This window comes from Mycobacterium sp. GA-1199 (assembly GCF_001500045.1).
Lineage (GTDB): Bacteria > Actinomycetota > Actinomycetes > Mycobacteriales > Mycobacteriaceae > Mycobacterium.
Window position 1 is genome coordinate 1 of sequence record NZ_LQIX01000010.1, and the last position, 54,032, is coordinate 54,032.

Annotated in this window: 60 protein-coding genes, 4 tRNA genes and 1 other RNA gene (1 of these 65 running past the window's edge); 25 read left to right on the plus strand and 40 right to left on the minus strand. The window is 67.2% G+C overall.

Translation table 11 applies throughout. The annotated features are described in order from the left end of the window. Positions 1 to 121: 121 nt before the first annotated feature. Together AU198_RS07985 and ffs are read right to left on the minus strand one after the other, a co-directional pair. Positions 122 to 1,402: an aspartate aminotransferase type Ic gene (locus tag AU198_RS07985; RefSeq protein ID WP_064347365.1), complete on the minus strand. Its 1,281-nt coding sequence runs from the start codon at positions 1,400 to 1,402 to the stop codon at positions 122 to 124. A 30-nt stretch (positions 1,403 to 1,432) separates the two neighbouring features. Then, an RNA gene (gene ffs / locus AU198_RS25705) (signal recognition particle sRNA small type) lies at positions 1,433 to 1,527 on the minus strand. 68 nt (positions 1,528 to 1,595) lie between these two features. Between ffs and AU198_RS07990 the strand changes: the two genes are divergently transcribed. From AU198_RS07990 to AU198_RS08000, 3 genes are all read left to right on the plus strand, one after another. Beyond that, a tRNA-Ser gene (locus tag AU198_RS07990) sits at positions 1,596 to 1,681 on the plus strand. 85 nt (positions 1,682 to 1,766) lie between these two features. Then, complete coding sequence (gene lucA / locus AU198_RS07995; RefSeq protein ID WP_064347367.1) at positions 1,767 to 2,579, plus strand: lipid uptake coordinator LucA; 813 nt, start codon at positions 1,767 to 1,769, stop codon at positions 2,577 to 2,579. A gap of 29 nt (positions 2,580 to 2,608) precedes the next feature. Continuing rightward, positions 2,609 to 3,625 (plus strand): S1C family serine protease, encoded by a 1,017-nt coding sequence (locus tag AU198_RS08000; protein WP_064347370.1) that lies wholly within the window; start codon positions 2,609 to 2,611, stop codon positions 3,623 to 3,625. Here the strand turns inward: AU198_RS08000 and AU198_RS08005 are convergent. Further along, complete coding sequence (locus AU198_RS08005) at positions 3,622 to 4,278, minus strand: TetR/AcrR family transcriptional regulator (protein ID WP_064347372.1); 657 nt, start codon at positions 4,276 to 4,278, stop codon at positions 3,622 to 3,624. The genes AU198_RS08000 and AU198_RS08005 overlap by 4 nt on opposite strands. Positions 4,279 to 4,366: 88 nt before the next feature. On the opposite strand from AU198_RS08005, the gene AU198_RS08010 reads away from it, so the two are divergent. Beyond that, positions 4,367 to 5,434, plus strand: coding sequence for an NAD(P)H-dependent amine dehydrogenase family protein (locus tag AU198_RS08010; RefSeq protein ID WP_064347532.1), 1,068 nt, complete (start codon positions 4,367 to 4,369; stop codon positions 5,432 to 5,434). A 3-nt stretch (positions 5,435 to 5,437) separates the two neighbouring features. Here the strand turns inward: AU198_RS08010 and AU198_RS08015 are convergent, their stop codons facing one another. The 4 genes from AU198_RS08015 to AU198_RS08030 form a co-directional block, all read right to left on the minus strand. Then, positions 5,438 to 5,893, minus strand: a complete 456-nt coding sequence (locus AU198_RS08015) for a hypothetical protein (RefSeq protein ID WP_064347374.1) — start codon at positions 5,891 to 5,893, stop codon at positions 5,438 to 5,440. 62 nt (positions 5,894 to 5,955) lie between these two features. Next, on the minus strand, positions 5,956 to 6,720 hold the full coding sequence (locus AU198_RS08020; protein ID WP_197416059.1) for a superoxide dismutase family protein: 765 nt from the start codon (positions 6,718 to 6,720) through the stop codon (positions 5,956 to 5,958). A 50-nt stretch (positions 6,721 to 6,770) separates the two neighbouring features. After that, complete coding sequence (locus tag AU198_RS08025) at positions 6,771 to 8,399, minus strand: superantigen-like protein SSL4 (RefSeq protein WP_064347376.1); 1,629 nt, start codon at positions 8,397 to 8,399, stop codon at positions 6,771 to 6,773. Positions 8,400 to 8,405: 6 nt separating this feature from the next. After that, positions 8,406 to 9,251 (minus strand): hypothetical protein, encoded by an 846-nt coding sequence (locus tag AU198_RS08030; protein ID WP_064347378.1) that lies wholly within the window; start codon positions 9,249 to 9,251, stop codon positions 8,406 to 8,408. Between the two features lie 276 nt (positions 9,252 to 9,527). On the opposite strand from AU198_RS08030, the gene AU198_RS08035 reads away from it, so the two are divergent. Next, positions 9,528 to 11,618, plus strand: a complete 2,091-nt coding sequence (locus AU198_RS08035) for a serine/threonine-protein kinase (protein WP_064347380.1) — start codon at positions 9,528 to 9,530, stop codon at positions 11,616 to 11,618. Here the strand turns inward: AU198_RS08035 and AU198_RS08040 are convergent. The 3 genes from AU198_RS08040 to AU198_RS08050 are packed head-to-tail and all read right to left on the minus strand — an operon-like array spanning position 11,615 to position 14,490. Continuing rightward, a complete protein-coding gene (locus AU198_RS08040) occupies positions 11,615 to 12,340 on the minus strand; it encodes a cutinase family protein (RefSeq protein ID WP_064347381.1) in 726 nt (241 codons plus the stop codon). The two genes, AU198_RS08035 and AU198_RS08040, sit on opposite strands and share 4 nt — an antisense overlap. A gap of 46 nt (positions 12,341 to 12,386) precedes the next feature. Continuing rightward, positions 12,387 to 13,436, minus strand: a complete 1,050-nt coding sequence (ligD, locus tag AU198_RS08045; protein ID WP_064347384.1) for a non-homologous end-joining DNA ligase — start codon at positions 13,434 to 13,436, stop codon at positions 12,387 to 12,389. Position 13,437: 1 nt separating this feature from the next. Next, positions 13,438 to 14,490, minus strand: coding sequence for an ATP-dependent DNA ligase (locus tag AU198_RS08050; protein ID WP_064347385.1), 1,053 nt, complete (start codon positions 14,488 to 14,490; stop codon positions 13,438 to 13,440). 105 nt (positions 14,491 to 14,595) lie between these two features. Between AU198_RS08050 and AU198_RS08055 the strand changes: the two genes are divergently transcribed. Together AU198_RS08055 and AU198_RS08060 are read left to right on the plus strand one after the other, a co-directional pair. After that, positions 14,596 to 15,660: an ATP-dependent DNA ligase gene (locus AU198_RS08055; protein WP_064347388.1), complete on the plus strand. Its 1,065-nt coding sequence runs from the start codon at positions 14,596 to 14,598 to the stop codon at positions 15,658 to 15,660. Positions 15,661 to 15,718: 58 nt separating this feature from the next. Continuing rightward, positions 15,719 to 16,144 (plus strand): hypothetical protein, encoded by a 426-nt coding sequence (locus tag AU198_RS08060; protein ID WP_064347390.1) that lies wholly within the window; start codon positions 15,719 to 15,721, stop codon positions 16,142 to 16,144. Positions 16,145 to 16,155: 11 nt separating this feature from the next. Here the strand turns inward: AU198_RS08060 and AU198_RS08065 are convergent, their stop codons facing one another. From AU198_RS08065 to AU198_RS08075, 3 genes are read right to left on the minus strand one after another with little or no spacing between them, the layout of a single operon-like run. After that, positions 16,156 to 16,662: a DUF3830 family protein gene (locus AU198_RS08065; RefSeq protein WP_064347392.1), complete on the minus strand. Its 507-nt coding sequence runs from the start codon at positions 16,660 to 16,662 to the stop codon at positions 16,156 to 16,158. Continuing rightward, positions 16,659 to 18,062, minus strand: a complete 1,404-nt coding sequence (locus tag AU198_RS08070) for an amidase (protein WP_064347395.1) — start codon at positions 18,060 to 18,062, stop codon at positions 16,659 to 16,661. Before AU198_RS08070 ends, AU198_RS08065 begins: the two co-directional genes overlap by 4 nt. After that, positions 18,059 to 19,036, minus strand: coding sequence for a D-2-hydroxyacid dehydrogenase (locus tag AU198_RS08075; protein WP_064347537.1), 978 nt, complete (start codon positions 19,034 to 19,036; stop codon positions 18,059 to 18,061). Before AU198_RS08075 ends, AU198_RS08070 begins: the two co-directional genes overlap by 4 nt. A gap of 158 nt (positions 19,037 to 19,194) precedes the next feature. On the opposite strand from AU198_RS08075, the gene AU198_RS08080 reads away from it, so the two are divergent. The 3 genes from AU198_RS08080 to AU198_RS08090 are packed head-to-tail and all read left to right on the plus strand — an operon-like array spanning position 19,195 to position 21,362. Next, positions 19,195 to 19,932, plus strand: a complete 738-nt coding sequence (locus AU198_RS08080) for a maleate cis-trans isomerase family protein (RefSeq protein ID WP_197416060.1) — start codon at positions 19,195 to 19,197, stop codon at positions 19,930 to 19,932. Between the two features lie 54 nt (positions 19,933 to 19,986). Continuing rightward, complete coding sequence (locus tag AU198_RS08085) at positions 19,987 to 20,706, plus strand: maleate cis-trans isomerase family protein (protein ID WP_197416061.1); 720 nt, start codon at positions 19,987 to 19,989, stop codon at positions 20,704 to 20,706. Further along, positions 20,703 to 21,362, plus strand: a complete 660-nt coding sequence (locus tag AU198_RS08090) for a GntR family transcriptional regulator (protein WP_064347396.1) — start codon at positions 20,703 to 20,705, stop codon at positions 21,360 to 21,362. Before AU198_RS08085 ends, AU198_RS08090 begins: the two co-directional genes overlap by 4 nt. Positions 21,363 to 21,365: 3 nt before the next feature. On the opposite strand, the gene AU198_RS08095 is transcribed toward AU198_RS08090, so the two are convergent. Next, positions 21,366 to 22,823, minus strand: a complete 1,458-nt coding sequence (locus tag AU198_RS08095; protein WP_064347398.1) for an NAD-dependent succinate-semialdehyde dehydrogenase — start codon at positions 22,821 to 22,823, stop codon at positions 21,366 to 21,368. Between the two features lie 57 nt (positions 22,824 to 22,880). On the opposite strand from AU198_RS08095, the gene AU198_RS08100 reads away from it, so the two are divergent. After that, entirely contained in the window at positions 22,881 to 24,161 is a 1,281-nt protein-coding gene (locus tag AU198_RS08100) for an aspartate aminotransferase family protein (RefSeq protein WP_064347399.1), read from the plus strand. A 1-nt stretch (position 24,162) separates the two neighbouring features. Here the strand turns inward: AU198_RS08100 and AU198_RS08105 are convergent, their stop codons facing one another. After that, positions 24,163 to 25,485: an MFS transporter gene (locus AU198_RS08105; RefSeq protein WP_231744609.1), complete on the minus strand. Its 1,323-nt coding sequence runs from the start codon at positions 25,483 to 25,485 to the stop codon at positions 24,163 to 24,165. A 269-nt stretch (positions 25,486 to 25,754) separates the two neighbouring features. Between AU198_RS08105 and gluQRS the strand changes: the two genes are divergently transcribed. Next, positions 25,755 to 26,624, plus strand: coding sequence for a tRNA glutamyl-Q(34) synthetase GluQRS (gene gluQRS / locus AU198_RS08110; RefSeq protein WP_197416062.1), 870 nt, complete (start codon positions 25,755 to 25,757; stop codon positions 26,622 to 26,624). A gap of 121 nt (positions 26,625 to 26,745) precedes the next feature. On the opposite strand, the gene AU198_RS08115 is transcribed toward gluQRS, so the two are convergent. Both AU198_RS08115 and tgt read right to left on the minus strand, forming a co-directional pair. Next, on the minus strand, positions 26,746 to 27,951 hold the full coding sequence (locus tag AU198_RS08115) for a saccharopine dehydrogenase family protein (RefSeq protein ID WP_064347405.1): 1,206 nt from the start codon (positions 27,949 to 27,951) through the stop codon (positions 26,746 to 26,748). A 69-nt stretch (positions 27,952 to 28,020) separates the two neighbouring features. Then, positions 28,021 to 29,295 (minus strand): tRNA guanosine(34) transglycosylase Tgt, encoded by a 1,275-nt coding sequence (gene tgt / locus AU198_RS08120; RefSeq protein WP_064347407.1) that lies wholly within the window; start codon positions 29,293 to 29,295, stop codon positions 28,021 to 28,023. Positions 29,296 to 29,312: 17 nt separating this feature from the next. Here tgt and AU198_RS08125 point away from each other — a divergent pair, with 17 nt between their 5' ends. Further along, positions 29,313 to 29,771 (plus strand): lipoprotein LpqH, encoded by a 459-nt coding sequence (locus AU198_RS08125; RefSeq protein ID WP_064347409.1) that lies wholly within the window; start codon positions 29,313 to 29,315, stop codon positions 29,769 to 29,771. A 118-nt stretch (positions 29,772 to 29,889) separates the two neighbouring features. Next, the gene (locus tag AU198_RS08130) at positions 29,890 to 30,354 is read left to right on the plus strand and encodes a lipoprotein LpqH (protein WP_064347411.1); all 465 of its coding nucleotides are present in this window, start codon (positions 29,890 to 29,892) and stop codon (positions 30,352 to 30,354) included. Between the two features lie 54 nt (positions 30,355 to 30,408). Here the strand turns inward: AU198_RS08130 and AU198_RS08135 are convergent, their stop codons facing one another. Beyond that, positions 30,409 to 30,747, minus strand: coding sequence for a DUF732 domain-containing protein (locus AU198_RS08135; protein ID WP_064347413.1), 339 nt, complete (start codon positions 30,745 to 30,747; stop codon positions 30,409 to 30,411). 57 nt (positions 30,748 to 30,804) lie between these two features. Between AU198_RS08135 and AU198_RS08140 the strand changes: the two genes are divergently transcribed. Both AU198_RS08140 and AU198_RS08145 read left to right on the plus strand, forming a co-directional pair. Then, the gene (locus AU198_RS08140) at positions 30,805 to 31,176 is read left to right on the plus strand and encodes a hypothetical protein (RefSeq protein WP_064347416.1); all 372 of its coding nucleotides are present in this window, start codon (positions 30,805 to 30,807) and stop codon (positions 31,174 to 31,176) included. Positions 31,177 to 31,338: 162 nt separating this feature from the next. Further along, positions 31,339 to 31,788 (plus strand): ATP-binding protein, encoded by a 450-nt coding sequence (locus tag AU198_RS08145; RefSeq protein WP_064347418.1) that lies wholly within the window; start codon positions 31,339 to 31,341, stop codon positions 31,786 to 31,788. Here AU198_RS08145 and AU198_RS08150 read toward each other — a convergent pair. From AU198_RS08150 to AU198_RS08175, 6 genes are all read right to left on the minus strand, one after another. Beyond that, entirely contained in the window at positions 31,761 to 32,201 is a 441-nt protein-coding gene (locus AU198_RS08150; protein ID WP_064347421.1) for a response regulator, read from the minus strand. The two genes, AU198_RS08145 and AU198_RS08150, sit on opposite strands and share 28 nt — an antisense overlap. Next, a complete protein-coding gene (locus AU198_RS08155) occupies positions 32,198 to 33,769 on the minus strand; it encodes a sensor histidine kinase (RefSeq protein ID WP_064347423.1) in 1,572 nt (523 codons plus the stop codon). The genes AU198_RS08150 and AU198_RS08155 overlap by 4 nt, the downstream gene beginning before the upstream one ends. Then, positions 33,766 to 34,977: a PP2C family protein-serine/threonine phosphatase gene (locus tag AU198_RS08160; RefSeq protein ID WP_082690921.1), complete on the minus strand. Its 1,212-nt coding sequence runs from the start codon at positions 34,975 to 34,977 to the stop codon at positions 33,766 to 33,768. The genes AU198_RS08155 and AU198_RS08160 overlap by 4 nt, the downstream gene beginning before the upstream one ends. An 84-nt stretch (positions 34,978 to 35,061) precedes the next feature. Continuing rightward, positions 35,062 to 35,152 (minus strand) — tRNA-Ser (locus tag AU198_RS08165). A 29-nt stretch (positions 35,153 to 35,181) separates the two neighbouring features. Then, on the minus strand, positions 35,182 to 35,643 hold the full coding sequence (locus tag AU198_RS08170; protein WP_064347425.1) for a nucleoside deaminase: 462 nt from the start codon (positions 35,641 to 35,643) through the stop codon (positions 35,182 to 35,184). Positions 35,644 to 35,659: 16 nt separating this feature from the next. After that, positions 35,660 to 36,181, minus strand: a complete 522-nt coding sequence (locus AU198_RS08175; RefSeq protein ID WP_064347428.1) for a tRNA adenosine deaminase-associated protein — start codon at positions 36,179 to 36,181, stop codon at positions 35,660 to 35,662. A 129-nt stretch (positions 36,182 to 36,310) separates the two neighbouring features. Between AU198_RS08175 and AU198_RS08180 the strand changes: the two genes are divergently transcribed. After that, complete coding sequence (locus tag AU198_RS08180) at positions 36,311 to 37,255, plus strand: prephenate dehydrogenase (protein WP_064347542.1); 945 nt, start codon at positions 36,311 to 36,313, stop codon at positions 37,253 to 37,255. Here AU198_RS08180 and AU198_RS08185 read toward each other — a convergent pair. The 5 genes from AU198_RS08185 to AU198_RS08205 are packed head-to-tail and all read right to left on the minus strand — an operon-like array spanning position 37,218 to position 41,412. Next, positions 37,218 to 37,808 (minus strand): putative glycolipid-binding domain-containing protein, encoded by a 591-nt coding sequence (locus AU198_RS08185; RefSeq protein ID WP_064347430.1) that lies wholly within the window; start codon positions 37,806 to 37,808, stop codon positions 37,218 to 37,220. The two genes, AU198_RS08180 and AU198_RS08185, sit on opposite strands and share 38 nt — an antisense overlap. Positions 37,809 to 37,810: 2 nt before the next feature. Beyond that, positions 37,811 to 38,611 (minus strand): ABC transporter permease, encoded by an 801-nt coding sequence (locus AU198_RS08190; RefSeq protein WP_064347544.1) that lies wholly within the window; start codon positions 38,609 to 38,611, stop codon positions 37,811 to 37,813. An 8-nt stretch (positions 38,612 to 38,619) separates the two neighbouring features. Then, positions 38,620 to 39,294: an ABC transporter permease gene (locus AU198_RS08195; protein ID WP_064347433.1), complete on the minus strand. Its 675-nt coding sequence runs from the start codon at positions 39,292 to 39,294 to the stop codon at positions 38,620 to 38,622. Between the two features lie 3 nt (positions 39,295 to 39,297). Continuing rightward, positions 39,298 to 40,407: an ABC transporter ATP-binding protein gene (locus AU198_RS08200; RefSeq protein ID WP_064347435.1), complete on the minus strand. Its 1,110-nt coding sequence runs from the start codon at positions 40,405 to 40,407 to the stop codon at positions 39,298 to 39,300. A 57-nt stretch (positions 40,408 to 40,464) separates the two neighbouring features. Next, positions 40,465 to 41,412 (minus strand): ABC transporter substrate-binding protein, encoded by a 948-nt coding sequence (locus AU198_RS08205; protein ID WP_156431530.1) that lies wholly within the window; start codon positions 41,410 to 41,412, stop codon positions 40,465 to 40,467. 121 nt (positions 41,413 to 41,533) lie between these two features. Here AU198_RS08205 and AU198_RS08210 point away from each other — a divergent pair, with 121 nt between their 5' ends. Further along, positions 41,534 to 41,923 carry a LapA family protein gene (locus tag AU198_RS08210; protein ID WP_064347437.1) on the plus strand — a complete coding sequence of 130 codons (390 nt, stop codon included), beginning with the start codon at positions 41,534 to 41,536 and terminating at the stop codon, positions 41,921 to 41,923. 6 nt (positions 41,924 to 41,929) lie between these two features. Here the strand turns inward: AU198_RS08210 and AU198_RS08215 are convergent, their stop codons facing one another. Beyond that, entirely contained in the window at positions 41,930 to 42,967 is a 1,038-nt protein-coding gene (locus AU198_RS08215; RefSeq protein ID WP_064347438.1) for a phosphotransferase family protein, read from the minus strand. Positions 42,968 to 42,976: 9 nt separating this feature from the next. Next, positions 42,977 to 43,579 (minus strand): histidine phosphatase family protein, encoded by a 603-nt coding sequence (locus tag AU198_RS08220; protein WP_064347440.1) that lies wholly within the window; start codon positions 43,577 to 43,579, stop codon positions 42,977 to 42,979. 17 nt (positions 43,580 to 43,596) lie between these two features. Here AU198_RS08220 and AU198_RS08225 point away from each other — a divergent pair, with 17 nt between their 5' ends. Then, entirely contained in the window at positions 43,597 to 44,370 is a 774-nt protein-coding gene (locus AU198_RS08225) for an SDR family NAD(P)-dependent oxidoreductase (protein WP_064347547.1), read from the plus strand. Between the two features lie 60 nt (positions 44,371 to 44,430). Here the strand turns inward: AU198_RS08225 and AU198_RS08230 are convergent, their stop codons facing one another. Beyond that, positions 44,431 to 46,308, minus strand: coding sequence for an alkyl/aryl-sulfatase (locus AU198_RS08230; RefSeq protein ID WP_064347442.1), 1,878 nt, complete (start codon positions 46,306 to 46,308; stop codon positions 44,431 to 44,433). Between the two features lie 51 nt (positions 46,309 to 46,359). Here AU198_RS08230 and AU198_RS08235 point away from each other — a divergent pair, with 51 nt between their 5' ends. After that, positions 46,360 to 46,908, plus strand: coding sequence for a cupin domain-containing protein (locus AU198_RS08235; protein WP_064347444.1), 549 nt, complete (start codon positions 46,360 to 46,362; stop codon positions 46,906 to 46,908). Between the two features lie 8 nt (positions 46,909 to 46,916). Here the strand turns inward: AU198_RS08235 and AU198_RS08240 are convergent, their stop codons facing one another. From AU198_RS08240 to AU198_RS08250, 3 genes are read right to left on the minus strand one after another with little or no spacing between them, the layout of a single operon-like run. Further along, positions 46,917 to 47,330, minus strand: coding sequence for an MmcQ/YjbR family DNA-binding protein (locus tag AU198_RS08240; RefSeq protein ID WP_064347446.1), 414 nt, complete (start codon positions 47,328 to 47,330; stop codon positions 46,917 to 46,919). After that, complete coding sequence (locus AU198_RS08245) at positions 47,323 to 47,826, minus strand: metallophosphoesterase family protein (RefSeq protein WP_064347447.1); 504 nt, start codon at positions 47,824 to 47,826, stop codon at positions 47,323 to 47,325. The genes AU198_RS08240 and AU198_RS08245 overlap by 8 nt, the downstream gene beginning before the upstream one ends. A gap of 36 nt (positions 47,827 to 47,862) precedes the next feature. Continuing rightward, positions 47,863 to 48,150 carry a hypothetical protein gene (locus AU198_RS08250; RefSeq protein ID WP_156431528.1) on the minus strand — a complete coding sequence of 96 codons (288 nt, stop codon included), beginning with the start codon at positions 48,148 to 48,150 and terminating at the stop codon, positions 47,863 to 47,865. Between the two features lie 110 nt (positions 48,151 to 48,260). Between AU198_RS08250 and AU198_RS08255 the strand changes: the two genes are divergently transcribed. Further along, positions 48,261 to 48,986 carry a DUF2511 domain-containing protein gene (locus AU198_RS08255; RefSeq protein ID WP_231744606.1) on the plus strand — a complete coding sequence of 242 codons (726 nt, stop codon included), beginning with the start codon at positions 48,261 to 48,263 and terminating at the stop codon, positions 48,984 to 48,986. 15 nt (positions 48,987 to 49,001) lie between these two features. Here AU198_RS08255 and AU198_RS08260 read toward each other — a convergent pair. Continuing rightward, positions 49,002 to 49,074 (minus strand) — tRNA-Arg (locus tag AU198_RS08260). Positions 49,075 to 49,112: 38 nt separating this feature from the next. Further along, positions 49,113 to 49,204, minus strand: a tRNA-Ser gene (locus AU198_RS08265). Between the two features lie 83 nt (positions 49,205 to 49,287). On the opposite strand from AU198_RS08265, the gene hisC reads away from it, so the two are divergent. Together hisC and AU198_RS08275 are read left to right on the plus strand one after the other, a co-directional pair. Next, positions 49,288 to 50,343: a histidinol-phosphate transaminase gene (gene hisC, locus AU198_RS08270; RefSeq protein WP_064347451.1), complete on the plus strand. Its 1,056-nt coding sequence runs from the start codon at positions 49,288 to 49,290 to the stop codon at positions 50,341 to 50,343. Continuing rightward, positions 50,340 to 50,801 (plus strand): DUF4334 domain-containing protein, encoded by a 462-nt coding sequence (locus tag AU198_RS08275; protein ID WP_064347454.1) that lies wholly within the window; start codon positions 50,340 to 50,342, stop codon positions 50,799 to 50,801. Before hisC ends, AU198_RS08275 begins: the two co-directional genes overlap by 4 nt. An 88-nt stretch (positions 50,802 to 50,889) precedes the next feature. Here AU198_RS08275 and AU198_RS08280 read toward each other — a convergent pair whose 3' ends face one another. Beyond that, positions 50,890 to 51,468: a TIGR03086 family metal-binding protein gene (locus tag AU198_RS08280; protein WP_064347455.1), complete on the minus strand. Its 579-nt coding sequence runs from the start codon at positions 51,466 to 51,468 to the stop codon at positions 50,890 to 50,892. 41 nt (positions 51,469 to 51,509) lie between these two features. Here AU198_RS08280 and AU198_RS08285 point away from each other — a divergent pair, with 41 nt between their 5' ends. Next, entirely contained in the window at positions 51,510 to 51,947 is a 438-nt protein-coding gene (locus tag AU198_RS08285; RefSeq protein WP_064347457.1) for a hypothetical protein, read from the plus strand. 31 nt (positions 51,948 to 51,978) lie between these two features. Beyond that, positions 51,979 to 52,794, plus strand: coding sequence for a crotonase/enoyl-CoA hydratase family protein (locus AU198_RS08290; protein WP_064347458.1), 816 nt, complete (start codon positions 51,979 to 51,981; stop codon positions 52,792 to 52,794). Here AU198_RS08290 and AU198_RS08295 read toward each other — a convergent pair. Both AU198_RS08295 and AU198_RS08300 read right to left on the minus strand, forming a co-directional pair. After that, positions 52,781 to 53,689, minus strand: a complete 909-nt coding sequence (locus AU198_RS08295) for an NAD-dependent epimerase/dehydratase family protein (protein ID WP_064347460.1) — start codon at positions 53,687 to 53,689, stop codon at positions 52,781 to 52,783. The two genes, AU198_RS08290 and AU198_RS08295, sit on opposite strands and share 14 nt — an antisense overlap. Continuing rightward, a protein-coding gene (locus tag AU198_RS08300) for a hypothetical protein (protein ID WP_064347462.1) crosses the window boundary here: on the minus strand, positions 53,689 to 54,032 show its 3' portion. It continues 67 nt past the right edge of the window; only the last 344 of its 411 coding nucleotides appear in the window; its start codon lies beyond the right edge, outside the window — the gene reads right to left on this strand; the stop codon is at positions 53,689 to 53,691. Before AU198_RS08300 ends, AU198_RS08295 begins: the two co-directional genes overlap by 1 nt.

Sequence of the window (54,032 nt, forward strand, 5' to 3'; positions counted from 1 at the left end):
ACACACCGGCCCAGCGGTTAGCCGCACTCCTCGACCAAGCCGCCGCCTAAACGTTGCACTCACCGGTTGACAATGCCCGCGAAAATCGTCGTCAGATGCACAAACGGGCCTCGAAGGCTGACTAAGAGCCCTTCAGCAACGACTCGGTCGCCGAGAGCAGTGCGCAGGTGGCCAGACCGTCGATCGCGGCCCGCAGCTCGGGCTCGGGGGGCATCGTCGGGGCGATACGGATGTTCTTGTCTTCCGGGTCTTTTCGATACGGGAACGTCGCGCCCGCCTCAGTCACCGCGATGCCCGCGTCCTTGGCGAGCGCCACCGTGCGCTTGGCCGTGCCGGGCAGGACGTCAAGGCTGATGAAGTACCCGCCCTTGGGTTCGGTCCACGACGCGATCTTCGAATCGCCGAGCCGCTCGGAGAGGATCTCCAACACCGCGGCGAACTTCGGGGCCAGCAGCTGCTGGTGACGCTGCATCTGGAGGCGCACGCCGTCGGCGTCGCGGAAGAACCGCAGATGGCGCAGCTGATTGACCTTGTCCGGGCCGATCGACTTCTTGCCTGCGTGCTGCAGGTACCAGGTGATGTTGCCCAGCGAGGCGCCCAGGAAGCTGACCCCGGCGCCGGCGAACGTGATCTTCGACGTCGACGCGAACACCAGGGGACGGTTGCCGTTGCCGGCGGCCTCGGCCAACCCGAGCACGTCGACGTTGCGGACGAAGTCGTGGGTCAAGGTGTGCACCGCGTAGGCGTTGTCCCACATCAACCGGAAATCGTTTGCCGCCGTTCGCATCTGAACCAGCCGGCGCACCGTCTCCCAGGAGAACGTGACGCCGGTCGGGTTGGAGTACACCGGCACGCACCACATCCCCTTGATCGCGGGATCGGATGCCACGAGTTCCTCGATGAGGTCGACGTCAGGACCGTCCTCGAGCATCGGCACGGTGATCATCTCGATGCCAAGGCTCTCGGTGATCGCGAAATGCCGGTCGTAGCCGGGGGCCGGACACAGGAACTTCAGTGCGGGCTCCTTTGCCCACGGCCACGCCGAGTCGGGGCCGCCGTGCAGCATCGAGAACACGACGACGTCGTGCATCAACTCGAGGCTGGCGTTGTTGCCCGCGATCAGGTTCTGCACCGGGATGCCGAGCAGTTCACCGAAGATCGCGCGCAGCTCGGGCAGACCGTGCACGCCGCCGTAGTTGCGGACGTCGGTGCCGTCGCCGTCACGGAAGTCGTCGGGACCGGGCAATTGGAGCAGCTTGTTGGACAGGTCCAACTGCGCCGCGGACGGCTTTCCCCGGGTCAGGTCGAGCTTGAGGCCCCTGGCCTGCAGTTCGGCGTAGTTGCTTTTCTGCTGCTCGTGTTCTGCGACGAGTTCGTCCCGGCCGAGCGACAGAAATGACACCGAACGCCTTTCGACTGAAGATGCGGGAAATGAAGGGGACCCCGCGCACCCGCCAGAGCCCATTGACCCTTGCTGCCTTCCGGCCCTGGGGGAGTTCACAGGATGGACGCCGCGCGGGGTCCACGGCGAGTCTAATACCCGAGCCGGTCGCATCCGGATCGGCTCGGGCCTGAGGTCGGCTACCATGGCCCGCGGAGGATTCGCCTAGTGGCCTATGGCGCTCGCCTGGAACGCGGGTTGGGTTAATAGCCCTCGCGGGTTCAAATCCCGCATCCTCCGCACTCGGCCCGGGGTGCGGCCTGTCGGCGCGTTCCGACGGTCAGGCCCGGTCGCACCCCGGGCCAAACAATCGTCTAGGAGGAGAATGAGCCGCACTGTCGCGGTGACCTGGCACGCGTCGTTCAGCGTCGTGGCCGGTGTTCTGTACTTCTTCTTCGTCCTGCCCCGTTGGTATGAGCTCTCCGGTGACATCCCGCACACCTTCGGCACCGTGATGCGCATCGTATGCGGCGCGTTGATCGGGCTGGCCGCGCTGCCGGTGGTGTTCACCCTGCTGCGGACTCGACGCCCGGAATTCGGAACGCCCCAGATGGCGCTGAGGTTGCGGACCCTGTCGATCGGGCTGCACGTGCTGGCCGGCGTGCTGATCGTCGGCGCGGCTATCAGCGAGATCTGGCTGTCCCTCGACACTGCGGGGAGGTGGCTGTTCGGTATCTACGGCGCCGCGGCAGCGATCGCGCTGCTCGGCGTTTTCGCGTTCTACCTCGCTTCGGTGGCAGAAATGCCACCACTGCCCCCCAAGCCGCTGAAGGTCAAGGAGCCCAAGCAGCGCCGGGGTCGCCGCCGGGGCGCGAAAGCCGAGGAAGAAACCGAGGACCAGGCCGAAGACACCGCCGAGGTTGCCGAAGAGACCGAGGATGCCGCCGCGGCCGACGAGGCCGAGGTGGCCGACGAGTCCAGCGGCGAGGACGACGCCGAGACGGGCGAGGACGCCGGGGCCACCGAAGAAGTCGAGGTCAAGGCCGACGCCGACGAGCCCGAGTCCGGTACCGAGGAATCCGCGGCCGAAGCCACCGAAGAAGCCGAAAGCGGCGACGGCAAATTGCGCAATCGCAGACCCGAAACGGCACGTCGCCGCCGTCGACGCTTGCGCGGCGGCGTCGCGCTGGACGATTAGTCGTCCCCGGGATCGGGCAATATGGGCCTATGGGCAAATTCCCCTTTCGGCGTCCAGTCACGACGCTGCTGATCGCATTGGCCATGGCGTTCGCCGTGGTGGCGCCGGTGTTCCCGGCCGCGGCGGCCCCCGGCGACCCCGTCGCCGCCGCCGCTCAGGTCGAACCCTCCGTCGTCCGGATCGACACCGAGATCGACTATCAAGGCGCATACGGAAACGGCGCCGGATTCGTGATCGATCCCAACGGCCTGGTCCTGACCAATTTCCACGTGGTATCCGGTGCGGATCGGATCACTGCGAGCGTCGGCGGCCGGTCCTATCCGGCTGAGTTGGTCGGCTACAACCGCAAGCGCGACATCGCGGTGCTACAGCTGATCGGCGGGACCAACCTGCCGGTCGCACCGGTCGGTGACTCGGCGCTCTTGGCGCCCGGTGAGCCCGTCGTCGCACTCGGCAACGCCAACGGGACGAACGGGCCGCTGACGCGCGAGGCCGGCACGATCACCGCGTTCGGCCGGACGGTGAACGCCGAGGACTCGCTGACCGGCAGCAAGGACGAACTCGCCGGTCTCATCGAGTTCGCCGCACCGGTCGTCGCGGGTGACTCCGGCGGCCCGGTGGTCAACGGCGCCGGTCAGGTCGTGGGCATCACCACCGCGGCGTCGGTGAACTTCCGCTTCGGTCCGGGCGGTGAGGGCTTCGCGATCCCGATCAACGATGCGTTGCCGATCGCCAACCAGATCCGGTCCCGGATGGCGTCGGCCGACGTGCACATCGGCCCTCCGGTGCTGCTGGGCGTCGGGGTGCGCTCGGCGCAACGCGGCCCCGGTGTGCAGATCGCCGACGTGCTGCGCGGCGGGCCGGCCGACCGGGCGGGACTCGTTCCCGGCGACGTGCTGGTCGTGCTCGACGGCACGCCTCTGGATTCGGCGACGACGCTGACCTACGTGCTGGACCGCCACTATCCCGGCGACGTGGTCGACCTGACGTGGGTCGATCGGGCCGGGGTGGAACGGACCGCCAAGGCCACCCTGACGCCCCTCTAACGGCCCAGGAGTCGTTCCAGGCCGGCGATGAGCACGTCGAGCTCGAAGTCGAACTGGTGCTCGGCGTCGTGGCGCTGAGATTCGGCCGAGGCGAGCACTACGCGCAGCGCCGGATAGGTGTCCTCGGGTTCCCACTCCAGGGCCGCCGACGTCTCGGCTCGGTGCCGGTGCATCCCCGACGGCGTCTGCGCGGCGCTGCTGTGGGCGGCCGACTGCGCGATGTTGGAGGCCGCGGTCAACCCGTACCGGGCGGTGTCCGGTGCAAAGCCGGCCGTGAGCAATGTGTCGAGCACTCGGTCGGCGAGCGCCAATGCGGCGGCCGCGCCCAGACCTCGTAGTCGGGTGAAGTCGGTGGCGGCGCCGACCTGGGTCAGCCCGTTGCGGAACGCGACGGTGTAGGCGCGCAGGACCGCCCGCCAGTCGTCGCCGTCGGGCAATTCGACGCTGGTGAGTTCGCGTTCGAACAGGTCGGTCACCACCAACGTCAGCAGGCCCTCCCGGTCGCCGACGTAGTAGTGCAGGGCCTTGCGACTGACCCCGAGCGCATCAGCGACCGCCTGCATCGTCAGGTCCGCGCTCGCCACGTCCCTGGCCGCCGCGACGATCTGGTCGCGGCTGATCCGGGGTGGGCGACCCCTGGTTCGGCCGCTCATCACGGTCAGACTAGGGCCTGACGCGATCATTTTTCGCCGCGCGGTAAAAACCGCCCCACGAAGCACCGCCCTTCCCTATGCTGTGCGGGTGCCAAACACTCCCTATCGCGTCGTGCAGTGGACCACCGGCAATGTCGGCAAGAGTTCGGTCCAGGCGATCGCCACGAACCCGAACTACGAACTCGTCGGCCTCTATGCGTGGTCGCAGGACAAGGTGGGCCGGGACGCCGGAGAACTCGCCGGCATCGCACCTCTCGGCGTGAAGGCCACCAACGACGTCGACGCCCTGCTCGCCTTGAAGCCCGACGTCGTGGTCTACAACCCGATGTGGATCGACGTCGACGAACTGGTCCGCATCCTCGAAGCCGGCGTCAACGTCGTGTCGTCGGCCTCGTTCATAACCGGACACAACCTCGGCGCGGACCGCGACAAGCTCCAAGAGGCATGCAAGCGCGGCGGTTCGACACTCTTCGGGTCCGGGATCAGCCCCGGCTTCGCCGAACTGCTCGCCATCGTGGCCGCAACGGGCTGCGACCGGGTCGACAAGATCACCATCGCCGAATCCGCCGACACCACGCTCTACGACTCCCCCGACACCGAGCGGCCCGTCGGGTTCGGCACCGCGATCGACGATCCGAACTTGGCACCGATGGCCTCGAAAGGCACCGCGGTGTTCGCCGAGGCGGTGCGGCTGGTCGCCGACTCGATCGGTGTCGAGCTCGACGAGATCAAGTGCGTGTCCGAATATGCCCAGACCACAGAGGATCTGGTGATGGCGTCATGGACGATCCCGGCCGGCCACGTCGCGGGCGTGTACGCCAGTTGGCAGGGAATCGTCGACGGCAAGACGGTGGTCGACATCAACGTCCGGTGGAAGAAGGGCACCACCCTCGACCCGGACTGGCAGATGGACGCCGAGGGCTGGAAGATCACGATCGACGGCCGGCCGACGGTGAACATGCAGGTCGGTTTCCTGCCCCCGCAGGACATGATCGAGAACGCCAAGTCGATCGAAGACTTCTTCGTGCTGGGCCACATCATGACCGCCATGCCCCCGATCCATGCGATCCCGGCGGTGGTGGCGGCGCCTCCCGGCATCGCGACCTACAACGACCTGCCCTTGCCGCAGGCGCGCGGCGTCGGGCCCAGGCGGTAACGCTCAGCCGGTCACCTGCAGGACGTTCGCCTTGAGTTGGGCGGACGGCGGTCCTTCCAGGACGACGTCCTGCAGAATCTGCGCCTGGCCGTTCTCCACGGTGAACTCGCCCTTCTGCGGTGCGTTACCGCCGACCACCTCGTAGAACACGGTGAACGGCGTTTTCGGGAGCGGATGCATGCCAATGTATTTCGGCTCGATCGAGTACTTGTAGAAGCATCCGGGCGCTTCGGGTGCGCAGTGCTGGTCGGTGACGGCGACGTTGATCGTGAACTCGAACGGCTCCGGAACCTTCGGCGGCGGCGCCTGGGTCGCAGGCTTCGCTGATGGGGTTTCGGTCTGGCGGGCTTCCTTGACCGACCCGAAGACCATCACGGCTGCCACTCCGACACCGCTGCCCACGAGCGCGACCAGCGCCAGGGCCGCCAGCAATCTACGAACGGTCGTCGAAACGCGCATACGAACAGCAGACCCGGTTCACCGCCCGATCGGCGGCATTTCGACGTGCTGAGCGAGTCGTGTCAGCCGCCCGGCGGCGGAGCGACCGTGGTGGTGGTCGGCGACGGCGACTCGGTCACGGTGACGGTGTCCGTCTCGGTCGGCGGGGTGGTCGTGGCCGGCGACTCCGCTGGCGGGGTGGTCGTGGCCGGTGTTTCCGTGACCGTGGTGGTCGGTGGTGGAGGCGCAACCGCGGTGGTGGTGACGACGGTGGTCTGCGTCTCGACCGACGTGGTGCCCGCGGTTCCCGGGCTGATGACGCCGCACGCGATCCGCGGTTGTTCGGCAGCGGCCGGGTCCTCCATGGTCGCGCTCTCGTGCAGGACGATCGACGATCCCTGCGGGGTCGTGAGCTGCTCCTCGGTGAAGGCGTCGCTGGTCGCGACCAGCTTGCCCGCGCCGTTCGACCGCACCAGCAGGGGCGGCAGATCGCCACTGGCGGGCATGCCCGTGTGGCCGGGCGCCTGGAAGTGCTCGCCCGCGGACGCGAATCCGTCGCCGGCCTCGCACACGCCGATCTGGTGAATGTGCATGGCGTGGAAGCCCGGCGACAGGATGCCGTCCTCGACGGTTTCGACGGTCACCGTGGCATACCCGCCGGAGAAGTCGATGGTCGCGTCGGCGACGTGTCTGCCGTCGACCGTGTTGATCTGGGTGGTCATGCCCTGAGCGCTGGGCGTGGTCGTGGTCGTGGTCGTGGTGGTGGTGGCCGAATCGTCGGACGCTTGATTGGAACAACCGACCGCGACTGCGAGCACACCCAAGGCAACACTGACTTGTTTGATCATGAACTCCCCGTACCCGTGTGACGCGCCACACAAACCGGGGAGCGCGGTCGTCAGTGCCTGATGCGGCGCCGCCTGCCCTTGAAGATCGTCAGGAAGATCGCACCGATGCCCACCGCCGCCACGACGACGGCCGCGATGATCAGCGTGAGGTCCTTACCGCTCAGGCCGGTGGGGGTGGAGTCGTTCATCAGCTGTAGGTCGTAGTCGCCTGGCAGCGGCCCCTCCCCCGGCGCTTCCATACCTGGGAAGCTCTGCGTCTGATAGACCTCGAATTGCGGTACGCCGCTCTCGTTCTGCTTCCACTCTCCCCAGGCCGGGGTGACGCCGTCGAGCAGAACCTTGCGCGCCCCGCCGGCGGACGGGTCGGGGCCGACGTCGACGAGTTTGCGTACCACGATGGGCCGGTACGTCGCGTTCGTGTACTTCACCTGTACCGGCACATCGGTGAGGGTGCGCACCGGTGGCGGCGGCGGTGGAGGCGGCTGCCCCGGTCCGGGGACGTAGCCGCCGCCGAAGAAGTTGCCGACCGCGACGTCAAGGGGTACGCCCAGCGGGTTGAGCCGCATCGCCGTGAAGTTGTACGAACCGAGATCGCGCACTTCGGTGACGATGCGACCCAGCGGGGGGATCAGCAGTATCCGGGGCACGCCGGCGACCTCGTAGACCAGCTGCAGCGGCTCCGGGTAGGGGTTGAAGATCAACGGCCGGAAGTACTGGTCGTACTGGACCCAGTTCGGCTGCCACTGCATCACCCGGTAGTTCGCGGCGACAGCGGGGTCCGCCGCCACACCCGGCGCGCCGGCCGCCCCCGGATCCGCCGCCGGTACGACGAGGTCCCTGAGCCGGTTGATCTCCGCAGTCGGGGCCGGCGGTGGGTCCTCGCGGACCGGGGCGGCCTGCTGGGCGATCTCGATGTTCTGCGGCGATGCTTCCAGGCGCTGCGGCTCGGGGGTCGTCGTCACGCCCGCGGCGAGCTCGGCGTCTTGTGTCACCGATGACGGGTCGGTCGAACCTCCACCTGCGGGCGCCACCTCCGAAGTCGACTGCGGGTCCGTCGTGAGTGTCGGATCGGCTGTCGACTCCTCAGGCGGCGATGCGGTCGGCGAGGGTGAGGTCTTGGCGGCCGAGGAGCCGGCTGGTGCCGTCGCTTCGGTTGTCGCCCCGGGCGCAACGGTTGTCGTGGCAGGGGTTGGTGCGGTCACCTGTGTTGTTGCCGTTGTCGACGGCGCCGGCGTCGCGGCGGGCGCAGTGGTCCGGGGTTCTGGCTTCGCGGTGACCTCAGGCGCGGCCGTCGTCACCACCTCGGGCGCTTGCGTCTCCTCGGGCACGACGGGCGCCTCGGTCACCACGGGTGGCTGCGTCTCGACGGGAGCCTCGGTCACCACGGGTGCGGGCGCCTCCGGGGTGACGACCGGCGCTTGGATGGGCGGTTCCGGAGCCGCAGGCACCGGCATCTGGGACGGAGCCTCATACGTCGGCGCTTCGTAGGCCGGAACCTCGGCAGGCGCCTCTTCGGCAGGAGCGTACGTGCTCTCGGTCGGGTACGTCGTGTCGGTCGGCTGGGCCAGAGTCGTTGGCGCGCCGGCACTCATCACCGTCAGCGCCAGCGCCGCCGACGAGGCCAGCGTTATCGAGAAATAGCGGAAGCGTCGAATATCAACGACCAGAGAGCTTTTCATCACTGCTCACCAGCAAGGCTGACGACGGTCGATCTGGAACAAGTTGGCCGCCGCACACTCTCCGGCGTTGCTGGCGACGAGATTGCGGATCTGCCAGTACAAGTCGGCGGTGGCCGTGGTGGCCAGCCGCGCCGCCAGGTCGAAATTGTTGATCGGCGGATTGCTTCCGGGCACCTGGATGATGCCTCGCGGGGTGTCCCACGCGTCCTTGTTCAGCATCGAGTGGCACTCGGCGAATCCGGGCGGGGGGCCTTGCGGCGGGCAGCCTCCCAGCGGGTCGCTGTGGTTGCTGTTTACGTCGAAGAATCCGGTGTGCAGGCCCGCTGGCAGGGTGGCCGGATCACAGGTCGGCATCAGCGGAGGCGGCATCCGGTCCAGCTGGCCGACCGCGATGTTGTCCTCGACCCAGTTCGAGTGCGAGAAGAAATCCTGCAAGGCATGAGCCAGGCCGCCGAACGCCGCTCGGGCGGCGGGCCCGTCGACAAGATCGACACCGCCGGGACCCGTCGGTTGGGCGCCGCTGAGAATGACCGGCGTGAAGAACTTCCAGGCGTCCTGGGTGCGGGCACAGATGTCGGCGGGATCCTTCGCATTATCGATATGGCGGAAGTCGTCGGCAAAGAATGCATCGCTGCCGACCACACCGGCACCCGGCGGCGGGCCGACGAGGATCTGACCGATGGTGGCCTCGTCGACGCCCAGCGGCACCAGTGCATCGCGCGTAATGCGGTCATGGTTTTGAACCTGGAACGCCGCCGCAGGCGCGCCGCCCCACGCGAAGAGAACCGCAACGGCAGCGACCACCGCCCCGGTGATCGACCGATAGGGCTTGGGCGTACGAGACGATTTCATCGACTTTCCCCTTTGACCTGGATATCCCCCGATTGGCCAGTCGTCGAATTCTTTCAGCCCGAAGATGCGGATACTCCAGAATCCGAAAAATCAGCAAATTTGACGCCTGGGCTGTCAAATTCATAGCAGACCTGTGCCGGCCGCGCTCGGCAACTGGGGTTGCCGACGGCGTCGGCATTTTCGCGCGCACGGTCGTTCCGGAAGCGAACGGGCGGCCGACCGGCTTATGGTGAGCACTGTGAACCTGCTGGTTCGGCGCAGTCCCGGGGAGGCGTAGTGGACGGAGCGCCCTTCGGCCGATACCGATTGGTCGAGTTGCTGGGCCGCGGCGGTATGGGGGAGGTCTGGAAGGCATTCGATACCGCTACCCAACGCGTGGTCGCGGTGAAGGTGCTGCCCGCTGCACTCGCCTCAGATCCGGTGTTCAAACAGCGCTTCCGGCATGAAGCGTTCGCAGCCGCCGGATTGACCAATCCCCACGTCGTCCCGATCCACAACTTCGGCGAGATCGAGGGCCGGTTGTATGTGGACATGCGGCTGATAGAGGGACAGGACCTCGAGCAGTTGCTAACTCGCGGACCGCTGGAACCCGAACGGGCAGTGAAGATCATCGAACAGATCGCGTCGGCACTTCATGCTGCGCACCGCATAGGACTCGTCCATCGCGATGTCAAGCCTTCCAACATCCTCGTCGCTGAGGACGACTTCTCGTACCTGATCGACTTCGGTATCGCTCGCGCGGCCGGTGATACCAAGTTGACCGCCACGGGAAACGTCGTCGGCACATGGCCGTACATGGCGCCGGAGCGGTTCACCACCGGCCAGACCGACAGCCGCTCGGACATCTACGCGCTGACCTGTGTGTTGTACGAGTGTCTCACGTCCAGTCGCCCCTTCCCCGGCGACAGCGTCGAGCAACAGATCGCAGGCCACCTGACCACTCCTCCACCGCGACCGTCGATCGCGCGCCCAGGGGTGACGCTGGAGCTGGATGCGGTGATTGCGGCCGGGATGGCCAAAGACCCCGACGAACGCTATGGCACCACAGTCGAACTGGCGCGAGCGGCCAGCACCGCGCTCACGACCGCTGCCGTCCCCACCCGACCAGCACAGCCCGGCTCGACGCCCACGGCCGCTGCTGTTGCGCCCTCGGCACCCACGTCGGTCGAGGGCACGGATCGCGTCGGATATGCCTGGGCTCCAACGCAAGCCCGCCCGGCCGAAGAGCTCGATCCCCCGGCCGCACCTACCGAGACCGGCCCGCCCGAGCATGTGAAGAAGGCGTGGGCGCCGACCCATGCCGCCAGTCCTGCAGACGGTGAACAGGCAGCCACTCCCACTCCAGCGCGGCCGGCGGAGTCGACCGCCCACACCGAAACACGGCCGCCTCCCGTCGATTCGGACGACGACCATGACGGCGGTCCGTCTTGGCCTTGGTGGCGGCGAACGGCGATCGTCGTGCCGATCGCCGTTGTCCTCATCGTCGCGGCCGTTGCCACTATCCTCGCCGTGCTCAGTGGCGGAGACGGCGAACCCACCTCCCGACCGGCGAATGCGGCGTTCGACGGGACGTTCACAGCACGGTTGGGGCCACCGACGAAGCCCAACGGTGAGCCATATCCGGATGCACAGGGCGCGACCGAAACCTGGACGGTCGAGTCAGCGTGCCGTGACGGCGCTTGTATCGCATCGGCGACAAAGCTCAACGGCTCCAGCGCAACGCTTTCGACGGTGATGTTCGATGAAGTCGACGGACGGTGGGAAGCGGTCAACGCAAGACGGGGATCGTGCCAGGGCGCCGAGAGCGTCGACCTTTGGGAGGTGTTCTCCCTGCAGTCGCAGGCCGACGGCGCACTGAAGGGCGAGTTCATCGTTCGCTCGGCGAACGGCACCTGTGCAAGCAACCAACCCGTGACGTTCACCCGCACCGGAGACCGGGATTCCGGCACATCCGTCCGCGACCCCGCGACCCAGCTGCCGCGTGTGACATCGCCCGCCCAGGCTCTTCACGGCCGATACCAGGAAGTCGACACCTACGTCGACGGAAACCGCAGTGCCGAAGTGAGTTTCGACATCCAGACTTACTGCCTGCGGACCGGTGAGCGCTGCCTCAGTTACTGGTCTAATCCCAACGACGTCAAAGTCCTTGTGTTCCAGAACAATCAATGGGTGTTGACCAACACCTCCGCCGACTCACGGTGCAAGGGCGGCGAGCCCGCGCACCGCGAGATCAGCTTGACCTATCCACTACCGCAGCCTCCGCAGGACCCGATCACCCTGCTCACCGGCCGCGGTCATTACACCGTCACAGGTGGCTGTCCGTTCAGCAGCGACTTCGACTCGCGGGTACAGCGCACCGGTGACTAAAGCAGGCCTGCGACGAAAGACGCGGCTTGGTCGGTCATGCCGGGAACGTACTGGTGGTGCGCCGCCCGGTTGTCCAGATCACCTTCTCCGCATATCGGGTCGTTCGCATTACACAGGTCGATGGTCCGGCCGCCGTACACGGGGCTGAGCGCGTTCAGGGGACCTAACACCTTGGCGAGCGGGTTCCCGAACACCGCAACCGCCGCCACATGATCCGACGCTTGAGGGGGCAGCGGCGCCGCGACGGCGCCCAGATCGAGGCCGGGCACGGCCTCCAAGCCGGGTATCGCGGCGGCACCCGGTATCGCACCGAGCCCAGGGGTGACGCCCAACATCAAGTCGACGACGGCCGCGCCCTGTGAGAAGCCGCCGAGCACTATCTTCGTGGCCGGACAATTCGCGCTCGTCAACGCCACGTGACCGTTCGCATCGGCGGCGCCGTCGGCGGCACGCAGAAAGTTCATGGTCGCCGCATAGTTGACCGCGTAAACACCCACCGATCTGCCACCCACCTTCGAGCGCAGGGAGTCGATGAATGCTTGACCGACGGGGCCGACGCCCGGCGGATCACCGGTCCCGCGCGCGAAGATCACCTCGATGTCTGGGCACTGCTGGGCGTCCGCGGCGGGGACCACCCCGGGCGCGCCGAGCACCGCGGCGGCCGCCAAGGCGGCGAGGCAGACCCGGGCAGCCGTCCGCGTCAACGACCATCTGTTGGCCATTGGTTGATGCTAGGAGCAGATCGCGGCAGAGGGCGGGTTTTGACCGTCAACTGTTGACCGGATTGCCGTCCTCGTCCCAGTTGGCCGCGACCTTCTTGCTCGGTTGCACGCGCGGCGGCTCCCCGGGCATCTTCGGGTAGCTCGGCGGATACGGCATATCGCCGAGCCCGCGCTCCTCGTCGGCCTTGACCATGTCCAGCAGCTTGTTGATCGACTGCGGCTTGCGGTCGATGTCGGCCCACGGATCGGGCCGTCCCGCAAGGAAATCGGGCACCGACGTGATCGTGTAGTCGTCGGGGTCGGCGGTGCGAAGCTCGTCCCAGGTCAACGGAGTGGAGACGGTGGCGATGGGGGTCTTGCGCGCCGAGTACGCGGAAGCGAAGGTTCGGTCCCTCGCATTCTGGTTGTAGTCGATGAAGATGCGCTCACCCCTCTCCTCCTTCCACCATGACGTGGTGACCGCGTCGGGCGCCCGGCGTTCGACCTCGCGGGCCAGCGCGATGCCCGCGCGACGCACGTCGATGAAGTCCCAGTCCGTCTTGATCCGGAGGAAGACGTGCACACCGCGCCCGCCCGATGTCTTCGGATAACCGATCAGGCCCAATTCGTCGAGCAGCGGCTTGAGCACGTCGACCGCCACCGAGCTGGCGTCGGAGAAACCCGTTCCCGGTTGCGGGTCCAGGTCGATACGCAGTTCGTCGGGATGCTCGGTGTCGGGACATCTCACCTGCCAGGGGTGCAGGGTGACCGTGCCCATCTGGGCCGCCCATGCGATCGCCGACGGGTGGGTGACCTTCAGCGCGTCGGCGGTGCGACCGGACGGAAAGGTGACGGTGCACGTCTCGAGGTAATCGGGATGCTTCTGCGGGACGCGTTTCTGGTAGATCTCCTCGCCCTCGATGCCGTCGGGGAATCGTTGGAGGTGCACCGGCCGGTCACGCAGCAGCGCGACCATCGGTTCGGCGACGGACAGGTAGTAGTCGAACAGCTTGCCCTTGGTGCCGCCTTTGCCCAGCTTCGGGAAGTACACCTTGTCACGGTTGGTCAGCCGCACCTTGGTGCCGTCGACATCGACTTCCTCTGCGGCTTTTCCCATCTCAGGACTCCAGTACGTCGTAGAGGTCGTAGTTGAGCGGAACGTCTAGCTGGTCGAAGGTACAGCTGCGCGGGTCGCGGTCGGGCCGCCAGCGGCGGAACTTCACCGCATGCCGGAAGCGTTGGGCGGCACCGCCGTTTCCCTCCATCTGGTCGTAGGCGACTTCGCAGACCTTCTCCGGCCGGATGGGAACCCACCGCTTGTCGGCGGCGGAGTTCCAGCGGCTGGGGTCGCCGTCGCGCATCTCGTCGCCCTCACGAAGTGGCTCGAGTTCGGCCAACAACTTGATCCGGTCCTTGGCCGTGAAAGACGCTGCGCCACCGACCATCTGCAGCTCGCCGTCATCGTTGTACAGGCCCAACAGGATCGAGCCGATACCCTCGCCGCTCTTGTGGATGCGATAACCCATCGCCACACAATCGGCGTCGCGGGCATGTTTGACCTTGACCATCTCGCGCTTGCCGGGCAGATAGGGTCCGTCGAGCCGCTTGGCGATAATGCCGTCGAGGCCGGCGCCTTCGAACTCTTCGAGCCACCGCACGCCGAGCTCGGGGTCTTCGGTGGTGCGGGTGACGTGACACCACTGCTTCTGGTTCACCGCATCCAGGAGCGCTTCGCGGCGGATCCTGAAGGGTTGCTTGAGCAACGAGTGGTCGCCGGCGGCCAGCGCGTCGAACCCGATGAAGTGGGCGGGTGTCTGCTCGGAGAGCATCTCGATGCGGCTGGCGGCGGGGTGGATACGCTGGCTCAGCGACTCCCAGTCCAGGCGGGTGCGGCCGCCGAACTCGCGGGGGACGACGATCTCGCCGTCGACCACGCACCGCGGTGCCAGCTCGTCGCGGACGGCCTCGACGACATCGGGAAAATACCGGCCGAGGTCTTTACCGCTACGGGAGAGCAGAACAACCTCGTCGCCGTCACGGAACACCAGCGCACGGAACCCGTCCCATTTCGGCTCGTACGACCACACCCCGGCTTCGGGCGGGACCTTCGCCTGGGCCTTGGCCAGCATCGGTTCGAGCGGCGGCAGCACAGGCAGGTCCACCTGGCCCATTATTGCCTCCACGTCACTCCAGACCGCTGGATTGCCTCCACACCCATGTAGACCGCCCGCACTCGGCAAGGTCATCGCCGGGTCATGGCCTGCGACAATGGCCCAATGCAGCTGCCAGTGATGCCGCCGGTGTCGCCGATGCTCGCGAAATCGGTGGTGTCGATCCCGCCGGACGCGTCGTACGAACCCAAGTGGGACGGCTTCCGGTCGATCTGCTTCCGCGACGGCGATGAGGTCGAACTCGGCAGCCGCAACGAGCGGCCGATGACCCGTTACTTCCCCGAACTCGTCGACGCCGCCCGACAAGAGCTTCCCGCACGCTGCGTCATCGACGGCGAGATCATCGTCGCCTCCGATCGCGGGCTCGACTTCGAAGCGCTCCAGCAGCGCATCCACCCCGCCGACACCCGGGTCCGGATGCTGGCCGAGAAGACGCCGGCGTCCTTCATCGCGTTCGACCTGCTCGCTCTCGACGACATCGATTACATGCAAAAGCCTTTCAGCGAACGCCGCACGGCACTCGTGGACGCCCTTGCCGGTGCCGGTCAGAAATTCCATGTCACACCCGTGACGACGGATCTCGCGACAGCGCAGCGCTGGTTCGACGACTTCGAGGGCGCCGGCCTCGACGGCGTCATCGCCAAACCGCTGGCGCTCACCTATCAACCCGACAAGCGCGTGATGTTCAAGATCAAACATCAACGGACGGCGGACTGCGTCGTCGCCGGCTACCGCCTCCACAAGTCGGGTGAAGACGCCATCGGGTCGCTGCTTCTCGGGCTGTACCAGGACGACGGCACGTTGGCTTCCGTCGGCGTGATCGGCGCCTTCCCGATGGCCCGCCGCCGCGAACTCTTCGTCGAATTGCAGCCGCTGGTAACCACGTTCGACAACCATCCGTGGAATTGGGCGGCGCACATGGTCGGTGAGCGGACGCCGCGCCGCAACGAGGGATCGCGCTGGAACGCCGGCAAAGACCTCTCGTTCGTACCGTTGCGGCCCGAGCGGGTGGTCGAGGTGCGCTACGACCACATGGAGGGTTCGCGGTTCCGCCACACGGCGCAGTTCAACCGCTGGCGCCCCGACCGGGACCCACGGTCGTGCACGTTCGACCAGCTCGAGCAGCCGGTCACCTTCAAGCTGGGCGACATCGTTCCCGGGCTCGGCTGACCGGAGAACTTTCGCCAACTCGGCGATGTCCGGGCACTTCACGTGTGATGCTGCCCCCATGGCGATCAGACGCGCAACGGCGGCGGCGGTGCTGCTCATCGGTGCCGCGATCGGATCGGCGGCCCCCGCGTGGGCGGACGGTCGGCTCGAGGGCGAGTACCGTCTGATCAACGGCGCAACCTCGAACACGTGGTCGATCACCACTCAGTGCAACTCCGAAGGTTTCTGCGGCGGAACAATTTCGAGTTCGACCGGGTTGATCGCGCAGATCAGCAGGCAGGCCGACGGCCCTTGGCTCGTCGAGCGTCACGATGTCTTCAACGGACGTCCGTGTGCCGACGGCAGCAGCGGGCCGGCCGACGTGACGTACGAGTTCGATCCGGCGACTTTGGCGGGCAACCTTCGCTACACCTGGAAACCCGGGACGTGCAACGACCCCAATCCCGGACAGACCGAACAACCGATAAGCCTGCAGCCGCTGTAGCCGCTGGTGCGTCAATCCTGCGTCGCGCGTTGGAAACTCAGCGTTTCACCACGCACGCCGCCCATCCACAGGGCCTGGCAGGCCTCGGCCATCTCCTCGAGGCCTTCGATGACGGTGCCGAACACGTTGCCCGGGACCCAGCCCTGATCGCCGTTGATGAGCAGGTTGTTGCGCCCGTAGAACAGCGCCAGGTCGACGATTGCTCCGGTGGTGCCTGTGCCGGTGGTGTTCTCGTAGCCGTAGGCGGGGTTGCCCAGTTGGTCGGAGTCGAAGGAGAACCAGCACAGGTCACCGGGGATGGGCGTCACCGTGGTGTTCTCCTTGCCGGGGTCCTTCGCCGCGAATTCTGGTAGCAGCGTGTAGATCTCGTTGCGAGCGTATTTTCCGTGGAATACCTGAGACGAAAGCGGCAGCGCGTCCCACACCGCCGCGCAGGTGCGGGGCGCCGCATCGTCGAGCATGCGGGCAATGCAGCTGACGCCGCGCTTGTCGAGGGACACGGTGATCAGCCTGCTCATCGAACTCCTTGTGTTGTCAACGCCGGTGTGCGACGGTGCCAGTCGGTGGCCATTTCGTGGGTGCGGCCCACCCGCAGCACCAACGCATCGGCGTGCCGGGGGCCGACGATCTGCAGCCCGATCGGCAGGCCTGCCGCGGTGAATCCGCACGGCACGCTCAACGCGGGCTGCTGAGTCATGTTGAACGGGTACGTGTATGGCGTCCAACTCGCCCAGTAATGCGACCGCCAGCCCTCGGGTACGTCGCGACCGACGCTGAACGCCGGTAGCGGAAGCGTCGGCGTGATCAGCACGTCGTAGGTTTCGTGGAACCGGCCCATCGCCTGCCCCAGGTGCATGCGCACGGCCGTCGCGTCGAGGTAGTCCGACGCGGAAAACGACGCCCCCACCGCAGCGATCCGGCGCAACCCCGCGTCGACCCGGTCGTCGACCGCTTCGCCATAGGCCTCCAACACCTTCGCCGCACCTGCGAACCACAGGACGTGGAAGGCCTCGATCGGATCGGCGAACCCGGGGTCGACCTCCTCGACCCGGGCACCCGCATCGGATAACACCGTCACCGCGGCGCGCACGGCCGCATCGACCTCCGGATCGTTGCGCACGTAGCCCAGCCTCGGGGAGAACGCCACCCGCAGGCCGGCGATGCCGTCGTCGAGTCCGGTCAAGAACGACTCACGGGGTGTGGGCATCGCCGACCAGTCCCGGGCATCGAAACCGGTGATCACGTCCATCAGCGCGGCGGTGTCGACGACGGTCCTGGTCATCGGGCCGGGGTGAGCCAGCGTGCCGAACGGGCTGGGCGGATAGTGCGGTATCAGGCCGTAGGTGGGCTTGAGCGCGACGGTTCCGGTGAACCCCGCCGGGATCCGCACCGATCCCCCCGCGTCGGTGCCGACGGACCACACACCCATGCCCAGACCGACCGCCGCGGCGCTGCCGCCGCTCGAACCGCCAGCGGTCTTGGTGGGGTCCCACGGATTTCCGGTCACTCCGAAGCGCGGTGAATCGGTGACGCCTTTCCAGGAGTACTCCGGTGTCGTGGTCTTGCCGAGCAGTACGGCTCCGGTCTCGCGAAGCCTCGCCGTGCAGGGCGCGTCCTCGTCCCACGGTCCGGGCTCGTCGATCAGCCAACTGCCCCGCAGCGTCGGCCATCCCTTCGTCCACAGCGCGTCCTTGATCGATGTCGGCACGCCGTCCCCGGGCCCGAGCGGCTGCCCGGCGTGCCAGCGCGCTTCCGAAGCCCGCGCCGCGGCCAGCGCCCCCTCGGGGTCGACGAGCACGTAGGCGTTGACCGCACCGTTGTAGGCGTCGATCGCGGCCAGCGCCTCCTGGGTGGCCTCGACCGGAGAGATGGTCTTGTCGCGGTAGCCCCGGACCAGTTCGGCGGCGGTCGGGATCATCGGGGGCCCTGCGCGGACGTCGTCGCCCTCCGGGCTCCGCCGGGTACGTAGCCGAGTCTCTTGTCCACCACGTTCGCCAAGGGAGCACCTGCCAGCCAGCGCCGCGCGTTGTCGGCGAATTGCTCGGCGAGGGCTTCGCGCCAACCGACAACGTCACCGGCCATGTGTGCGGTGATCGTCACGTTGGGAGCGTCCCACAGCGGATGATCCGGCGGCAGCGGTTCGGTGTCGAAGACGTCCAGCGTCGCACCGCCAATCCGGTTGTCGCGCAACGCCGAAAGCAGTGCCGATTCATCCACCAACGGTCCGCGCCCGATGTTGACCAGATGTGCGTCGGGCTTCATCGCCGACAGCACCGAGGCGTCCACCAGGCCGCGCGTCGAGTTCGTCAGCGGCGCAGCGAGCACCAGGTGATCGCACCAGCCGACCTCATCGGCCAAGTCAGCGCTGGCGACCACGTCGCCGAAGTCGGGGTCGTCCGCCCTGGCCACCCGACCCGCCCCGCGCACCCGCATGCCCACCACCCGCAGCAGTCGCGCGATCTCCCGACCGATGCTGCCCGTGCCGACGACGAGCGCACGGGCACCGGCGATCGCCCGAGTCTCGCGGTGTTGCCACCGATGCTCGCGTTGCAGGGCGAAGCTGGTGCAGCTGTCCTTGGCGTGGGCGAGCAGCGCGCCCAGCACGTACTCGGCGATCGGACGGTCGAACACGCCGCGAGCGTTGGTCACCACCACGTCGGAATCCCGGAGTTCGGCGAAGAGCAACGTGTCGACGCCCGCCGCGGTGACGTGGATCCACTCCAACCCGCGGGCCTCATGCCACACGTCGCGTACTGCGGTCGAGAAGAAGTCCCACAGCAGCAGCGCACGGGCACCACGAACGGCGTCGGCGAGATCGTCGGCGGTGCAGTAGCGGAAGTCGATGTCGAGCCCGTCGAGACCGGGTGGGCGGTCGGTTGGCTTCTTGCACAGGACGGCGACGACCGGTCGGGTGGAATCACCTGTGACCTGCGACGACGGCTCGAAATGCGCGCTCTCGCGGGGGCCTGGCACGACCCGAGGCTAGGGACACACCGTAGGATTGTCAACAATCTGTTGCTGGTTTGGTCATCTGGCCTCACACTGTGCAAATGAGGATCGGGGAATTGGTGCCGCCCCCACCATTGCAGCAGGTAGGCATAGGCGTCGTAACACCATATGACTTCGCGCTCGACCGGGAACTGTGGCGTTGGGTGCCCGACGACGTCAGCCTGTACGTGACGCGGCTCAGATACGCCCCCTTGCCGGTGACCGTCGACATGGCAGTGCACATATCCGACCCCGAACACGTGATCGCGGGCGCGGCCAACGTCCTGGCTGTGTCCCCGATCGTCACCGCGTACGCGTGCACGGCGGGCAGTTTCGTCAAGGGGATGGCCGGGGAGGCCGCCCTGGTCGCGGCGATGCGGGCGGCCGGCGCCCCGGCTGCGGTGACCACCAGCGGATCGATGCTCGAGGCGCTGCGACACCTCGGCGTCGGACGCGTGGCGACCGTCACCCCCTACACCTCGGACCTGACGATCGGCCTGACGAGCTACCTCATGGAGGCCGGTATCGAAGTCGTGGCCACCTCGGGGCTGGGGCTCACCTCGCAGATCTGGTCGGTGCCGTACTCGCGGACCGCCGAGTTGGTCCGCGCCACCGATGTCGCGGATGCCGAGGCCATCGTCATCAGTTGTACGAACCTGCCCACCTACGACCTGATCGCCGAACTCGAGGCCGAGTTGCAAAAGCCGGTCGTCTCGGCCAACCAGGTGACCATGTGGGCGGCGCTGCGCGTGGCCGGGCGCAAAGCCGTGGGACCGGGACAACGCCTGTTCGAGGCGTAGCTGCCGGGGTGCCGGTTGTTAACATTGTCGACAATCTGCGATCGAAAGGGTGTCATGGCGACCGTGGGACTGCTCTATCCGGGGCACAGCGCCGAGGACGACTTCCCCGCGCTCGAGGGCCGGGTCGACGGCGAGCTGCGTCTGCCCGTGGCCGTTACCTCGGTCGGTGAGGACGCGCACCGGGTCGACGCGCTGCTGGATCTCGGTGGCCACGAGCGACTGGCCGACGGTGTGCGCCGGCTCGCCGAGGCGCGCCCGCAGGCGGTGATGTGGGCGTGCACGTCGGGCAGCTTCGTGTTCGGTCCCGAGGGTGCGCGCCAACAAGTCGCGAAAGTCGCTGCGGCTGCGGGTGTTCCGGCGTCATCCACCTCGATTGCGTTCGTCGACGCGCTGCGCCACCTCGGCATCCGGCGCGTCGCCGTCGCCGCGTCGTACCCGCACGACGTCGCCGAGCACTTCGTGCGGTTCCTGTCCGCCGACGGCATCGAGGTGGTCGCGATGGGAAGCCACGGCATCATCACCGCCGCCGAAGTCGGGACGCTGGAGCCGCAGCGGGTGGAACAGATGGTCATCGCTGCCGATCACCCTGACGCGGAGGCGGTATTGGTTCCCGACACCGCGATGCACACCCTGGCGATCATCGATCGCCTCGAAGCCGCAGTCGGCAAACCGGTGCTGACCGCCAATCAGGTGACGGTGTGGAAGGGCCTGCAACTCGCCGGAACGGTGCCCGTGCTCGCGGGCCTGGGCCGGCTGTTCGAGGAGTCCCAGTGACCGGGTTTCTCGCGCCGGTGGAGCAGGAGTCCACGCCGAGCATCGTCGCCGACAAGCTCCGGCAGGCGATCGCGCACGGTGAGTTGGCCCCGGGCACCCAGCTGATCGAGGCCGACCTGGCCCGCAAGCTCGGTGTCAGCCGCGGACCACTGCGCGAGGGGATGCAGCGGCTGACCCAGGAGGGTCTGCTGATCGCAATCCGCAACCGCGGGGTGTTCGTGATCGACATGACGCCCGCGGTGGCCTCCGACATGTACCTCGCGCGCGAGGCCATCGAACGCGCCGCAACCCGCCGGATCCTGCAGGGCGACTACGTGACCGCAGGCGACGAGCTGCTGGCGATCGTCGAGGAGATGGCCGCGGCCAGCGATGTCGACGAGGGCAGCGAGGCCGACATCCGGTTCCACGAACGCCTTGTCGAACTCGCGGGCAGCGAGCGGCTGTCGCGGATGCATCAGACGTATCTCGTGGAGACGCGGATGTGTGTGCACGCGCTGGCCGACACCTACGACAACCCCAACGACCGGGTCGTCGAGCACCACGCGTTGGCCAGCGCGATCAGGGCCGGTGATGTGCAGCTTTCGGACAAGCTGCTGATCGCTCACATGGAGGACGCGGTCGACCGGCTGGTCGAGCGGGTGTCACGCGGCGCCTGAACCTCACAGGGCGATGCCGACGTACTTGGTTTCCAGGAACTCGTCGATGCCCACCGAACCGCCTTCGCGGCCGAGCCCGGACTGCTTGACGCCCCCAAACGGCGCGGCGGGGTTGGACACCACGCCCTGATTCAGGCCGACCATGCCGGTCTCCAACGCCTCGGCGACCCGTAGGGCCCGCCGCAGGTCATTGGTGAAAACGTAGGCCACCAAACCGTATTCGGTGTCGTTCGCGGCGGCGACGACGTCCTCCTCGGTCTCGAACGGGGTCAGCGGCGCGACTGGGCCGAAGATCTCCTCGCCCGACATCCGCGCGTCGCGTGGCACACCAGTCAGCACGGTCGGCGGGTAGAAGTAGCCGTCACGCGATGCCGCCGCACCGCCCGTCAGCACGCGCGCGCCGCGACCAACCGCGTCGTCGACCAGAGCCTGCACCTTGTGCAGTGCGGCGGCGTCGACCAGCGGACCGACGTTCACGCCGTCCTCGGTGCCCCGACCCACATTCAAGGACGCCATCCGCTCGGCCAACCGGCGCCCGAACTCGTCGATCACCGAGGCGTGGACGAAGATTCGGTTCGCCGCCGTGCACGCCTCGCCCATGTTGCGCATCTTGGCGGCCATCGCCCCGTCGACCGCCTCGTCGAGATCAGCGTCGGCGAACACGATGAACGGGGCGTTGCCGCCGAGTTCCATCGAGGTCCGCAACACTTTTTCCGCACACTGCTCGAGCAGGATCCGGCCCACCCGGGTCGACCCGGTGAACGACAGCTTGCGCGCCAGTCCGGAGCGGATCAGGGGTTCCATCACCGCGTTGGCGTCCATCGCGGTGATGCAGTTGACGGCGCCGGCAGGCACACCCGCCTCCTCGAGGATCCCCATCAGCGCCAACATCGTCAGCGGCGTCTGGTGCGCCGGCTTGATCACGCTGGTGCAACCGGCGGCGATCGCGGGTCCCAGCTTGCGGGTGCCCATCGCCATCGGGAAGTTCCACGGTGTGATCAGCAGACAGGGCCCGACGGGCTGGCGTGTGATCAGGAACCGGGCACCACCGGCGGGTGCGGTCTGATAGCCGCCGTCGATTCGGGTGGCCTCTTCGGCGAAATGGCGGAAAAACTCTGCTGCGTAGGCGATTTCACCTCGCGCCTCGGTGAGGGGTTTGCCCATCTCCAGCGTCATCAGCAGTGCCAGGTCGTCGACGCGTGCGTGCAGCAGCTCGAATGCGGCCATCAACATGTCGGCACGCGCCCGCGGCGGCGTCGCCGCGAACTCGCGCTGGGCCGCGACCGCCGCATCGAGTGCCGCGCGCGCGTCGCCGGGCGTGGCGTCGGCGACCGCGCACAGCGTCCGCCCCGTCGCCGGGTCGATGACGTCGAAGCTGCGCCCCTCGCTCGCGTCAATCCACTTGCCGTCGACGAACAGCCGCTTGTCCACCGCCTCGATCACATGCCGCTCGCGATCCACCCACGCCTCCCTGGTCGGATTGTTGACAATCTACAGCGCACCGCTGACGATCATGGCATGAACTCGGCCTCCGAAGCCCCGCAGCTCTCTTCGATCCTCAAACAGGCCACCGGCGTCGTCGCCGCCCGTGGCGAAGGGGTGCTGCTCTACGACGAGCAGGACCGTCCCTACCTCGACTTCACCGCGGGCATCGGGGTGACCAGCACCGGACACTGTCATCCAAGGGTGGTGGCGGCCGCGCAGCGCCAGGTCGCCACGCTGATCCACGGCCAGTACACGACCGTCATGCACCGGCCGCTGCTCACCCTGGTGGAACGGCTGGGAGAGGTGCTGCCGGCCGGGCTGGACCGGTTGTTCTTCGCCAACTCCGGAAGCGAAGCAGTGGAGGCGGCACTGCGGCTTTCCCGGCAGGCCACCGCGCGCCCCAACGTCATCGTCTTCCACGGGGGCTTCCACGGCCGCACCGTCGCAGCGGCCTCGATGACGACCTCCGGCACCAAATTCCGCTCGGGCTTCGCCCCGTTGATGGCCGGGGTTCACGTGGCGCCGTTCCCGGACCCCGGCCACTTCGGCTGGCCGGTCGAGCAGGCCACCGATTTCGCGCTGGCCCAGCTGGACTACCTCCTGCAGACAGTCAGCGCACCCGCCGACACCGCGGCGTTCTTCGTCGAACCCGTGCTCGGGGAAGGCGGCTACGTGCCCGCCAACGAGCGGTTCTTCGCCGGGCTGCGCGAACGCGCCGACGCCCACGGCATCCTGCTGGTCGTCGACGAGGTGCAGACCGGCTTCGGGCGCACCGGCCGGTTCTGGGGCAGTCAGCACTTCTTCGGCGATTCGGGTGTGCGCGCCGACATCCTGATCACCGCCAAGGGCCTCGCGTCGGGCTTCCCGCTGTCGGGCATCGCGGCGCCGGCGGCGCTGATGGAGCGGGCGTGGCCGGGTTCCCAGGGCGGAACATACGGCGCCAACGCGGTGGCGTGCGCGGCTGCCGTGGCCACCCTCGACGTGATCGCCGACGAGCGACTGGTCGACAACGCCGCCGAACGCGGGGCGCAGTTGCGCGAGGCGTTGCAAACCGTTGGCGACAAGTTCGACGCGATCACCGACGTGCGCGGTCTCGGCCTGATGCTCGGTGCCGAATTCCGCAACGCGGCAGGCAGACCCGACGGGGCGACTGCCCTGGCCGTACAGCAGGAGGCCGCCCGGCGCGGCCTGCTGCTGCTGACCTGCGGCGCCTGGGGGCAGGTCGTCAGGTTCATCCCGGCGCTCGTCGTGACCGCAGAGCAGATCGACCAGGCGGCGGGAATCTGGTCCGACGCGGTGAACGCCGTTCTGTGACTCAGCGACTGCCCTCGAGTTCGTAGTCCAACTGCGCCGGCGCCTTCGGGGTTCCGGGTATCTCGGTGCCGTTGATCGGGAACCGGGCCGTCTCGGGGAGCTTGACCAATGCGATCGCCCCGATCACGCAAGCGCCCATCATGTAGTACGCCGGCACGAGGTTGTCGCCCGTCGCGCCGATCAACCAGTCGTTGATCGCCGGGGCGGTGCCTCCGAAGAGCGCGGTCGACACGTTGTAGGCGATCGCAAATCCGGCGTAGCGCACCTGTGTCGGGAACATCGCCGGGAACGTCGCCGAGATGGTCGCAAGCTGCGGAACATAGAGCAGACCCAGCACGGCGAAGCCGATGACTGCCCCGATCACCCCGGTCGACATCAGCATGAACATCGGGATTCCCGCGATGAAGAGCCCGATCAGCGAGATCCACCACACCGGTTTGCGTCCGATGCGGTCCGAGGTGAGGCCGGCGAACGGCAGGAAGATCATCATCGACAGCATCCCGATGATCGGCACGACCAACGACATGTCGGTGGACAGGCCGATCGACTGCTCGAGATAGGTGGGCATATAGGTGAGCAGCGTGTAGTTGACGACGTTGAGCGCGACCACCAGACCGCCCAGGCGCAGGATCGGCCCCCTGTACCGGGTTATGAGGTCCTTGAACTCGGCCCAGATGTTCGTCTCCTGCTCCCCTTCTCTCTCGAGCTCCTTGAAGACCGGCGTCTCGTCGAGCCGGCTGCGCAGGTAGAGCCCTATCAGGCCGAGGGGGGCGGCGATCAGGAACGGCAGCCGCCAACCCCACACGTCCATCTGGTCGTCGGACAAGATCAGCGAGAACCCGAGCATCAGAAGGGCTCCCGTCGAGAAGCCGGCCAGGGTGCCGAATTCGAGGAAGCTGCCCAGCACGCCGCGACGGCGGGTGGGCGCGTACTCGGCCATGAACGTGGCGGCGCCGCCGTACTCCCCGCCCGTCGAGAAGCCCTGGATCATCCGCAGGATCACCATCAGCACCGGCGCCCAGATCCCGATCGTGGCGTAACTCGGAACGAGCCCCACGCACAGCGTCGCACCGGCCATCACCAGGATCGTGATGGCCAAGATCCGACGCCGCCCGAGACGGTCGCCCAGCGGGCCCCAGACGAAGCCACCGAGAGGGCGGACCAGGAAGGAGACGGCGAACGTCATAAGAGCCAACAGCGTCGCGGTCGTCCCGTCACCCGGGAAGATGGCCGTCGAGATGTAGGAGACCCCATAGGCGTAGAGCCCGTAGTCGAACCATTCGGTGTAGTTGCCGACGGCCGAGGCCGCGATCGCCTTCTTCACGTCACCCGACGAGGGTGAGTCCTTCTCGGTATCGTCCTGCGGGCTGGTGGAACCATCGGGGTCCACGTGCGGCCTCCTAGCGTCCGTCGGGCACGACCCTTGGGACGCCTGCACGGCGAGCGCCGGCGTGGGCCGTGTTTCTCGGTGCACAGGCAAATTACCAGCGCACGTCGGGGGATACCCACATTGCACGAAGGATGACCGGTGTAAAGGGCGTCCGGGGTGAGTGCACACCGCAGTGCCGGACACCTGGCGGTTAGATTGCGGTGATGAATGCAGGCAGGTTCGCCCCGAGCCCCTCGGCGGACCTGCACATCGGAAACCTGCGCACCGCGATACTGGCCTGGTTGTTCGCCCGCTCCACCGGCCGACGATTCGTCATGCGCGTCGACGACCTCGACGACCGCACCTTCGCCGACATCGGCCGGCGACAACTGGAAGACCTCGCGGCGATCGGATTGACCTGGGAGGACGTCGAGTGGCAGTCCGAGCACCCCGAGCGCTACGACGTCGCGATCGCCACGTTGGCCGGGCGTGGTCTCCTCTACGAATGCTATTGCAGCCGAAAGGATATCGCGCAGGCTCCGCGGGCGCCGCACGCGCCGCAGGGGGCCTACCCGGGCACGTGCCGCGAACTCACCGACGCCGAACGCGCCACGCGGCGAGCCGAGACCGGCCGCCCGCCCGCGCTGCGGCTGCGCACCGACGCGATCGTTCACACCGTCCACGACGTACTGCACGGCGACTACACCGGCATCGTCGACGACTTCGTGGTGCGCCGCGGCGACGGTGTGCCCGCCTACAACCTTGCGGTCGTCGTCGATGACGCCGCCCGGGGTGTCGACCAGGTGGTGCGAGGGGACGACCTGCTGCCCTCATCGCCGCGGCAGGCATATCTGGCGCGGATGCTGGGCTACGCCGAGCCCGTGTACGCCCATGTCGCACTGGTACTCAACGAGGACGGCGCCCGGCTGGCCAAACGGGACGGAGCCGTGACCCTGGCCGAGATCGGCGTGCCGCGCGCGCTCGCCCAGATCAGCGAATCGTTGGGCTGGCGGGCTCGCGACGTCGACGGAATGCTCGCCGAGTTCGATCCATCCGCGCTTCCGCGCACCCCGTGGATCTACCGGCCCGACTGATCGCCGCCGCTAACCTACCGCGCCGCCGCCCACCGACCGCGCCGCCGCTAACCTACCGCGCCGAGTGTGGGATCGACACACGCTTACCCGCCGCGAAGCGTGCGGGTAAGCCACGTTCGCGCTAGATGTCTCGGTGTCCCCACGGTGAGCCGTAGGCCGTCAACAGCTCCAGGAACGGCACCGCGTCGAAGGCCTCGGGGCCGAGCACACCACTTCCACTCCAGGCGCCGTTTGCCAGGAGTTCGAGTGCGACAACCGGATTGATCGCGGTCTGCCAAACCACGCATTGATGCCCGTATTCGGCCATCGACCATTCGTTGTCGACGACGTGATACAGGTAGGTCGAGCGCGGGTTGCCGTCCGTGCCCGTCCCCGTCACCCACAGGCCGGCGCATGTCTTCCCGCGCATCTTCGGCCCGAGGGTGGCCGGATCGGGCAGGCACGCGGCCACCACGTCGCGGGGGCTGACCTCGACGCCTCCGACACTGACCTTCTCCGTGCGGTCGAGCCCAAGCTTGTGCAGGGTCTTGAGGACGCCGATGAACTCCTCCCCGAGCCCGTACTTGAACGTCGCGCGTTTGCATTTGACCCAGCGCGGCATCAGCAGCACCTCCTCGTGCTCGACGTTCACACACTCGACCGGGCCGATGCCGTCGGGAAAGTCGAAAACCTCCGGCTCGCTGAAGGGTTCGGTGGTGAACCAGCCCCGGTCGGCCTCCCAGATCACCGGCGGGTTGAGGCACTCCTCGATGGTGGTCCAGATCGAGAACGACGGCGCGAAGTCGTAACCATCGACAGTCAGGTTCGACCCGTCGCGGGTGCCGAGCTCGTCGATCTCGGCGAACAGATGGTCGGCGGCGTAGCGCGCGAACACGTCCGAGAGCCCGGGCTCGACCCCGATGCCGACTAGGGCGAGCCGACCGGCGTCGCGCCAGCGCTGCTCGGCGGCGAACTGCTCGTCGCCGAGCTTGATTCCGGTGAGCGCGTACGGCTGCTCCGGGTGTCGCTGCGACAGGCTCATCGCCATGTCGAGGTAGTCGGCGCCACCGGCCAACGCGCCCTCGAAGATCGGCATCACGAATCGCGGGTCGACGGCGTTCATCACATGGGTGATCCGGTGGGTGCGGATCAACTCGGCGACGGCGTCGGCGGAAGTGGCGTCGATCCGCGCGGAGACAAACCGCGCATCGCCGACCGCGTCGGCGGCCCGCCGGGCGCGAGCCTCGTCGTAGTCGGTGACGACCACCGTCTCGAAGAAGTCGCGCCGTGTCGCGATCGAGCAGAAGGCCGCGCCCACACCGCCGGCACCGATCAGCAGAATCCGCATGGCCTAGAAAGTACGGGATTCGAGGAGAATCCGACCGCGCAGCGACGGTTACTGCATCGAAACCGTCGATCAGGTACTGGTTGAGTAGTACCTGCCGAGGACATCGGCGCGAAGCTCATCGAACTCATTCGCTTCGATGGCCGCGCGGATGCGGTCGACCAGCCGCACCACGAACCGCTCGTTGTGAATGGTGCACAGCGTCGCCGACAGGATCTCCTTGGCCTTGAACAGGTGATGAATGTAGGCCCGGGTGTAGTGGGCGCATGTGTAGCAGTCGCACTCGGCGTCGATCGGGGCGAAGTCCCGGCGGAACCGAGCATTGGTGATGTTGAAGCGGCCGGTGGTCGAGTACACCGCGGCGTTGCGGGCGACCCGCGACGGGGACACGCAGTCGAACGTGTCGGCACCCGCGGCGATCGCGTCGAACAGATCGTCGGGCTCGCTGATGCCCAGTAGGTGACGGGGTTTGTCGACGGGCAGTTCGTCGACCACCCACCCGACGATGGTGGCCAGGTTCTGCTTCTCCAGGGCGCCGCCGATGCCGTACCCGTCGAACCCCAAGCCTTCGGCGGGCCCGGCGTCTTCGCCGATCGACACCAGCCCCCGGGCCGCCTGCCGTCGCAGGTCTTCGTACTGCGCACCCTGCACGATCCCGAACAACGCCTGCCTCGGCTTGTCCGGCCGCGCCGCTTGCTGCCGCCGGTGTTCGGCCAGACAGCGCACCGCCCAGTCGTGCGTCCGCTGCACCGACCGCTCCTGGTATCCGCGGGTGTTGACCAGGGTGGTCAGCTCGTCGAAAGCGAAGATGATGTCGGCGCCGAGCTGATGCTGGATGCGGATCGACACCTCGGGGGTGAACCGGTGGGTGGATCCGTCGAGGTGCGATCGGAACGTCACACCGTCGTCGTCGACGTCGGCCAGTCGCTCCTTGCCTTCGGCGATGATGTCGTCGGCCTGGATGCGCTCGGCGTCCATCGCGAGCACTTTGCGAAAGCCCGCGCCCAGCGACAACACCTGGAAGCCGCCGCTGTCGGTGAACGTCGGACGCGGCCAGTTCATGAACACCGACAATCCGCCGGCCTCGTCGACGATGTCCGGGCCGGGCTGCAGGTACAGGTGATAGGCGTTCGCCAGAAGAGCTTGGGCGCCAAGCTCTTTCATAGTCTCGGGCAGCACCGCCTTGACGGTCGCCTGCGTGCCGACCGGAATGAACGCCGGGGTGCGTATCTCACCGTGCGGGGTGCGGATGACGCCGGTGCGGCCGGCCCGGCCGCGCAATTGGGCGGTGACGCTGAAAAACGGGGCCGACGACTCTTTCGGAGCTGGAGATTTCGGCACGGCCACGCCGTAGATTCTGCACTGTGAGAAATCGGTGGGTGCTGACGTGCTGTGCCGCCGCGATCTTGCTGGCGCCGGCCGCGTGTTCGAGTCCCCCGGATTACGCGCCGCCGAAGGGCGAACTGGTCGCGGGTACGGCACAGATCACGGTCAACGGCAACGACGCGGGCACCACCGACACGGTGCAGTGCGACACGACCGGCTACCTCACCACGATCACCACCGGTGACCAGACATCGGGCGTGACCGCGATGGTTTCGAACAAGGACGATCTGGCCGTCGAGTCGGTCGGGATCAACAACGTCGGCGGCTTCACCGGCAGCTACACGGCCGGGGTGGGCGCAGCGTCCGGGACGGCGGACACCGCCGAGATCACCATGACGGGCCGGACCTACGACATCTCGGGGACAGCCGACGGCTTCAACACCGACAAGCCCAGCTTCCGCGCTTCGGGCACCTTCAGCATCCGGGTGTCCTGCTGAGCAGGCATTGGGGCAGATGATCAATTTTTGCCCGAAACGCTGTTGGCGGGTTTGCCGCGAACCATACTGCTTTCTGATGATCCGATCTTGACGGGTCACACACACAAAGGAGAACAGGGTGAAGCGTGGTTTCCTGGTCGCTGTCGGCGGCGCGGCGATCCTCATCGCCAGTCTGTCCGGCTGTTCCTCGGATGACAAGAAGTCCGAAACATCGGGCGAGACATCGACGGCCGCATCCGCGGAGGGTAAGACCACCGTCACGATCGATGGTCAGGATCAGGCCGTCCAGGGCACCGTGGTGTGCAGCGATATGGGCGGTAACACGAACATCGCGATCGGCGACGCGACCACCGGCATTGGTGCCGTCGTCAGCTCCGGTGATGAGCCGACCGTGCAGTCCGTCGGCCTGGGCAACGTCAACGGCGTGACGCTGGGCTATCAGAGCGGCGCCGGCCAGGGCGAAGCCAAGGCCGAGAAGGACGGCAAGACTTACAAGATCTCCGGCACCGCGACAGGCGTCGACATGGCCAACCCGTTGCAGCCGGTCAACAAGCCTTTCGAGATCGAAGTCACCTGCCCGTAGCCAGGTGATCGAGCGTGAAAGAAGGCGGCGCCCCGACAGGGGCGCCGCCGTTTTTCATCCGGTGTAGCCGGCCGCCGACTGCCGCAGCTGCCAGATCTGCGCCGGGCACAGCTCGTTGACTGCCTGATTGATCAGGTACATGCCCTGGTACTTGTCGGCGGTATGGAAGTCGGCGGTCACCTGGTTGACCAGCTCGCCGTAGCTCATCTTGCCCGCCACCCGGTCGCAGATCGTCCTGCCGTAGCCGATGGCGGCGTCGGCGTTGGGGAAGTTGTATCCCGGTCGCACGTGCACGTTGACCAGATATGCGACCGCGTCGGCGTTTGCCGTCGGAGCGGGGATCATCGCAGCCGCACCCGCGGCGGCGACCAGGGTAACCATCACCGGCTTCATGGCTTAAGAGCCTATTCCGTGTCCACCGTCGACGCGGGGCACTTAGGCTAGCCACCTATGAGGCTCATGGCTGCAGGCGCGCTCGCGTGCGGATTCGTCGCCGCACCACTGATGACCGCCGCGAATGCGCCGGCGTCGCCCGGCTACTGCGACGGCGCCGACTGTGTTCCCTACGTCGACCGCAGCGCGGTGGAGGGCACGCACTGCGTGCAGAACACCCGCTACAACTTCGGAATCGACGCTTCAGGCAACACTCTGGCGTGCAACTCGCGCAGCACCTGGGTCTCGTCGCCTCCGCTGGTCGGTGTCCGCACCAACCGTCTGCCGTGCGGTGACGCGACCGGGGTGGCCCAGACCCCCGACGGCATTCCGCTGAGCTGCAAGGGCGGGGCGTGGACGCCCGACTACCAGGTGATCTTCTACGGCTGACGCTCGGCACGCGCCGTAGGCGAAAGTCTCGGCATCGTCACCGGTTTCGGAGAGCCTGCCGTCGTCGTTCCCGGTGTGATCTGCGCCTCGCTATTGTTTTGAGACCCAACGCGTGTGCGTGGATGCGTGAGGAATCGGGGCAAGCGGGGTACAACCACGGGCGTGGTGATCGATGTGCGTCTGCGACCGGCAGACCCTCTGCGGATCGAGGTCCCGGCCACCGCAGATCGACTGGCACAGATTCGTCGCAATCTCCTCGGATGGATGGAACCGATCGGCGTGCCCGACGTGGTGGGCGCCGATATCGTGCTCGCGGTCAACGAGGCCGCCACCAACTGCGTCGAACACGCCTACCAGGACTGCTCCGACGGTGTGATGGTGGTCGAAGCCAGCGTCGAGGACGGGCGGATAGTGGTCTGTATCTCCGATCACGGGCAGTGGCGAACCCCGAGCACGGAGCCGACGACCCGCGGGCGCGGCCTGCCGATCATCCGCGCGGTGGGCGACGGCGTGGAGGTCAGGCGATCAACGTCGGGCACCACCGTGCGCATCGACTTCGACATGTCCGACACCGATGACCGCGGTCAAGAATTGGGCAGCCGAACCACCTGAACGAAGAACTCGTCGATCTGGCGGACGGCGTTCATGAATTGGTCCAGATCGACGGGCTTGGTGACGTACGCGTTGGCGTGGAGCTTGTAGCTGCGCAGGATGTCTTCCTCTGCCGACGAAGTGGTGAGCACCACGACGGGGATGTGGCTGAGGTCTGCGTCGGACTTGATCTGCTCGAGCAATTGTCTGCCGTCGTATTTCGGCAGGTTCAAATCGAGCAGGATCAGGTCGGGGCGCGGCGCGTCGGCGTACTTGCCTCGGCGGTAGAGGAAGTCGAGCCCCTCCTCGCCGTCGTGCGCGACGTGCAGGGTGTTCTTGATCTTGTTGTGCTCGAAAGCTTCTCGGGTGATCAGTTCGTCACCCGGGTCGTCCTCGACGAGCAACACGTCGATCGCCCGGCCGTCCAGTGTCATGCAGTTGATCCTTCCATTTCGGCCTCGACGGGGTCGTCGACGACGCAGGGAATGGTGAAGCGGAACCTGGTGCCCTCGGCGTGGCCGGTGTCGATCCAGATGTTACCGCCGTGGTGCTCGACAATCTTCTTGCACAGCGCGAGGCCGATCCCCGTTCCGGTGTAGACCTCGCGGCCGTGCAGCCGCTGAAAGATCACGAAGACCTTCTCGGCGAACTCCTCGGGTATGCCGATCCCGTTGTCGGTGACCGTGAACACCCAGGAGCCCTCACGTGTGCCGTCGCCGACCGCGCAGTCGATGACGATTCGCGGCGTGGCGTCGGGTCTGCGAAACTTCACCGCGTTGCCGATCAGGTTCTGCCACAGCATCGTCAGCAGCGTCGGGTCGCCCTTGACGGTGGGCAGCGGCTCTCCCGTACGGACCACCTCGGCGCCCGATTCCTCGATCGAGGCGGCCAGGTTCTCGATCGCGTCGGCCAGCACGGCATCGAGGTCGACGTCGGTTTCGGTCGCGCTGAGCCTGCCGACGCGGGAGAACGTGAGCAGGTCGTTGATCAGCACCTGCATGCGCTTGGCGCCGTCGACCGCGAAGCGGATGTATTCGACGCCGCGCTCGTCGAGCTTGTCGCCGTAGCGCTTCTCGATCAGCTGGCAAAACGAGGCCACCTTGCGCAGCGGCTCCTGCAGGTCGTGTGACGCGACATAGGCGAACTGTTCCAGTTCGGCGTTCGACCGTTGCAGTTCCAGCGCCTGCTCGCCGAGCTGCTCCCTGGCCGACCGCGACGCCGCCAGCTCGTCGACGATGCGTTGCCTCATGTCCTCCACATCCGACGCGATGGCTTGGATGTCGCGCGGGCCGTTCACCGAGATCTTCTCGTCGAAGTTGCCCTCGGTGATCCTGCGGCACGCCGCAGCCAGCCGCTCCAGTGGCCGCGTGACGGCCTTGCGGACCAGCACCGCGAGCACAATCCCCGCGACGAGGAACGCCACGACGATCGCGATCAACAGCGTGTCTCGCCAGGTCTGAACCGAGGCGAGCTCGTCGACCGCATCCTGGCGGGCCTGTGCCAGATCGCGGTTCTGAGCGTCGAACAGCACGCGCAGCTCGTCGAACCCCTCTTTTCCCCGCTGGGCGGTGGCGGCGTCCAGAACCTTCGGCACCCCGGGTGTCACCGAGGCGATCAGCGGGTCGGCGTAGGTCGAGCGCCACTCGGCCGCGGCGTTTTCGATCGCCTCCAGGTCGCCGAGGAGCTTCTCCCGGTGGCCGATCCCGTCGCGGATCTGGCGCGCCGCCTCATTTTGGACCTGCTGGCCCTCGAAGTAGGGGTCGAGGAATTGGAGATCGGCGGCGATGGCATATCCGCGGACGGCCGTCTCCTGGTCGCGTAGGGCCGCCTGCAGTTGATAGGCCGCCACGCGGGCGGGCTGGATGCCCAGGTTCAGCTCGCGCGAGACTTCGTCGGTCCGGTTCAACAGCAGGGCGCCGACGATCGCGCCACCGATGACCACCACGCCCATCAAGGACAGCACGAGATTCTGCCAGCCCTGAACCGTCAGGCGTGCTCTCATCCGGTGAGTGTCCGCTCCACCCGCACCACCGCGATGTCGTCGCTGATGCCGCCGACCGATTGCGCGCGGCGCTCGACGTCGTCGATCAGGGCGGTGACGAACTCGCGACCGGGAAGGTGCGCGTAGCCCCTGGCCACTTCGAGCAGTCCCGCCTCGCCGAGGCGTTCGGTTCCGCGACCGGAGCGACCCTCGAACAATCCGTCGGTCAGCAGCACCAGGCCGTACCCCGGCGGCAGTTCGAAGAGGTTCAGCGGCCACTCGTGGCCGTACAGACCGAGCGCAGGGCCGACCCGCGGTTCGAGCCACTCCACGGTGTTCTTTCCGTGCAACAACATGCCCGGATGACCGGCCGAGACGACGTTGAAGCTGAGGTTGTCCGTGGACATCGCGACGCTGATCACCGTCGCGAAGATGCTCGATCCCGGCCGTTCGGTGCTCAGGATCCGTTCCAACTGGCGCATGCGTTCGTTGCCCCGCAACCCGGCGAACGTCAGCGCGCGCCAGCCGATCCGCAGCGCCACGCCGAGCGCTGCCTCGTCGGGTCCGTGTCCGGCCACGTCACCGACCATCACGTGCAGTGTGCGGTCGGGCGTCTGCACGAAGTCGTAGAAGTCACCGCCGAGAAGTGCGTGCTGACGGCTGGGCCGGTACTCGGCGACGATGTCGATTCCGGGTTGGTCCAAGAGCAGCGGCGACGGCAGGAGGCCACGTTCGAGGCGAGCGTTTTCCATCGCGCGCAGCTCGCTGGCGTGCAATTCCACCGATGTCAGCTCCGCGCGTTTACGCTCCACCGCGTAGAGCAGCGCGCGACGGAGCGTCTCGGGTTCGACACGACCCTTGACGAGGTAGTCCTGGGCGCCGGCGGCGACGGCCGAGATGCCGAAGTGCTCGTCGTTGAGGCCGGTCAACACGACGATCGGCATCGTGATGTCGCGCCTGGCCACGCGGTCGAGGGCCTTGATGCCGTCGGCGTCGGGAAGGTTCAAATCCAGCAGCACGCAGTCGGGGCGGGAAACCTCGAGATGCTGTTCGGCGTCCTCCATCGAGGGTGCCCACACGACGCTGATGTTGGCGTCGGCGTCGGCGATCAACTCCTCGACCAGGATGGCGTCACCGCGGTCGTCCTCGACAAGCAGCACCGAAAAAGGGCGAAGCCGAGCACTACCACCGGCCGAGGCCGAGGGGTCCTGGTCATGAAGCGCGCGCATATACCAATTCTCTCGGTTTGGTCACCGCGGTCGCCTCGACCTCTGCTTCAGTGACAGATCCTGACAATAGTGCCTGAATCGTTGTGGCGGTGGCGGAGGGATTTGAACCCTCGGACGGGGGTTACCCGTCACACGCTTTCGAGGCGTGCTCCTTAGGCCGCTCGGACACGCCACCGTGTGGCAGCTTACCGGGCGCGCACCGGTCTACTCCAATCGCTGCCGGGAGAAGAACGCCTCCAGCGGCGCCGCGCATTCGTCGGCCAGCACACCGCCGCGCACCTGGGGGCGGTGTGTCAGGCGCCTGTCGCGCACCACATCCCATAGCGACCCGACGGCCCCGGTCTTGGGTTCCCAGGCGCCGAACACCACCCGCGCCACCCGCGCCATCACCAACGCGCCGGCGCACATGGTGCAGGGTTCGACGGTGACCGCCAGGGTGGTCCCCTCCAACCGCCAGCCGTCTCCCAGCACCGCCGCGGCGGCCCGGATCGCGAGGATCTCCGCGTGCGCGGTGGGGTCGCCGAGGGCTTCGCGCTCATTGGCGGCGCGGGCGAGTTCGGTGCCGTCGGCTGAGACGACGACCGCCCCGATCGGCACGTCGCGCGGACCTGCGGTGCGGGCAGCCGCGAGGGCTGCGCGGATCAGCGCCTCATCATCGGGGGTCATCGGGGACCGTGCGCAATCACCGACCCATGCGGTCGAGTACTGCCGACAACTCGTCGGCGAAGCCCATCTCGCGCGCGATGCGGCCGAGTTGTTCGTCGGCGTAGAGGTCGGATTCGTCGAGAATCACGCCGAGCACGGCCTCGGGCAGCCCGATGTCGGAGAGCAGACCCAGGTCGCCCTCCTCGAACGGTTCGGCCTCCTCGAGTTCCTCGGGCTCGATGTCGGCGTCGAGCATCTCCAATGCCTCCGCCGCGATGTCGTAATCCAGCGCGGCGGTGGCATCCGACAGGAACAGCCGTGCCCCCGAGGGGGCGGGCCGCACGATGACGAAGAACTCGTCGTCGATGTCCAGCAGCCCGAAGACCGCTCCGGCACTGCGGATTTCGCGCAGCTCCCGCTCCGCGTCGGTGAGACTGGTCAGGGCAGCCTTGTGCATCGGCGCGCATCGCCACTTGCCGTCCTCGCGGACGACAGCGACGCCGAAGCCGTCGGGAGTGTCCGTGGACTGCTCCCGCGCCTGTGCACGCTGTGCTCCCATGTCGGCCTACGGTAGTCGCCGACCATGTCGTTTTCCATGCCCATTTGCATGCCCTCACCCCTCCTTTCCGCTCCTGACGTCGGGCGATGGCACCCGATATGCCAACCTTGGGAGGTGACCAACACCCCGATTTGCGTGCTCGGCCTCGGGCTGATCGGCGGCTCGGTCATGCGCGCCGCAGCGGCCGCCGGACGCGAGGTGTACGGCTACAACCGGTCACTGGAGGGCGTGGCGGCCGCGACTGGCGACGGGTTCGACGCCACCGAGGACCTCGACGCCGTGCTGAAGCGGGCGGCGGCCGACAACGCCCTGATCGTGCTGGCGGTGCCGGTACCAGCTCTGGGCCAGATGCTCGGCCACATCCGCGACACCGCCCCGGAATGTCCGCTGACCGACGTGACGAGCGTGAAAACCGCTGTGCTGCAGGAGGTCCAGACATACGATCTGCTGGAGCGATTCGTCGGCGGTCACCCGATGGCGGGCACCGCGCACTCGGGTTGGGCGGCAGGCAACGCGCGGTTGTTCGTCGACGCGCCGTGGGTCATCTCCGTCGACGATCATGTCGACCCGCAGGTCTGGACGCTGGTCATGAACCTGGCGCTGGACTGCGGCGCGTTCGTCGTCCCGGCCCGCTCGGACGAACACGATGCGGCCGCCGCGACGATCTCCCATCTGCCCCACCTGCTGGCCGAAGCGCTCGCCGCCACCGCCGGTGAGGTGCCGCTGGCGTTCGCGCTGGCGGCCGGGTCGTTTCGCGACGGCACCCGCGTGGCCGCCACCGCACCGGACCTGGTGCGTGCGATGTGCGAAGCCAACGCCGACGAACTGCTGCCGGTGTTGGACCGCACGCTCGAGCTGCTCTCCACTGCCCGCGATGCACTCGCCGCGCACGACCCGCTGACCGAACTCGTCGACTCCGGGCACGCCGCCCGGACTCGCTATGACAACTTCGGCAGGCCCGAGATCGTCACGATCGTCGTCGGCGAAGAGCGGTGGCGCGAGGAGCTGGCCGCGGCCGGCCGCGCCGGCGGGGTGATCAGATCCGCTCTGCCAACCCCGGGTAGTCGAGGATGAACCCGTCCGAGTCGACGCTGATCGTGGTTTCGGCGACGGGCGAGTGCAGCTTGATGCCGTCCTCGGCGCTGCTGTAGCTGATCACCGCCGTCTCCACCGACAGGTCCGGCAGCCGCACGTACACCACCGGACAGCTGATCGATTCCGACCGCTGGTACAGCCCGGTACGACGGATCGGCAGGGCGTTGAAGAACGGGCTGAAGATGACGTCGACGTCCAGCGCGCCGTCGTACGCGGAGCGGCGTGACTCGCCGGTGTGCTGCTGAACCAGCCACATGTTCTCTTCGTCGCGGGCGATCGACAGCTGCCGTTCCCGCTCGGCGAGGGTGACGGTCATCGACAGCCGCTTGGTGCCACCGGACTCGTCGGTCACCAAGTTGTAGGAAGCGGAGAACGCCGGGTGAGACGGCGTCGCGGCGGCCACGATCCGCCCGTACGCCTTGATGCGGTTGCCCGAAACATGCACCCGGACCGATTCCATCCGCGGGACGCCGTGCGCCCGCCACGTCAGGATCGCCGGCCATGTCTTCTCGGAGGCGCCTGCTTCACTCACCCCTATACCGTATGCGAAGGGTCCCCTCGTTCGTAACGTGCTCCGCCGTTGCTTTTCCGGTCGCGGTGTGCTGTTGCGAGGGGACGGGATTCGAGGGCGACTTCGTCGCCGAGGAACGGCTGGGGCATCCGCCGCCGGCCCCGCAGCCGCCCGGTTCCCGGCACCGAGGCCCATACCGCGAACGCGAGCACGGCGTCGAGCAGCAACGCCAACGCCGTCACCATCAGCGCGCCGACCAAGGCCAGATGGAACTGGCGCACCTTGATGCCGTCGATCAGATAGCGGCCCAGCCCACCGAGACTGGCGTACGCGGCGACCGTCGCGGTGGCCACGATCTGCAGCGTGGCGGTCCGCAGTCCGCCCAGGATCAACGGCAGCGCGATGGGCGTCTCCACCCGCAGCAGGATGCGTCGTTCGGTCATCCCCATCGAACGGGCGGCGTCGACGACCGTGCGGTCCACATTGGCGATGCCGGCATAGGTGCCCGCCAGCAGCGGCGGAATGCCCAGCAGCATGAGCGCGACGGTCGGCGGTACCAGACCGAGCCCCCACAGCAGCACGCCGAGCAGCAGCACACCGAGCGTGGGCAGCGCGCGCAACGCGTTGACACCGGTGACGACGATGAAGGTCCCCCGGCCGGTGTGGCCGATCAGCATCCCGACCGGAATGGCGATGAGCGCCGAGAACAACAGCGCGACCACCGTGTACTCGAGGTGTTCGAGCGTGCGGGCGAGCAGCCCGGCCGGCCCGCCCCAGTGGGCCGCGGTGAACAGGTAGGACAGGGCCTCCTGCAGGAACCCCATCGGGCCCGTCACGACGCCGCCCTGAGCCGGCGCCACACGGGCACCCCGCGGGTCGCGCGTGTCCAGGGTGTGAGCGCCTTACCGACCATCATGATGAGGGTGTCGATGACGATCGCCAGCACGAAGATCGCGATGATGCCCGCGACGATCTGGTCGCTTTTGTTGGCCTGGTAGCCCTCGGTGAACCAGGTGCCCAGGCCGCCGATGCCGATCACCGACCCGACCGACACCATGGAGATGTTGGTGACGGCGACCACGCGCAAGCTGGCGATCAGGACCGGAACAGCCAGGGGCAGTTCGACTTTCACCATCCGGGTCAAGGGTCGGTACCCGACGGCCGTCGCGGCGTCGAGCACCGTCGGCGACACCGCGTCCAACGCCTCGGGCACCGCCCGCACCAGCAGGGCGACGGTGTAGAGCGTCAGCGCCACGATGACGTTCGCCTCGTCGAGGATGCGCGTGGGGATGATCAGCGGCAGGACCACGAACAGCGCCAGCGACGGGATGGTGAAGACGATGCTGGCGGTGACCGTGGTCAGGCGTCGCACCGTGGTGGTGCGCTGAATCGCGGCGCCCACCGGAACGGCGATGATCAGCCCGAGCACGATGGGGATCAGCGACAGGCGCAGATGGATCACCGTCAGCGCCCACAGGTCGTCGAGGTGCGTCAGCAGATAGCGCATCCGCTAGCCCAACTCCGGGACCCGGCGTTGCTTGTCGAGTTCGGCCAGCACGTCCTCTGCGGCCACGCCGCCGATCAGTCGGCCATCGTGGTCCACGGCGACCCCCAGCCCGCTCGGCGAGGACAGCGCGGCGTCGAGCGCGTTGCGCAGCGACCCGTCCGGCCGGAACAGCGAACCACCGCCGATCGTGCTGTCGTAGAGCGACTTTCCGGTGCGTCGCAAGGCCACGCCGTCAGCGTTGATCCACGCGTACGGTTTCCCGTCGTCCTTGGTGACCAGCTTCCAGTCGCCGGGACCCAAATCGAGCGCTTCGACATCGTTTTCGTCGACGTGGCCGATGTCGTGCAGCGGCAGTCCCGACGCGTGGAAGAACTGCAGACCGCGGTATCCGCGGTCTGCGCCGACGAACGCCGCCACCTCCTCGTTGGCCGGATTGGACAGGACGAACGCCGGTTCGCCGTACTGCTGCAGCACCCCGCCGCGGCCGAACACCGCGACGCGGTCACCGAGCTTGACCGCCTCGTCGATGTCGTGGGTGACGAAGACGATGGTCTTGCGCAGTTCGCTTTGTAGGCGGGCGATTTCGGCCTGAAGGTCCTCACGCACGACGGGGTCGACGGCGCTGAACGGTTCGTCCATCAACAAGATCGGCGGGTCGCCCGCCAGTGCCCGCGCCACACCGACACGCTGCTGTTGGCCGCCGGACAGTTGCGCCGGATAGCGGTCGGCGAGCTTGGGGTCCAGACCCACGCGTTCCATCACCTCGAGTGCGGATCGGCGTGCGCTGCGCCGGGATTCACCCCGCAACACCGGGACGGTTGCGACGTTGTCGACCACCCGCAAATGCGGCATGAGCCCCGCGCTCTGGATCACATAACCGATGCAGAGCCTCAGGTTGACCGGGTCCACCTTGGTGACGTCGCGTCCGTCGACGGTCAGGGTGCCCGAACTGGGCTCGATCATCCGGTTGATCATCCGCATCGACGTGGTCTTGCCGCATCCCGACGGGCCGACGAAGACCGTCAATGTGCCCTCGGGCACCTCGAGGGTGAGGTCGTCGACCGCGACGGTGCCGTCCGGATACCGCTTGGTGACGTTCGAGAAGCTGATCATGATTGTCCGCTCTTCGCGCGAGCGCTCATCGTGTTTGTCTGCTCTTCGCGCAAGCGCTCATCGCTTCTGCACCGGTTCGTCGAATCCGTTGTCCGCGATCCACTTCTGCGCCGCTTCGTCGGGGTCGATGCCGCGGTTTCCCTCGACCGAGGTGTTGAGCGCGATCAGGGCCTCGGTGGTGAGCTTCGCGCTGACCGCGTCGAGCACGGTCTTCAGTTCGTTCGACATCTTCTGCGATGCGACCAGCGGCACGACATTGGCGGCCAGAAACACGTTCTCGGGGTCCTCGAGCACGACGAGGTTGCTCTGTTCGATCGCAGGCGAAGTGCTGAAGATATTGGCGGCGGTGATCGCCCCGCTGTTGAGCGCCTGCACCGTCGCCGGGCCGCCGCCGTCGCTGATGGCGACGAAGTTCGCCGGCGCGATGTCGAGGCCATACCGTTCCTTGAGGCCCACCAGGCCGGTGACGCGCGTCTGAAACTCCGATGGCGCACCGACTTTCACCTCCCCGGGGTGCTCGGCGAGATCGCCGATGGTTCTCAGGTTCCATCGCTGCGCGGTCGCCTCGGTCACCGCGAGGGTGTCCTTGTCCTCCGCCGGAGACGGATACAGGATGGACAGGTCCCCGGGCAGCACCTTGAGCAGTGCGAGCAGGACCGCATCGGGGGTGGTGGCGGTGGTGTCCTCGTCGAAGTACTGCAGCAGGTTGCCCGTGTACTCGGGGATGAGGTCGATCGAGTGGTCCTGCACGGCGGGGATGTACGTCTCACGGCTGCCGATCCCGAACTGACGGCGCACCGTGAAGCCGTTGGCCTCCAGCGCCTGGGCGTAGATCTCGCCGATGATCTTGGACTCCGTGAAGTCGGCGGACCCGACCGCGATCGTCTTGAGGTCACCGGAGATCTCACCGCCGCCGAGGGGGTTCGAGCTTCCGCAAGCCGCGCCCATCAGGACCGCGAGAACCGTCACCACCACGACGAACGGCACGCGCCGACGTCGCGGCATCGAGGTCATGAATCCGACAGTATCGGCATCGCCGCAGCTACGCGCGATTTGTCTGGCCGGTGATTCGACCGTCCACGTCAAATACCGTTTGTCGCGGACCGGAAGGGGCAAACTTGGAACCATGAGCACCGATCCGTATGGGGCCTCACCGCCGAACGAACCGGAACCCTACGGTCCGCCCAACCCCGGGCCGCCGGTTCCGCCGACGGACGGTGAGACGGCCGATCGCACGTCACCGTCGGTGAAGAAGGTCCATTTCACCCGCGCGGCGGCGCTGTGGTCGGCGGTCATCGCGGGTTTCCTCATCCTGATCCTGCTGCTGATATTCATCGCGCAGAACACCGAGTCGACCGAGTTCGCCTTCCTCGGTTGGCACTGGTTCATGCCGCGCGGTGTGGCGATTCTGTTCGCCGCGGTATGCGGCGGCCTGATCACGGCGCTGGCGGGCGCAGCGCGCATGGTCCAACTGCGTCGCGCCGCCAAGAAGAACTACAAGGCCGCGCTTCGGTAGCCTCCGCTACCGGATCGACTCGAGTCCGGCGTCGATCAACGGGGCGACCGCGTCGTCGACCATCGTGACGAAGTCCGACGGCGCACCGCCCACTCTCCCGCGGTAGGCGATACCCGCCGCGATGATCGCCAGCTTGAAGTACGCCAGACCCATGTAGAACTCCCAGTGGTCCAGCGGCTGACCCGAGGCCACCGAATACCGTTGCGCGAGTTGGTCTGCCGGCGGGATCAGCGGTGACGCCCACGCGGCGTCGGCATGCACGAGGTTGAACATCGGGTGGCGGTACACGCACATCAGGGCGGCATCGCTGATGGGATCGCCCAGGGTCGACATCTCCCAGTCCAACACCGCGAGCACCTTGGTCCCGTCGTCGGCGTCGAGCATGGTGTTGTCGATGCGGTAGTCGCCGTGCACGATCGCGCTGCGGCTCTGCGCTGGGATCGCCTCCCCGAGCGCGGTGTGCAGCCGCTTGACGTCGCCGTCTCGTTCGTCCCCTTGACCGTTGCGGTCGCGGCGTACCAGCTCCCACTGGCCGCCCCAGCGCTTCACTTGGCGCTCGAGGTATCCGGTCGGCTTGCCGAAGTCGCCGAGGCCGACCTCCTCGGGGTCCAGGGCGTGCAGATCGGCGAGCACCTTGATCAACGCGTCGACACAGGCTTCGATGTCGGCCTTGTCGCCGAGAGCCTCGAGTTCCTCGGTGTGCCGGATGACCCGGCCCGGCACGTAGTCGACCATCTGGAAGGGCGCGCCGAGCACCGAGTCGTCGTTGCGCATGGTCACCGCGCGGGGGACGGGCACGGCGGTGTTCTGCAACGCCGAGATCACCTTGTACTCGCGGGCCATGTCGTGCGCCGACGGCGTCAGACCGTGCAGCGGGGGCCTGCGCAGCACCCACTTCGATTGGTCATCGCACACCAGGAACGTCAGATTGCTGCGGCCACCGGAGATCAACTCGGCGCGCAGGTCACCGGAGCGGGCGATGCCCTCCGAACGCAGATGACGGTCGAGGGCGTCGAGGTCGAGCCCTTCCAGCGGAGCGGCCATTGGAAATGTCTACCACTGCTGATTTCTGGGCAGCAGGTCCCATACGTGCTCGGTGGAGTTGACGCCCGCGACGAAGAACGTCTCACGCGAGGACGACCACAACAGCCGGGTGATACCGGCGTAGTCGACCTGCACGCACAGCAGGCGCTCGGTTCCCATCACGTCGTGGACCAGGGCGTTGATGACGCCTCCGTGGCTGAACAACGCGACGGTGTCCTCGCGCTCGGCGGCCTTGACGATGTCGTGGGCCCCGGCCTTCACCCGGGCGATGAACGCCGACTGGTCGACGCCGCTGGGCAACTCACCGTTGGCGAGGCGGCGCATGTCCTCTTCGGAGATCTCCTCGACCGGCGTGTAGTGCGAGAGGTCGCGGTCGTATTCGGCCAGCCGGTTGTCGATGTCGATCGACAGTCCGAGCGCCTCGGCGACCGGCTCGGCGGTCTGGATCGCGCGCTTCTGCGGGCTGCTCACCAACCGTGAGATGGGAAACCGAGCCAGCGCGTCGGGCAGGCGTTTGGCCTGTTCGATGCCCTCTTCGGAGAGGTCGGGATCGGAGCCCTGCCCCGGCTCGCTACGGAGCGGCAAAGCGTGTCGAATGATGAGCAACTGCACCGTGCCACCATATGGCCATGCGTACCGACAGGGATTTTGCAGCCGAACTCTTCGATCTTTCCGACCGCGTCGTGCTGGTCACCGGCGGTAGCCGCGGGTTGGGCAAGGAGATGGCGATGGCCGCCGCGCGATGCGGCGCGGACGTCGTGATCGCCAGCCGCAAATACGACTCGTGTGTGGCGACGGCCGAGGAGATCACCGCCGCGACCGGCCGCGCCGCACTGCCCTACCAGGTGCATGTGGGGCGCTGGGATGAGCTCGACGGGCTGGTCGATGCGGCCTACGAGCGGTTCGGCAAGGTCGACGTGCTGGTCAACAACGCGGGGATGTCGCCGCTGTACGAGTCGCTTCCCTCGGTCACCGAGAAGCTCTTCGATTCGGTGATCAACCTGAACCTCAAGGGCCCGTTCCGGTTGTCCGCGCTGGTCGGTGAGCGCATGGTCGCCGACGGCGGCGGCTCGATCGTCAACGTGAGCTCGAGCGGTTCGCGCCGTCCCCGCCCCGAGCAGCTTCCCTACTCGGCGGCAAAGGCGGGCCTCAACGCGCTGACCGAGGGGCTGGCGCTGGCCTACGGCCCGACGGTGCGGGTCAACACGCTGATGCCGGGCCCGTTCCTGACCGATATCAGCAAGGCCTGGGACATCCCCGCGACGCAGAAGGGCGCGCAGCACTTCGCGTTGCAGCGCCTTGGTGAGCCGCCCGAGATCATCGGCGCCGCATTGTATTTGATGTCCGACGCGTCGAGCTACACGTCGGGTTCGATCATCCGCGTCGACGGCGGCATGCCCTGACCTTCTTGCGAGTTCGGTGTTGCAACTGTCGGTGAGCGGGCTGTTTGGACACCGAAATCGCTACGGTGTGACGATGTTGAACGCCGGGTCCGGGCGGTCCAGCACACCGATCAGCGACTGCAGCGCACGGGTGTCGCCGGAGATGTCGAGCCCGGGTGAGCGGTCGTCGCCCGCGGCGAGCGCGAGCAGGCGCATCTTGCTGGCCACGTTGACGGTCGCCTGAGCCGACGCCTCGTCGGCGGCCACTCTGCGGTGCACCAGAACGCCGTTGCGCAGCGTCAACCGGTAATTGGTGTCGGTGTCGCCGAAGGTGACGTCGACGGCGATGTCCAGATCCCATGCCCGCGGGCCGTTCACGCTGATCGCGAACGCGTCGAAGATCTGCTCGGGGGCCAGCTGCATCACCATCGACGTCGACGCGGTCTGGGTGGGGGTGCCGAAGTTGCCGTCTCGAAGTTCGGTCGCTCCGGAGAGAAAGAAGTTGCGCCACACCGCGTTCTCCGCACCATAGGCCAGCTGTTCGAGGGTGTCGGCGTAGAGTTCGCGGGCGGCGTCGTAGTGTTCGTCGGTGAACATCACATGATCCAGAAGAGTTGCCGCCCAACGATAGTCACCGCACCCGAAGGCTTCGCGGGCTATCTCGACCACGCGGTCCAGGCCACCCATCGCCTCGACGTAGCGAGGGCCTGCGGCTTGGGGTGGATGCGCCCACAGCCGTCCCGGGTTGCCGTCGAACCAGCCCATGTAGCGCTGATAGACCGCCTTGACGTTGTGGCTGACCGAGCCGTAGTAGCCGTGTGCGTGCCATGCCTTCTGCAACGCAGGGGGAAGCGTGAAGTCCTCGGCGATCTCGATACCGGTGAATCCCTGATTAAGTTGGCGCAGCGTCTGGTCGTGCAAGTACGCGTACAGATCGCGTTGCAGCGACAGGTATTCGACGATCTCGTCCCTGCCCCAGGTGGGCCAGTGATGTGAGGCGAACACGACGTCGGTGCGGTCGGCGAACGTGTCGATCGCCTCGGTCAGGTAGCCGGCCCACCCGTGCGGGTCACGCACCAGCGCACCCCGCAGCGTCAGCAGGTTGTGCAGGTTGTGGGTTGCGTTCTCGGCCATGCACAACGCGCGGAACTTCGGGAAGTAGAAGTGCATCTCGGCGGGTGCCTCGGTGCCCGGAGCCATCTGGAACTCGATCTCGACGCCGTCGACCGTATGTGTCTCGCCGGTCTCCCGGATGTCGACGGTCGGAACGATCAGCGCCACTTCACCCGTCGACGTCACCTGTCCCAGCCCGCATCCCACCTGTCCCTGGGGTCCGCGCGCCAACAGCGCGCCGTACATGTAGCTCGCCCGGCGGCCCATCGCGGTGCCCGCGTACACGTTCTCCTGGACGGCGTGTTCGGTGAAGTGTTCGGGCGCGATGATCGCGACCCGGCCCGCGTCGACGTCGGCCTGCGAGGTGACACCCAGGACGCCGCCGAAATGGTCGACGTGGCTGTGGGTATAGATGACGGCGTTCACGGGACGATCGCCCCGGTGTTCGCGGTACAGCGCCAGCGCCGCCGCGGCGGTCTCCGTGGAGATCAACGGGTCGATGACGATGACGCCGGTGTCGCCCTCGATGAAGGTGATGTTGGACAGGTCGAACCCCCGCACCTGGTAGATGCCCTCGACCACTTCGTAGAGGCCCTGTTTGGCGCACAGCCGGCTCTGTCGCCACAAGCTGGGATGCACCGACGGCGGGGCGTCGGCATCCAGGAACGAGTAGGTGTCGTTGTCCCAGACCACCCGGCCGTCGGCCGCCTTGATCACACAGGGCTCCAGCGCCGCGATGAAGCCGCGGTCGGCGTTGTCGAAGTCCGCGGTGTCGTCGAACGGCAGCGCGCTCAGGTGCTCGCGGTGTGCGGACTCGATGACGGCGGTGGGAGGTTTCTGCTGCATGGCGACACGATATTCATCCCGAGGTTGACGCGGGGCTGGTTCACTGACCCCATGCAAGTACGCCGAGTAGTGACCGGTCACGATTCGTCCGGCAAGTCCGTCTTTGTCAGCGACCAGAGCGTCGCACCGATTCAGACCATGCTGATGCCGGGCTTCGAGAACCACCTGCTGTGGGGCAGCGACCAGACATGTCGCTTCCCCGATGACGGTTCGATGCCCCAGTGGCACAACTACTTTCCGCCGATCGGGGGTTTTCGCTTCGCGCTGCTGACGCTGCCGCCGTCACACGGCGCCCAGGCCCCGGACGCCCTCGACATCGACGAGGCGATGGCCGAGATGGAGGAGAAGCTGCCCGGGATGCTCGGCTACATGGATTACACGGACCCGGGTATGCACACCACGGACACCGTCGACTTCGAGGTGGTGCTCGAAGGCACGGTCGTTCTCGAACTCGACGACGGAGCCGAAGTGACCCTGCAACCGGGCGACACCGTCGTGCAGAACGGAACGCGGCACCGCTGGAAGAACCCAGGCGACACACCGGCCCGGATGGCGGTGTTCATCTGCGGCGCCGAGCACGCGAACGTCCCGCCGAAATAGCCGCGCGGTCAGCCCTGGTGCTCGGCCAGCCACCGATCGGCCCGGCGTTTCGATGCGCGCGAGAGCCATGCGTCCTGGACGAGTTCGGTCAGTTCGACCCTTCCGATCTCCCGTAATCGGCTGGCGCGCACCAGGACCGAGGGATGGCCCTCGAAGCGGTCGGTCGTGAAGAACGGCGAGTCGGGATCCTGGATGAGCGCGGCCTTGTCCATCTCCGATTCCACCCAGATCATGATCACGTCGGCGTAACGCTCGCCGGTATCCGGATCCTCGGCGTCGGGCTGGGGAGTGCGGAAGAACACGAACGACTTGCCGCCGACTTGGTAGATAGGGTTGCCCTTAGGCCCCTCGATGCGCTTGACGTGCGGCATCGACGCGGCGATCTCGTGGACGTCGGCGACGCGCGCCGGCCGGTCACGCATCGCGGTCCAGTGCGTGCAGGATGACGTTGGAGAGCGTGCCATTGCGCACGGTGGCGGTCATGTATGTGCAGTGGGGCTGGCGCCGCCGGTCGGTTGGCGACCCCGGGTTCAGAAGTCGCAGACCGGTTTTCGTCGTCGTGTCCCACGGGATGTGGCTGTGGCCGAATATCAGCACGTCGGTGTCGGGATAGGCCTTGGCCATGCGTGCCTCGCGGCCGGTCGCCGCACCGGTTTCGTGGACGACGGTGAAGCGCAGCCCGGCGAGTGTGACATCGGCTCGTTCGGGCAGCCGGCGGCGCAGTTCGGCGCCATCGTTGTTGCCCCAGCATGCGACGAGCCGCTTGGCGCGGGCCTCCAGCGCGTCGAGCAACGACGGCTCCACCCAGTCGCCGGCATGCACCACCACGTCTGCCTTCGTCACTTCGTCCCAAACCCGTGCGGGCAGGTCCTTGGCGCGTTTGGGAACGTGAGTATCGGCGATCAACAACAGCCGCACTGTTCCCAATCTAGCCAAAGCGGGTGCCGCCGTGGATCATGCCCCCGGCTCCGGTGTCAGGTCACTCTCGGACTGAGCGCGCTTGCGCCGCGCCAGGTCGCGGTCTTCCTCGGCGGCCTTACGATGGCGGGCCGATGACTCCTCGTTCACTTCGGGAGCGGGGATGCCGCGGCGGATACCCTCTTGTTGCACCTCGGCGACTTCGTCGTGCATCTTCGCGGATCGCTCGAAGCTCGCCGCTGCGGACAGCCCGGCGCGCGCCGCGCGCTCACGGGCTGCCGCGGCGCGGCGCTCGGCTTGATTCGCTTCGTCGTCGGTGGCCATGACGCACTGAATACCCCGACTCCCCTGCCGCAATCGAAGCCGCTGCGTCCACGCCCGCTGGTCGGTAATCTGCGCACTGCGACGCGTGGGGGAGGGATCCAATGCGGCTCGTGATCACTGCGATGGTTGGCGCTCTGGCGATGATGATGATGATCGGCTGCGGCTCGAATAGCGACACGGCCGCGACGACTCAGGCATCTCCCCCGTCGATGTTGGCGCAATCGCCGTCATCGTCCACGGCGTCCGCTGCGCCGACGCCGCAGGGGCCGCCGCCCGGCTATGTCAGTCGTGCGACGTGGACCGACGGTCCCTGGCCGCTGACTATCGACGAGGCCGTGCTCGAATGCCAGGGTGACAACCTGGTGACAATCGCAGTGGGAGAATCGAAGTACGCCTTGAACGCAGCGGCTATGCGAACAGGTCTGCCGGACTATGCCGACGAGATCGGCGCTCCCGATCCCGCGAAGCCAGGTGCACATATTGATGCGAGGACGCTGATCGAGAAGGGGCTGGCGCTGTGCGGCGCCGGTACCACGCCAAGCGCACCGAGTGGCGACTCGAACCGACCGGCGGGTCTGGTGGAACGCGCGACGTGGACCGAAGGACCGTGGCCGTTCACCGTCGACTCCGCCACATTGATGTGCACGAAGGGAGCGGGCGGCGAACGGGTGACCGTCGTCGCCGATCGCGAGATGTACGCCCTCAACGGAACGGCGAGGGCCGCGAACCTCTGGCCGCCCTTCGACCCGATCTGGCGCGACGACCCGAACGCTCCTGGGGTCAAGGTGGACATCGGCCCGATGATCGATCGCGGACTTGCGTTGTGCGGCGGCTGACTCTAAGTCGATGAGCGCGCCCGGAGAGACTCGAACTCCCAACCTTCTGATCCGTAGTCAGATGCTCTATCCGTTGAGCTACGGGCGCATGGTCGATCTTCAGTTGTCGGCTGACGCTGTCAACCGTGGCGGAGGCGAGAGGATTTGAACCTCCGGTCGCCTTTGAGGGCGACAACTCATTAGCAGTGAGCCCCATTCGGCCGCTCTGGCACGCCTCCTGACGATTACCGCCGATCCGACAGCGTACACATGGGCCACTGCGCGAGGCAAAGCGCACTCGGCCGACCCATAAACTGGTGCGGTGACCGTCCGGCTGCGCCCCGAACTGGCTGATCTGCCCGCTTACACGCCCGGCAGGACGGTTCCCGGCGCGATCAAGATCGCCAGCAACGAGACGGTGCATCCCCCGCTGCCGAGCGTGCGGTCCGCGATCGAGGACGCCGTCGGCACCATCAACCGATACCCGGACAACGGCTACGTAGAGCTCCGCGAGCGACTCGCCAAGCACGTCAACTTCGCTCCCGAGCACATCTCGGTGGGCTGCGGGTCGGTCAGCCTGTGTCAGCAGTTGATCCAGATCACCTCAACCGTCGGCGACGAGGTGCTGTTCGGCTGGCGCAGCTTCGAGATCTACCCACTGCAGGTGCGAACGGCGGGGGCCACGCCCGTGCCGGTGCCGCTGACCGACCACACGCACGACCTCGACGCCATGCTGGCCGCGATCACCGACCGCACCCGGCTGATCTTCGTGTGCAATCCGAACAACCCGACGGGCACCGTTGTCGCACCCGACGCGCTCGCCCGCTTCGTCTCCGCGGTGCCGCCGCACATCGCGATCGCGCTCGACGAGGCCTACGTCGAGTACATTCGCGAGCCGATGGTTCCCGACAGCCTGGGGCTGGTCCGCGCCCATCCCAACCTCGTTGTGCTGCGGACGTTTTCGAAGGCCTACGGGCTGGCGGGTCTGCGGGTGGGCTACGCGGTGGGCGACCCGGATCTGATCACCGCGATCGGAAAGGTTTACGTGCCGTTCACCGCGACCAGCGTGTCGCAGGCCGCCGCGATCGCGTCGCTGGACGTCGCCGACGAGCTACTCGAGCGCACCGACGCCGTCGTCGCCGAGCGCACCCGGGTCACAGCGGAACTGCGCGCCGCCGGCTACACCGTGCCCGACTCACAGGCCAACTTCGTCTGGCTCCCCTTGCCCGGCCGGGCCCAGCAGTTCGCAGAGGCCTCGGCGGACAACCGCATCATCGTGCGGCCCTACGGGGACGACGGCGTACGCGTCACCGTCGCCGCAACGCACGAGAACGATGCGTTCCTCGATTTCGCCCGCCGATGGATAGGACAGACATGAGCGACGCCCGCGAGATCTTCACCGAACTCAAGGAGCGCACCGATACTATCTCCGACGCCGAACTCGACGACTTCTGGTCGACTCTGCAGCCGGCCACCATCGACTTCATGATCGGGGAGTGGAAGGGCGGCGAGTTCCACACCGGCCACAAGGCCAACGGATTCATGGAGCGCCTCAACTGGTTCGGTAAGACGTTCGCATCGCCGAGCGACGCGAAGCCCCTGGTGTGCCTGGACGCCGACGGCAACAAGTTCTCCAACACCGAGGCGATGAAGGGTGAAGCCAGCCTGTGGATGGAGGAGTTCCGCGGAGAGGTGACGGCGTCGATGGTCTACGACGGCGCACCCGTGCATGACCACTTCAAGGTCGTCGATGAGAACGCCGTCGTCGGCATCATGAACGGCAAGGGCGCACTCGACGGCACCCGGCACCTCTACTTCTACCTCGAACGGCTGTAGCGCTCGCGAGATCAACACCAGGGTCGTCAGGATGGGCGATCCACGACCCTGGTGTACGCCTCGCGAAGTGGCTAAGCCTCGCGAAGCCCTAGGCCCGCCGACCGGTAAAGGCGAGCAACCGCGTCAGCGCATCCGCGTCGTCGGCGACGTCGATCGCGTCATCGAAGCCGGCATTCACCCGGCCATCAGGCGTGATGATCTTGCGGGCCAGCCCCAGCACGTAGTCGGACAAGGATTCGGGAGCGCTGACCTCGCGGCCCACAGCTGCGGCGTAGTCCCAGGCATGCACCAGGAACTCGAGCGACAGGATGCCCACCATCATCCTGGCCGGCACGTCGTTCCCGGCGAAGTCCACGGTGCCCTCCAATCCGCGACGCTGCCAGGCGTCCAGCGCTGCCCGCGCCGCGAACACCACCTGCTGCTCGATCGGCGCGTCGTGGTCGCGTTCGCCGAATTCCGCACCTGCCATCGCACCGAGCGTCGCGATCGAGTTGAGCAGGTGGTCGGTCAGCGCTGCCACGTCGAACTCCCGACACGGTGTCTGCTTGTGCAGATCGTCGGCAGCGATGCCGTGCAGCACGTGCTGCAGGACAGCGAAGGATTTCTCGGCACTTCGCAGTTCGTCGGTCGGCGGTGAATCGGGTCCTGCGCGCAAGTCGTCGGGCATGACGCCACGCTACGTCGCCGACGGGCGTTATCGTTGCCGAGATGAGGACGCACGTGCGAGTGGCGGCGGCGGTGCTGGTGCTCGCCGGTGTCGCGACGGGATGCTCGCGCACCACCGAGGGCTCCGTCGCGATGACGACCGAGCCGGGGCCGCCGTTGACCACCTCGCCGGCCCGGCCGACGTCGCCGTCGATTCCCGGGCTGCCCGACATCGGGCTTCCCGACATCCCGCTGCCGACACGCAACACCGACATCCCGGTCGTGCCCGCGCCGCCGAACGCCTTGTCCATGCAGTGCTCGGAGTACAACGGGCTCGACGAGGCGACCCAGGTCGCCGTGATCCGCGAGATCCTCAACCAGGAGGGCAACCCGCTCGGGCCCGACGGAGAGGGCATCGGCCAGATGCTGGTCGACGCCGCCTGCCAGTTCCTACCCAGCGCCACCGTGAACGAGGTGCTCCTGGGCAAGCCGCCGCCGTGAGCGGTGTCGTGACCAACTAGCGTCGTGCCCCATGGGTGAGACCTACGAATCCGTCACCGTTGACATCTCCGACCACGTCGCGCGGGTGACGCTGATCGGACCCGGCAAGGGCAACGCCATGGGCCCGGCGTTCTGGGCCGAGATGCCCGAGGTGTTCGGCACGCTGGACGCCGATCCGGAGGTGCGCGCCATCGTGCTGACCGGTTCTGGCAAGAACTTCAGCTACGGGCTCGACCTCGCGGCGATGGGCGGCAGCATGCCCGGCCTCGATGCCGGCGCGAAGGCCCGACTCGGATTCCACACCACCTTGACGAAGATGCAGGGCGCGATCAACGCGGTCGCCGACTGCCGCACCCCCACCATCGCCTCGGTGCACGGCTGGTGCATCGGCGGCGGCGTGGACCTGATCAGCGCTGTGGACATCCGATACGCCAGCGCCGACGCGAAGTTCTCCGTGCGCGAGGTGAAGCTGGCGATCGTCGCCGACGTGGGCTCACTGGCGCGACTGCCGCTGATCCTGTCCGACGGGCACCTGCGCGAACTGACACTGACGGGCAAGGACATCGACGCCGCCCGCGCCGAGAAAATCGGTCTGGTCAACAACGTGTACGACGACGCCGACGCCTCGCTTGCCGCGGCGCACGCCACCGCCGCTGAGATCGCCGCCAACCCGCCACTGACGGTGCACGGCATCAAGGACGTGCTCGACCAGCAGCGCATCGCCCGGGTCTCGGAGAGCTTGCGGTATGTGGCCGCGTGGAATTCGGCGTTCCTGCCGTCGAAGGATCTGGGCGAAGCGGTGACCGCGATGTTCGAGAAGCGGCCGCCCGAATTCACCGGCGAATAGGCGTCCAACCGAGTTCGGACTTGGCCTTGGCATTCGACAGCGGAAGCCAGGTGTCGCCGAATGCGGTGACACCGTAGGGTGCGGCGAGCTTGACCACCGCACGCGGAATGCGTAGCTGTCGAGGCCGTCCGAGCTTGTCGCCCAACTCGCGGATGTAGCCGTTGAACGACTGCGGCCGGTCGTCGACGATGTTGTAGATCTGGCCGCCCCGTCCGCGGTCGAGCGCGGCCGCCGTGGCCTTCGCGACGTCATCGATGTGGATCCAGGACACGATGCCGCCACCACCCATGTCCAGCGCCAGCCGCCATCTCGCCATCCGAGTGAACAACTCGTCGTGCGGCACACCCGGTCCGTAGAAAGCGCCGTAGCGCAACACGATTCCTTCTGTGTCACTGTGTTCCCCGGACGTCATGACCTTCTGCTCCATCCCACGCAAAGCCGCCAGCATCGCCTCTCCACCAGGCGGAGCCGGGCCGGGATAGGGGTCGCTCTCGTCCATCAGCGCCGGGCCGGTGGTCGGATAGCCATACGCGAACATCACCGATTCGGCAACGACGCGGCGGACACCGGCACGCTGCGCGGCGGCCAGCAGGTTCGGCGCACCGGTCCCCCACAACCTTCTCGCGGGCTCGAAGTCCTTGACCCGCATGGGTCCCCGCTTCGGCAGCGTGGTCAGCAGCGACACCACGACCTCAGGACCGATATCGGCGACCGCCTTATCGATATCGTCGGCGTCGAACACGTCGACGGCAACGGGTTTGGCACCCGCGGCGGCGAGCGCGCCGGTCTTGTTCGGTGACCGCGTCAGCCCGATGACCTCGTGGCCGCGGGCGTCGAGCTCACGCAGCAGCGGAAGGCCGGGCACGCTCGTCGCGCCGGCAACCAGGACTCGCACTATGGCCTCCTCTCGGCAATGAGGCTGGCCCGCAATGCGATCGCCAGTATCGCGGTGGTGAATACCAGACCGCCCGCCTCCAGCCAACCGACCCAGTCACCCGCGCCGTGGTGCGGGTCGATGATGTGACTGAGCGAGTGCAGTGCCCAGTGCAGCGTCGCGAACGCCAGTGCCGGAGTGCGCCACCGCGGCCACCGCACTGCAGCGAGCAGCATGAGCCCCTGCGGAATCTCGAAGGTGGCTGTGTCGAAGATGTAGTGGTCGTTGCGCGTGCCGAAGTTACCGAGCGTGTCGAAGAACGCGCCAGGGGCGAACATCATGAACAGCCCCACAGCCAAGGAGT

What these genes read in the sequence shown, in the direction of transcription:
- lucA (WP_064347367.1), top strand. Translation starts at nt 1,767, where the DNA reads ATGAGCCGCACTGTCGCGGTGACCTGGCACGCGTCGTTCAGCGTCGTG.
- AU198_RS08000 (WP_064347370.1), top strand. Translation starts at nt 2,609, where the DNA reads ATGGGCAAATTCCCCTTTCGGCGTCCAGTCACGACGCTGCTGATCGCA.
- AU198_RS08005 (WP_064347372.1), bottom strand. Translation starts at nt 4,278, where the DNA reads ATGAGCGGCCGAACCAGGGGTCGCCCACCCCGGATCAGCCGCGACCAG.
- AU198_RS08015 (WP_064347374.1), bottom strand. Translation starts at nt 5,893, where the DNA reads ATGCGCGTTTCGACGACCGTTCGTAGATTGCTGGCGGCCCTGGCGCTG.
- AU198_RS08020 (WP_197416059.1), bottom strand. Translation starts at nt 6,720, where the DNA reads ATGATCAAACAAGTCAGTGTTGCCTTGGGTGTGCTCGCAGTCGCGGTC.
- AU198_RS08025 (WP_064347376.1), bottom strand. Translation starts at nt 8,399, where the DNA reads ATGAAAAGCTCTCTGGTCGTTGATATTCGACGCTTCCGCTATTTCTCG.
- AU198_RS08030 (WP_064347378.1), bottom strand. Translation starts at nt 9,251, where the DNA reads ATGAAATCGTCTCGTACGCCCAAGCCCTATCGGTCGATCACCGGGGCG.
- AU198_RS08040 (WP_064347381.1), bottom strand. Translation starts at nt 12,340, where the DNA reads ATGGCCAACAGATGGTCGTTGACGCGGACGGCTGCCCGGGTCTGCCTC.
- ligD (WP_064347384.1), bottom strand. Translation starts at nt 13,436, where the DNA reads ATGGGAAAAGCCGCAGAGGAAGTCGATGTCGACGGCACCAAGGTGCGG.
- AU198_RS08050 (WP_064347385.1), bottom strand. Translation starts at nt 14,490, where the DNA reads ATGGGCCAGGTGGACCTGCCTGTGCTGCCGCCGCTCGAACCGATGCTG.
- AU198_RS08055 (WP_064347388.1), top strand. Translation starts at nt 14,596, where the DNA reads ATGCAGCTGCCAGTGATGCCGCCGGTGTCGCCGATGCTCGCGAAATCG.
- AU198_RS08060 (WP_064347390.1), top strand. Translation starts at nt 15,719, where the DNA reads ATGGCGATCAGACGCGCAACGGCGGCGGCGGTGCTGCTCATCGGTGCC.
- AU198_RS08065 (WP_064347392.1), bottom strand. Translation starts at nt 16,662, where the DNA reads ATGAGCAGGCTGATCACCGTGTCCCTCGACAAGCGCGGCGTCAGCTGC.
- AU198_RS08070 (WP_064347395.1), bottom strand. Translation starts at nt 18,062, where the DNA reads ATGATCCCGACCGCCGCCGAACTGGTCCGGGGCTACCGCGACAAGACC.
- AU198_RS08080 (WP_197416060.1), top strand. Translation starts at nt 19,195, where the DNA reads ATGAGGATCGGGGAATTGGTGCCGCCCCCACCATTGCAGCAGGTAGGC.
- AU198_RS08085 (WP_197416061.1), top strand. Translation starts at nt 19,987, where the DNA reads ATGGCGACCGTGGGACTGCTCTATCCGGGGCACAGCGCCGAGGACGAC.
- AU198_RS08100 (WP_064347399.1), top strand. Translation starts at nt 22,881, where the DNA reads ATGAACTCGGCCTCCGAAGCCCCGCAGCTCTCTTCGATCCTCAAACAG.
- gluQRS (WP_197416062.1), top strand. Translation starts at nt 25,755, where the DNA reads ATGAATGCAGGCAGGTTCGCCCCGAGCCCCTCGGCGGACCTGCACATC.
- AU198_RS08115 (WP_064347405.1), bottom strand. Translation starts at nt 27,951, where the DNA reads ATGCGGATTCTGCTGATCGGTGCCGGCGGTGTGGGCGCGGCCTTCTGC.
- AU198_RS08135 (WP_064347413.1), bottom strand. Translation starts at nt 30,747, where the DNA reads ATGAAGCCGGTGATGGTTACCCTGGTCGCCGCCGCGGGTGCGGCTGCG.
- AU198_RS08140 (WP_064347416.1), top strand. Translation starts at nt 30,805, where the DNA reads ATGAGGCTCATGGCTGCAGGCGCGCTCGCGTGCGGATTCGTCGCCGCA.
- AU198_RS08150 (WP_064347421.1), bottom strand. Translation starts at nt 32,201, where the DNA reads ATGACACTGGACGGCCGGGCGATCGACGTGTTGCTCGTCGAGGACGAC.
- AU198_RS08155 (WP_064347423.1), bottom strand. Translation starts at nt 33,769, where the DNA reads ATGAGAGCACGCCTGACGGTTCAGGGCTGGCAGAATCTCGTGCTGTCC.
- AU198_RS08160 (WP_082690921.1), bottom strand. Translation starts at nt 34,977, where the DNA reads ATGCGCGCGCTTCATGACCAGGACCCCTCGGCCTCGGCCGGTGGTAGT.
- AU198_RS08170 (WP_064347425.1), bottom strand. Translation starts at nt 35,643, where the DNA reads ATGACCCCCGATGATGAGGCGCTGATCCGCGCAGCCCTCGCGGCTGCC.
- AU198_RS08175 (WP_064347428.1), bottom strand. Translation starts at nt 36,181, where the DNA reads ATGGGAGCACAGCGTGCACAGGCGCGGGAGCAGTCCACGGACACTCCC.
- AU198_RS08190 (WP_064347544.1), bottom strand. Translation starts at nt 38,611, where the DNA reads ATGGGGTTCCTGCAGGAGGCCCTGTCCTACCTGTTCACCGCGGCCCAC.
- AU198_RS08195 (WP_064347433.1), bottom strand. Translation starts at nt 39,294, where the DNA reads ATGCGCTATCTGCTGACGCACCTCGACGACCTGTGGGCGCTGACGGTG.
- AU198_RS08200 (WP_064347435.1), bottom strand. Translation starts at nt 40,407, where the DNA reads ATGATCAGCTTCTCGAACGTCACCAAGCGGTATCCGGACGGCACCGTC.
- AU198_RS08205 (WP_156431530.1), bottom strand. Translation starts at nt 41,412, where the DNA reads ATGCCGCGACGTCGGCGCGTGCCGTTCGTCGTGGTGGTGACGGTTCTC.
- AU198_RS08210 (WP_064347437.1), top strand. Translation starts at nt 41,534, where the DNA reads ATGAGCACCGATCCGTATGGGGCCTCACCGCCGAACGAACCGGAACCC.
- AU198_RS08215 (WP_064347438.1), bottom strand. Translation starts at nt 42,967, where the DNA reads ATGGCCGCTCCGCTGGAAGGGCTCGACCTCGACGCCCTCGACCGTCAT.
- AU198_RS08225 (WP_064347547.1), top strand. Translation starts at nt 43,597, where the DNA reads ATGCGTACCGACAGGGATTTTGCAGCCGAACTCTTCGATCTTTCCGAC.
- AU198_RS08230 (WP_064347442.1), bottom strand. Translation starts at nt 46,308, where the DNA reads ATGCAGCAGAAACCTCCCACCGCCGTCATCGAGTCCGCACACCGCGAG.
- AU198_RS08235 (WP_064347444.1), top strand. Translation starts at nt 46,360, where the DNA reads ATGCAAGTACGCCGAGTAGTGACCGGTCACGATTCGTCCGGCAAGTCC.
- AU198_RS08240 (WP_064347446.1), bottom strand. Translation starts at nt 47,330, where the DNA reads ATGCGTGACCGGCCGGCGCGCGTCGCCGACGTCCACGAGATCGCCGCG.
- AU198_RS08250 (WP_156431528.1), bottom strand. Translation starts at nt 48,150, where the DNA reads ATGGCCACCGACGACGAAGCGAATCAAGCCGAGCGCCGCGCCGCGGCA.
- AU198_RS08275 (WP_064347454.1), top strand. Translation starts at nt 50,340, where the DNA reads ATGAGCGACGCCCGCGAGATCTTCACCGAACTCAAGGAGCGCACCGAT.
- AU198_RS08280 (WP_064347455.1), bottom strand. Translation starts at nt 51,468, where the DNA reads ATGCCCGACGACTTGCGCGCAGGACCCGATTCACCGCCGACCGACGAA.
- AU198_RS08285 (WP_064347457.1), top strand. Translation starts at nt 51,510, where the DNA reads ATGAGGACGCACGTGCGAGTGGCGGCGGCGGTGCTGGTGCTCGCCGGT.
- AU198_RS08290 (WP_064347458.1), top strand. Translation starts at nt 51,979, where the DNA reads ATGGGTGAGACCTACGAATCCGTCACCGTTGACATCTCCGACCACGTC.